This is a genomic window from Methanoculleus sp. UBA291 (assembly GCF_002499755.1).
Taxonomy (GTDB): domain Archaea; phylum Halobacteriota; class Methanomicrobia; order Methanomicrobiales; family Methanoculleaceae; genus Methanoculleus; species Methanoculleus palmolei.
On record NZ_DANC01000015.1, the window covers coordinates 12080 to 58336 of the forward strand.

Here is a 46257-nt window from a genome sequence, read left to right on the forward strand (position 1 = left end):
GAACTCATCCCAAAAAGATCTATGAATGTTCTGTACACCCTTATCGGAGCACGCACCTCCGAAGTTTCTCTCCTCTGAACGATATCCAGGACAGGGAGAGTGAAACGGCTTCCTATTGGCTATCGCCATGTGGGGGAGGGTCCGGGAGGGGGTGCCCCCCTTCCGGCAAAGGCATTTTGGGATGCCCTCGATATATCACGTGGCGTTAACTTCTATAGTTTCACATGGATCAGTCCAATTTTATAGTGCAGTTGTCCGAAAGCCTCATGGCGCCATGTCAGCCCCCAGGTTCGACAGATGAGGGTCACTTTGAAGATGGAAATGGCACTGAGAGTATGGGCATTCAAGACTTATAATCCTGAAAATGCGAGGGGAGGGATTCGAACCCGCGAACTCCTTCGAGAGTCGATCTTGAGTCGACCGCCGTTGACCGCTTGGCTACCCTCGCGCCTGTACTTCTTGAACGCACTGGGTAATGAGCTTATGGCCCCTGCCCCGCCGCCTCGTCCGGCACCTGCCGCCGGACGAAGACCCCGACCCGCTCGATCGCCGCCGCACCCTCCGGGAGGACGGCGGCAAACGCCTGCCAGCAGTGGAACATTCCCTCCGCACAGTCGAACGTGACGGAGACACCCTGGAGTTGCGCCGTGCTCACGAACGCTGTAATCCCGTCGATCAGAACCTCCCCGCTCCCCGCCTGCACGAGAAGCGGCGGCAGGCCGTCGAGGTCCGCGTAGAGCGGTGAAGCCAGCGGATCGTCGGGGTCGTGACCGGCGAGGTAGTCGTTCCGCATCGCCGCAAGCCGCTCCGGCCCGAACCAATCGCTATCCCGGTTGAAGATGACCGACTCACCGAGGAAGAGCATATCGACCGCCGGAGAGAGCAGGACCGCCGCCGCCGGCATCGGAAGCCCGGCGTCGAGGGCGGAGAGAAGCATCGAGAGGACGAGCGTCCCCCCGGCCGAGATCCCGACCGGCACCACCCGCGCCGGGTCGCAGCCCTCCGTGAGCAGGTGGCGGTAGGCGGAAAGGCAGTCCTCCACCGCCGCCGGGAAGGGGTGCTCCGGCGCGAGCCGGTAGTCGACCGAGACGACCTCGCCTCTCGCGGCATCCGCGAGGCGGGCGCAGAGGTCGAGGTGATCGGCCGTCGACCCTCCGGTAAACCCCCCGCCGTGGAAGAAGAGCAGGGTCCGGTCTGGCCGGGACGCGGACGTCGTCACCCGGTATGCAGGGATGCCCGGCACCCGCTCGACGCCGGGCCGCCGGCGGTCGGCCGGGAGGGAGACGCCCCGCTTGAGGGTCGCAAGGACCTCCGCAGACGAGAGCGTAGCAGCCGCCATCCCCGCCTCACATGAAGTCCGCAAGCCCGAGTTGCCGTTTCGGGGGCTCGCCGAAAGTCGACTCGATCTGCATGGAGAGCACCGCCACCCGCTGCTTCGTGTACTCCGACACCGCATAGTTCTCGCAGATGTTGCGCGACATCTCCAGGTACTTCTTCACCGACCCCTCGTGGACCGTGGGGATGACGTTCCCGCCGCAGCGGGTGCACTTCCCGGCAAGCGGCATCCGCCGGAATTTCGCATTGCACTTCATGCACCGCACCTTCTGCTTCGAGAACGCATTGAGGTTGCCCTGGAGGTCCCGGATGAAGTGGGTGTTCAAGACCCGCTCCGCGACGTCGTCGGCATCCACCGCCCGGATCTTCTTTGCGAGGTCGAGTTCGGCCTCGAGTTTATCGAGCATCGACCCGAGCTTCGTGTAGGTGGACTCGAGCGGCCCTGCGGAGATGTTCGAAGTCGGTGTGGTAAAGAGGAAACCCTCGAACTGGGCCGGGGTCCCGAGCCGCCGCTCCACCCGGTCGACGAACGCATCGAGGTCTTTTGGGTGAGCGTAGGCGAGGCAGCCGTTGTAGACCTCGATGGGGTAGTGGTCGCAGACGTCGACGTTGAGGCTCTCCTTATCGACCTCCGCCGGGTCGATCCGGGTGGTCAGCACGAGCGGCGCGTCCATCGTCCCGCCCCGCGTCTCGGGGAGATAGGATCGGGAGAAGTTGATCAGCCCGTCGAGAAGAAGCATTACGCAGTCCTCGTCGCCGTCGCACTGCCCGCAGAAGATCCCGTCCGCAACCAGGGTGTGATTGTCCGCGACCGTGAGACAGTAGACCCGGTCGTCGAGCGTCCGGACGGTCTCGCAGACGACGACCTCGTCGCTGACGACGAGCCCTCCCTCCTCCGTCGGGACGCGGTCCCCGACCTTCACCTCGAGCGCCCGGATCTTCCGGAGGTAATCGGTCTCCCAGACCAGCATCGCGTGGTCGGGGGTGACCGAGAGGATCTTCCCCCGCCTCGTCTCAAACCGGATGAGGTGCGCCGGGGCCCGGTGAACCGAGACGGCGGTGACCCGCTTCATGCTCACCTTCCCCTGCGGATCGATGCTTCGGACGTAGAACGGCTGTCGGGGGTCGGAGTAGAACGTCCCCACATGGTCGAAATGGGGGTTTGCGAGATTGAAGTTCTCCACCACGAACTGCCGGATTGGCACCGTCGCCCACTGCCGGCCGTCGAAGACGGAGATCGCCGTATCGCCCGCAAAACAGTTCCGCCGTTTCGCCGCGTGGAAGAACGGGTGGCCGTAACCGACCGGCGCCTTCGAGAATCCGATCAGCCGGGCGAGAACTCCGGCGCTCGTGTGCGGGGCAAGCCCTATCAGGAGCTGTCCCACGAGGTCGAGCGGCTTTTCCGCCCGGTAGAACGGTTCAAGCCCGTAGACTTTCCTGAGAAGATCGTCGATGAACTTCGCCACCCGGACCAGCCACTCGCCGCAGTCTTCCGAGACCAGGATGTCCTGGTGGCGAAGTTCCAGCACCTGGTCGTCCGAGACGAGTTCCCGGCCGTAGGTGTCGTAGATGTAGCCGAGTTCCCGAAGCCGCTCGATCGGGACGCCGACCTCGTCGGGCCGGAAATGAGTCAGAGGAAGATCGATCATATCGTAACGGACAGTCCCGTCTTTGAAGACATAAAGGTTCTGCAACGCCCGGAGAATCCCTTTTTCGATTGGTTCCACCGGCCGTTCGCGGGATATCAGCCCTTTCACGCCCTTTAGGAGCGGGATCGCCGAGTCGCGCACCCCGAGACGCTCGAGCGCCGCCGCGTACTCGGACTTCACGTTGATCGAGACCTTCTGGAGGCAGACCGTCGGCACGTTGCACCGTGGGCACAGGTCCTTCCCGACGTCCAGCCCGCACTTCGGGCACCGGAAGACCGGGACCGTGTGCGCGCCGCACTCGCAGAGGTTCTTGTAGGTGAAGGTGCCGCAGGCGGGGCAGCGCCGCTCGCCGACCTCCACCTCGGCCACGCCGCCGTCCGTATTCGACCGGGGCTTCGAGGTGCAGACCGCCTGGAACGACCGGCGCGCACCCCCCCCGTCCCCGACGGGAAAGAGCGAGTGGGGCGGCGGTTTCATCTCCCGCGGCTTCGATTTCCCCGGCCGCCCCATCCGCCCGCCTATCCGGGTGCCCGCCCGTGAGCGGACCAGAAAACCCGAGAGGTGCATCACGAGGTCGAGAGAGTTCTCCAGCGGGGCATCCTGCCACACCGGCCTCTTCTCGAGTTGGAGCGTCAGCCCGAGGCAGGCGAGGAGCACCAGATGTTCGGGGAGCGCTATCCGGTCGCCGGAAAGGTGATGGGGCACCAGGAGTTCCTCGAGGATCGCCTTCACCTCCGGGGCGTTCGGCAGCGTCAGCACGCCGTCCTCGATCCTGCCGTCGGCACAGACCCGGTCCGCAAGGAGGGTGATATCGGCCGGGGCGACGTCGTCCCACATGTAGGTGTAGTCGGGGTGGAGGGGGGCTCCGTCGAGCGCGAACTCTATCGCCTCGAGTTCGTTCTCCGGGTGCCGCCTGCCCCCTTCGAGCATCCACCACTCCTCGCAGTAACTCGGGGGCATCAGCGGGTGGTTGTTCTCCATGAACTCGCCGAAACTGATCAGGATCTCGCCGTCGTCCAGGATCTCCTCCACCTGCCCCGCGATCTGCCGGGCCTCCGCCGCGTCGTCCACCCGCCGCACCTCCCCGCTCCGGAGTTTGACCGTCGGGCCCTGGATGGAGTCGACCGGCACGATCCCCGCCGCCTTTCCGGGCCGTTCGACCTTCATCTGGGTCCCTACCGCGAGGAAGTCCCCGAGGATGTGCATCGTCGCCGGGTTCAGGCCAGCGGCCGCAAACCCGGTATTCCGCGCCCGGCCTAGGCGCAGCCGGAACCCCCCTTTGCGCATAGGGTAGGAGAAGACCGGCCGGCCGCCGATAAGGTCCCGGATGTACTTGTCCTTGGGCTTGATCGCGGCGCCCGGGTCGTCGTCGTCGCTCTTCGGGCCGCCGCCGATCATCTCCTCGATCCAGTCCCAGCCCGCCATCTTCATCTTGCGGACGTTCTTTAAGACTTTCGGGGCTTTCAGGGCCAGCCCTTCCGCGACGACGAGCGCCATCCCGCCCCGGATGGTGTTCGTCTCCACCCGCTCCAGGTTCCGGTACCCGCTCACCTCCTGCTGCTCGGTCGGTTCGCCGTCGATGCAGACCGGGCAGTTCTCGATGATCGTCCGGAGTTCCTTCTCGCTCGGGAGGTACTGCAGGCTCATGATGTTGTTGTACTGCCGGATCTCCTCGATGTAGCGCTCCACCTCCTCGGGACGGGGGGTGTAGCGGTTGATCCCGAGCGCCTGCCGGACGTAGTCCCCCACCAGCACCGAGAGCGCCTGCGCCGTCCCGCCGGCGCTCCGGATGGGGCCCGCGTAGTAGATCTTTAGGTAATCGGTCCCGTCGTCGTTCTTCCCGAGGCTGACCTTTGCAATCCCCTCGGTCGGGGCGGCCACCACGCCCTCGGTCAAGAGCGCCATCGCTCCCCGGATGGCGTGGTCGAGGATCTCCTCGGTCGTGGTCTCGCCGAACTTCCGTGCCACAAAATCGTCGCCGATGCGGAGCGCCGCCTCTTCCCGGGACATCTGCTGTTCAAGCTCCCGGATCCTGGCTGCGATCCCCCGATAGCCGAGGAGCGCCTCCACGCGGTCGGCGAGGTCGCTGGCTATCGGGATCTCGATCTCCGTCGTCGGGTCGAGACCGCGTGTCCGTGCGGCTGCGGCGATCTGCATCGCGATCTCGAGCCCTGCCCCAAGTTCGTCGAAGTAGCGGGCGGTGGCGGGTGAGACCTCCATGTATGGAGTATGGGGCCTTCACGCATTTAGAGTCCTCGTTTTCCGACGAGGAACCCCCGATTCACTTCTTCCCGGATTGGTCGGTTTCAAGTGCCCTGGTGAGCGGTCCGGCGCCCGCCTCTCCCATCTTCCACAGGAGAAGCGCGGCGCGCTCCTGCGTCTCCAGGTCCGGGCTACGCAGCAGGCGGAGGAGGGGCTCCACCGCCGGTTCGCCGATCCCGCATATAGCCATCGCGGCGAACGGCTGGAGGTCAGGGTCGGCGCTCTCGATGACCGCGATGAGGGGTCCGACGGCCGGCTCCCCGATCCCGGTCAGGGCTGCCGCGGCGTAGCGCCGGAAGTCCCGGTCCTTTCCCGTACGCATCGCCGCGATGAGGGGCTCCACCGCCTGAACACCAATCTTCACCAGCGCGCGGGCGGCGTACCACCGGATATCGTTGTCGCCGTCGAGCATTGCGGCTATGAGCGGCCCGACCGCCGTCTCTCCCATCGTCCCGAGTTCGGCGGTCGCCGCCCGGCGCACCGCGAGGGGGCCGCGCCGGAGGTCGGCGACGAGTTCATCGATCCGGGTCTCGTCAGTCATAGCGTTCAGGTGCTCTCTTGCAGGTGTTATGTCTTCCTGATGCTGCCGAGCGCCTTCCGGGCGGCCCGGCGCACCTCCTCCCGCTCATCGCCGAACGCCCTGATCAGGGCATCGACCGAACCCGGGTCGTCGATCCCCGAAAGACCCACCGCCGCTCCTTCGCGGACGCGCCAGTCGTCGTCACCGAGCGCCGCAATAAGCGAGGCAACGGCAGGTCTTCCGATCCGGACGAGGGCATCCATCGCTCCCTGCCGGAGTTCAGCGTCGTCCGTCCGGAGCGCCGAAATAAGGGCGGGGACCGCAGGTTCGCCGATGTCGCCGAGCGCACTTGCAGCACGCTGCCGCACCCCTCCTTCGGGGTCCCGGAGAAGACCGATGAGGGCTGTAACGGCATTTTCTCCCCCGATCTTCCCGAGTGCGAGGGCCGCACCCCGGCGGATGCTCCCGCTTCCGGCGTGAAGGCTCGCGATGAGGTCGTCTCGCGCAGGTTCGCCGATAGCCCCGAGCGCGAGGGCCGCCCTGCTCCGGACGTAGGCGTCTTCATCGTCAAGCGCCCTCATCAGCGCCGGAATTACCACAGGTTCGCCGATATCGCCGAGAGCGACCGCAGCCATCCATCGGGCATCGACGTCTTCGCTCTTCAGGCTCTCCGTGAGCGGCCCGACGGCCGGGGAGCCCAATTTCCCGAGCGCTTCCACAGCCTTCCAGCGAACACCGCTCTCCGGGTCGGAAAGGAGGGCGGCGAGCGGTCCGACTGCGGCGGGATCGCCGATATCGCCGAGGCAGCCGGCCGCCCGGTAGCGGGTATCCGGGTCCCGACTCGAGAGCCGGGCGATCAACCTTCGTGTACTCCGGTCGCATGCGGGCGCTCCGGAACCGGGCTCGCCTATCCGGAGGTGCAGGCCGCCGGGACGCCCCCCCGCGAGTTCGAAGAGATATCCGAGGAGATAGGCGATGAGGACAAGGGTCCCCGCGCCCACGAGGATACCCGGCCCCGGGGAGCCGGAGAGAGCGTATTCTATAACGGTATAGAGCGCTGCGAGCAGAACCCCCGGATAGACTGCACGCCTTCGGTACCGGAATGCGGCGAAGATGAGTGCCAGGTAGAAGAGAGGGGTATACGCACCGCCGGCGCCAACGACGAAGCCCAGGAGAACGGCAAGCACCGTGGCAAAAGCAATGATCGCAAGCCTGCTCCGTACCCGCTTATCCGGCAGACCTGCAGAACTCATTTCTGAAGAGTGAGTGCGGGCCGCACCCATAAAGAGTTTGCGCGGCGGGGTTCTCCCCTCACCGCGAGCGTGCAGTCGCCGCTTTTGTCGCTTCGCCGCCGGCCTCCTCGAGTTTTGCAAGCGATGCCTTGATGAATGCGGGGATGTCGTCCGGCATCCTGCTTGATACCAGGTTCCCGTCGATCACCACATCCCGGTCGATGTACTCCGCGCCGGCGTTTTTGATGTCCTGGACAACGGATTTCCAGCCGGTCACCTTCCGCCCCTCGAGCACCTGTGCGGTGATCAGGAGCTGGGGCGCGTGGCATATGATGAAGACCGGCTTTCCGCTCTGAACGAACCGGCGCACAAACTCGACGGGTGCATCGTAAGCCCGGAGTCTGTCGGGCGAGTAGCCGCCCGGTATGAAGAGCGCATCGAAATCGTCCACTGATATATCCGCTGCCGCCCGGTCGATCGCGACCGGTGTCCGGTCCTTCTTCCCGTGGACGGTCTCGCCCTCGGTGAGGCCGACGTGGACGAGGTCGTGGCCGGCCTTCCGGAACGCTTCCGCGGGCTGCGTGTACTCGACATCCTCAAACATATCCGTGATCAGGACTGCTATTCTACTCATTTCCGTCTCTCCCGGGCCGGGTTTCCGGCCCGATCTCCGATCCTGGTCGGGAGATATAATGATGTCGGAAGAGCGGCAGGTCCGGTAATTCTCGGCCTATCGTTCAGGCTCCTGTGGCATTTTCGTGAATACCGTAGGCGAGTTCTCTAGCTTTTTATATCCCGATGCAGAACCGGAAATATATGACCACATCGGATCGGGACCCGAAAGAGGCTCCGCCTGTACAGGGAGGGACTCCGCCCGAATGGCACAGCCTCTCTACGGAGGCGATCCGGCAAAAACTCGGCACCGGGCCGTCGGGCTTAAGCGCGAACGAGGCCTGGATGAGGCTGGAGCGATACGGGGAGAACGTCCTCCGGGAAGAGGCGCGGGAGACGCCTCTCCAGGTCTTTCTGCGGCAGTTCAGGAGCGTCCTCATCATCATCCTGCTCATCGCCGCGGGGGTCTCGTTCTTTGTCGGCGCGATACTCGACGCCGCCGCCATCCTCATCATCGTCGTCTTAAACGCGGCCTTCGGCTTCACCCAGGAGTGGCAGGCCGGGGAGGCGATTGCGGCGTTGAAGAAGATGCTCGTCCAGCAGGCCGTGGTCATCCGCGACGGAAGGCAGCAGGAGGTCGATGCCGCCCGGATCGTTCCCGGCGATCTGGTCGTCCTCGAGATGGGAGAACAGGTGCCTGCCGACCTCTTCATCGTCGAGGCAACCTCGCTTGAGGTGGACGAGGCGCCGCTGACGGGCGAGTCGTCGCCCGTGGATAAGGCGCCGGGCCCGCTCCCTCCCGAGACCAGCCTTGCCGAGCGGAGCAACATGGCGTTTGCGGGCACGACGGTGGTCAACGGGCGGGGGCGCGGGGTGGTCGTCGCCACCGGGATGACGACGGAGTTCGGGCGGATCGCCGGTCTATCCCAGCGGGTCAGGGACGAAACAACCCCTCTCTCCCGACAGATGGACCGCCTGGGCCGCGACCTGGGGGTTATTGCCGTCGGTATAGCCGTGCTCGCGGTCATCGTCGGCCTCCTGCAGCAGCGGGGTCTCCTGGAGATGTTCCTTGTCGGCGTCTCGCTCGCGGTGGCGGTGATCCCGGAGGGGCTCCCGGCGGTCGTGACGCTGACGCTCGCGCTCGGCGTCAAGAGCATGATGCGGAGGAACTGCCTGATCCGCCGACTCCCTGCATCGGAGACCCTCGGCGCGGTCTCGGTGATCTGCACGGACAAGACCGGGACGCTCACCAAAAACGAGATGACGGTCGTCCGGGTGAGGACGCCGGACGCGGAGGTGACGGTGACCGGGACCGGCTATGCCCCGGAAGGCGGTTTCCTCCGCGGGGATGACCCCATCGACCCTCTTGCGGACCCGGGACTCGGGCAGTTCCTGCGCACCGTTCTCCTCTGCAACCACGCGGTTCTCGCCGGCGACGGGGAGAAGGGGTGGCGTGTCCTCGGAACGCCGACCGAGGGGGCGCTCGTGGTCGCGGCGTCAAAAGCCGGGCTCTCCCGCGAGGGTGGCCCGGAGGCGGAGGAGGAGTTTTCGTTCAACTCCGCCCGGAAGCGGATGACGATCATCTACCGGGAAGAAGAGGGGGATGTCGCCTACGTGAAGGGGGCGCCGGAGGTCCTTCTCGCCCGTTCGTCCCGGCTGCTCCTCGGCGGATCGGTGGTGCCGCTCACCGAAGACCGTCGCGAAGAGGTCCTCGCGGAGATCGGGGAGTACGCATCCGGCGGACTCCGGGTGCTCGGGGCGGCGTACCGGCCGCTCCCGGACGGGGCCGAACGGACCGCGGAGACCGTGGAGGAGGACCTGATCTTCCTCGGATTTGCCGGGATCGTCGACCCCCCGCGGCCCGAAGCAGCGGAGGCGATCCGGCTCTGCAGGAGTGCGGGGATCGATGTGATCATGATCACAGGGGACAACCCGCTGACCGCCTCCGCCGTCGCCCGCGGTCTCGGCCTCTCCGGCGAGGGGGCGCTGACCGGGGCCGATCTCGACAGGCTGACCGACGACGAACTCAAGGGCCGCCTCCGGACGACAAAGGTCCTCTCCCGGGTCACCGCGGAGCATAAACTCCGGGTGATCGATATCCTCTCCCGGGAGCGGTCGGTCATCGCCATGACCGGCGACGGCGTCAACGATGCCCCTGCGTTGAAGAAGGCGAGCATCGGAATAGCCATGGGGATCAAGGGGACGGATGCGGCCAAAGAGTCGAGCGACATGGTACTCGTGGACGACAACTTTGCAAGCATCGTCGCCGGCGTCGAGGAGGGGAGGCGGGAGTACGACAACATCGCCCGGTTCACGCGGTATCTCCTCTCCTCCAACGTCGGAGAACTCGTCGCGATCGTCGGCGGGCTGCTCCTCGGCCTGCCGCTGATCCTCATCCCGATCCAGATCCTCTGGATCAACCTGGTCACCGACGGCCTCACCGCCATCGCGCTCGGCTTCGAGCCCGCCGAGCCGGACGTCATGCGGCGGCGGCCGAGGGACCCGACGGAGCCCCTGCTCACGCGGAACGCTCTCCTCGTCATCCTCATATTAGGGATATGGCTCGGTCTCCTGACTATCTACGTCTTCTCCGGGCTCTATACGGTGGACCTCGAACGGGCACGGACGATGGCTTTTTCCGGCCTCATCATCTTCGAGCTCTACAACGTGCTGAACTTCCGGTCGTTCCGGTTCCCGCTCCACCGGATCGGTGTCTTCTCGAACCCGACCCTGTTCCTCGCGATCCTCGGGACCCTTGCCCTTCAGGTGCTGGTGGTCTACGTCCCGTTCCTGCAGCCCTTCCTCGGGACCGCGCCGCTGACCCCCGGTGACTGGGGTCTGCTCGCCCTGCTCGGCCTGCCGGTGCTGGTTGCCGGGGAGGTCTACAAGATTCTCCGTTCCCGGGTGGAGAAGGACGCTCCGGGTTCGGGAGAGTCCCCGGAGACGGGGTAATCAGACAGCAGAACCGCAACGGTTATCCCTTATGAAAGGTAATAGCCCTATTATCCTCCGGGCACAGTATGGGGGCCGGGATACGACGTCAATCGAACTTCCCGGCCCCCGCGGGATACCGGGGGTATCGCCGGTTGAGACTTCGACATCGCTCCCCATAACATTTCTGTGCATTTCTCTGGATCGTCGTTGCAGCCGCGGTCAGTTCAATTCATGACTGCCGGTTCTATTTTCGGCGCCAGGGAAATGCGGCTCAGTTCCCGACCTCCGTACCCCCGCCTCCCGGGAGAGACGCATTAACCAGAGCGTTCAGGTGCTCGAGCCCCCGTTCCGACTCATACGCCACCACCTGCGGACTGCCGTCCTCTCTGAGTGCGTCGGTGATCACAAACAACAGGTCGTCGTCAGCAGACGGTTCGGAATCGTGCAGCCCGAAGATCGCACTCTGCAGCGTGATCGTTTCAGATCTTGTCTTCTCGCTATTCTCGCCGACATGATACGAGTGCACAAGTTCCGTCGGTTCCAGAAGGGTGAGTACAACGTACGTATCCTCTTCTTCGTCCATACGGTTCGAGAGGTCCTCCCGGGAGACGTACATCTCAACAGGCGGCGTCAGGTTATGGAGGACCGCCAGACACTCCTCATAGAGGGGCCCAAACCGATCATCTCCTTCTGCGATCCGCACCTCTTCCTCTGCGGTATGGATGAGAACTACCGTTCCTTCCTCCGACGAAAGAGGGGCGTAGTGAAGGAGAACGACGGCAGAGAGAAGGACGATGAGCACGAGGGAGATGAGAAAGTATCGTTTGTTCATGATCCTCACGGGGCCAGGGCGATCAGGTTCTGGCTCTCTTTTTTGCGCCTCAACCTGTCCCCGGTTCCCTCGCTTCCTCTCTCGCCACCCGGATCGCATAATCGATGGCGTTCCAGTTGATCAGAACCGTCCTGTTGTGCATCACGGTGCCGTTCAGCGCCTCGTTTTCGGGTGTGAGGTTGCGCACCCAGATCTCGATTTCCGTGGGCGATGTCACGAAACCTGATATCTGCAATTCGGGATGGTCCTTCTGGAATTGCACCAGTTCAGCCCCAAGCTGCTCAAACTCTTTCTTATACTCTTTCTCATACTCGGGATCATGGATGACCGTAAAGGTCCAGCCGCCGACCTGTTTCCCTTGAATGGCCTTTACCTTCTTTTCATCCTGTATAGAGAACGCGCGGATGATGACCAGTTTGTCTTCTGAGTCAAATTCCCAGCGCATTATGATAAATTCTCTGTTTTTATAGGGTCGGAGATGTTCTATCTCCTCTCTCACCTCCTCCGGCAACTCTTCCGCCGTCATATTCGCCTCTTTCAGCGCTTGCCTTACGTCTTCAGGCACATAATATTCCTGAACGACGTTAAAGGTCCAACCGGCGACCTCTCTGCCCTGAACGGCCTTCACTTCTTTTTCATGCTTTTCATCCCGGGAAAAGTACGTATGGACGATGACCTGGTTGTTTTGCGGGTCAAGTTCCCACGTTCGTATATCCGCAAGTTGCACTCTATCCATTTCCTCTTTTACTTCCTCGGGCAACTCCTCCAGCGTCATATTCGCCTCTTTCAGTGCTCGTTTCATGAGTTCGGGAACATAGGGTTCCCAGACGACGTTAAAGGTCCAGCCGCCGACCTGTCTGCCCGAAACGGCACTCAACTCCTTTTCGTGCTGTTCATTCTGTGAGAGGGACGCATGGATGACGACCTGTTTGGTTTGAGAATCAAACTCCCACTTTTCGATAATGTCCTCGAATGACACGATGTTTTTCAGTTCTTCTGTTACGTCGTCGGGTAATTCATCCGGCGTCATATTTGCCTCTTTCAGCACTCGCTCCACGGTCCTAGACCTATACCAGGACGCATGGATCTCCTGGGCACGCTCCCAGATCCCTTTCGATGTCATATTCTTAACTTCCGGTACTTCTTCAGATACCTTGTTCAGCGTTGTATTCCGGTTTATACCCCCGGGCGGGTTCGACTCTGTCGGCGACCCCGCCGGCGTCACGTTTCCGGTCTCCAGACGGTTGTCCCCGTCAGGAAGGTGCACTGCCACGATCAGCGCTCCTGCGCAACAGACGATTGCAAGTACAATGATGATCCGTGGGGTCGCTTTTGTCATTTACTCCCCCCTCAACCCTTGGTTACATTTCCTTTTGCGTCGATCAAAAACGTCACCTCGGGCTTTGTCTTGTGGTTAAGGAGACCACAATGAAATACTCCGATTACTTCGTAGATCGTCACCTTCGTCGCCTCCGTTTCCGTCCCATAGGGCATGTGCTTCCAGTCCCCGGGTTTGATGTTCAGTTCGGTAAACTGGTAGAACTTCCAGCTGGAGAACTCATCCGCATTGCCTCCCAAGAACTCGGCGCAGACCGCATGGCTAAGTCCTTGTTCGCTATTCTTGACGCGCGCCATGTAGAAATCCCGGTCGAAGGTCCCCTCGATGTAACAGTGCTCGGGGCAACCTTCCCTCTCCATCCAGTAGCAGCCCGCCAGTATCTGGATATGTTCGAGGCATTTCCGGGTCCGGGCATACCGCATCGTCACGTTTTCCAGGCATTCAGCGCTGTACCAGGAGCCCGAGCCGCCCCCGCAGTCGGGAAGCCCGTGGCGGTAACGCCCGATCATGAAGGGCAGATACGCGCCTGCCGACGAGTGGCAGTCCCCATCCCGGGGGACGTGCCGGTGAACGGCAGAGATTTGAGTATCGCCCTGACATGGCGGATCTTTTTTCTGTGTCATTTTTTGTTCCTCCGGTTTTTCGGAAAAGTACCCGGGGGAACTCCAGACCACAACGGTTATTCCTGATGGGAACCAACGGCTTTAGTGCCCTCCGGGCACAGTATGGGAGCCGGGATACGACGCCAATCGAACTTCCCGGTCCCCGCGGGATACCGCATGCGGTATCGCCGATCGAGACGTCAACGTTCTCCCATATACCTTTTCTGTGTCAAACATTGAACTGTCACGGCGGTACCCGGGCCGTCGCATTCTCCCGATACGCCCTCGTTGTTCCATCTCCCGGCGGTGCGGCCGATCTCCAGTGGAAATATATCTCGATCCCTGGATCGCGGGTATGGATGAGTACTCCGCTAAGATCCCTGCATACCTTCCCTGGATATCGAAATCCAGGAGTATCGTCGGCACGCCCCCGGTGCGGCCCCTCCAGATGGTGAAAAGTGCGCGCAAGAGAGGGGCCGCCGCATGCCGCGAGTGTGTGTCGACACCGCGTCACCCCGTTTGTCTCATCTCGACCGCAACGATTCGGCTCGAAGACATCAGCCGGGACGGCCGCGGGAGGCACGGTCTTCCTTTTGAAGATGAACCGTCTTCTTTCGTGAACCGGCCGGGATACATGCCCGTCGGCGGAATCCGGGACCGCGCCTCATGATTTTTTACACTTGGTGTCTCCTCGGCGCCCCACGCCCTCCGACCCATTCTTCAGGCGCCGGGCCCGATTCCTGAAAATAGGGGAGAATCGCATCCATATCCACGTGCTCCTCAAAGTGCCGCGCGAGGTCGTCGTAGGCCGCGGCGGCCCCGAGGGCGCCGGCGTCGGCGTTCGGAATCGGCTCGAACGGCACGCCCCGTTTCTCCGAGAGATAGACGAGGAGAGCGTTTACCGCGCAGGAGTTCTGGAAGAGGCCGTGCATGTAGGTCCCGAAGACCAGGCCGTCGGGAGTCGCGGCCCCCTCCCCGGCGAATGCCTCAGGGAGACCTCCGCGCTCCGTCTCGCCCATGTGGATCTCGTAGCCGTCCACCTCTCCCATCCGGGAAAGGATGGGGCCGGGACCGGCCGCCCGACGCCGGACCTGCACCGTCGTCTTGCGGTAGCCGGTAAATGCGGTGGCGACGTCGAGGAGCCCGAACCCCGGGTACTCGGCGGCGGTCCCCGACTCGATACCGGCGTCGACGATCCGTCTCCCGAGCATCTGATAGCCGCCGCAGATGCCGATGATCGGGACCCCCCGCTCCCTGGCGAGCCGGAGTTCGTCTCCCGTTCCGGCCCGGTTGAGCACGGCGAGGTCCTCCACAGTGTTCTTCGTCCCGGGGAGGATGATGCAGTCGTAGCCCGCAAGCGATGCACCGGGCCGGACGTAGTCCGTCGAGGCGTACTCTTCGAGGACCTCAAAGTCGGTGAAGTTCGAGATCCTGGGGAGACGGACGATGGCGATCCTGATCGGCCGTTCGGTCGTCCGATGCCCCTTGTCGGCGATCGAGAGCGAGTCCTCGCTCGGGAGGGAGATCTCTATGTAAGGCACCACCCCGAACACCCGGACCCCCGTGAGTTCTTCGAGTTTTTCAACGCCCGATGCGAAGAGCCCGACATCCCCCCGGAATTTGTTGACGATGACCCCGACGACAAGAGGCCGGATATCCTCCGGGAGGAGGGCGAGCGTCCCGTAGACCTGGGCAAAGACCCCGCCCCGCTCGATATCGGCGACAAGGACGATGGGGAGACGGAGAGACCGGGCAAGCCTGATGTTTGCGATGTCGCGGTCGTAGAGGTTCACCTCCGCCGCCCCGCCGGCCCCCTCCACCACCACGTGGCCGTAGCGTTGCCGCACCCGTTCGAACGCGGCGACGGCCTCCGAAAGGAGCATATCCGTCTCGGCGTAGTAGTCCCGGATCTGCACATCCTTATAGGGCCGACCGAGCAGCACCACCTGTGAGGTCTGATCTCCTTTCGGTTTCAAGAGGATCGGGTTCATATCGGCCGAGGGTTCGACTCCTGCCGCGAAGGCCTGGACGGCCTGGGCGATCCCGATCTCGCTTCCGTCGGCCGTAACATATGAGTTGAGACTCATGTTCTGGGACTTGAACGGCGCAACCGGAATTCCGCGTCGGTAGAGCGCACGGCAGAGTGCCGCCACGGTTACGCTCTTGCCTACGTGAGATGCGGTTCCGAGCACAATAAGAGACATTGTCGGCAGGAGAGTTGGGCACGTCGGGTTATTAAGGGCGGGGTTTCATGACGTGTCGTGGAGTGGTCCTCTTCCCTAGGCCCGCAACCCGGGTGGCTTGGATATCACCGTCCCCCTGTATCGGAGCCGGCGGCACGGTATTCTCACTGGGATGCGATCTCTTGCGATGTTGACGGATGACCATGCCAAATAATATATAACGAGAGCTGAAAGATACTGGTAATGAACGGTGGGATATGTCCGACTTGCGGACTGCCAAAGGAACTGTGTATCTGTGAAGAAGTCGCGAAGGAACAGCAGAGAATCAGCGTAAAGATTAACAAGCGGCGCTACGGAAAAGAAGTTACGGTCATCGAGGGTCTCGACCCCTACGACATCGACCTTGAAGACCTCTCGAAGTTCCTGAAAGCGAAATTGGCCTGTGGCGGCACGGTCAAGGATTCCTCGATCGAGCTGCAGGGCAACCATCGCGAGCGAGTGAAGGATCTGCTTGCTCAGAAAGGATACAACATGGAAAATATCAGTTGACCCCGGTTATTCTTCCCGGAATGATCGGGTACTTCTTTTTTTGCCTGATTGGAGGCGGTTGCATGGAAAGCGCATGCGGCCCCGCCGAAAGGGGACGGCAGACACTATAATTTGCAGGGCGGATACAACTATCACGGGATGTTGATGATCAATGGTGATGAGATGTTCGTTTGCGCTCGATCCCGACCTGATGGAGCAGATCGATCAGTTTGCCAGGGATCATGCGTTCGACCGGAACGAGGCGATCCTCGAACTGATTGAGGCCGGTCTTGCCTCCCGGCAGGACGGAGAGACGGTGCCGGTTCGGCAGCAGCGTTCGTTTGAAGAGTTTGACCGGCTTCAGCGCGAACTCGAAGACGTTAAAGAGGTTCTCACCGAACTCCGGAACGAGGTTCGGCTGGTCCATCATACGATTGAGACCGACTGGAACAAAGAGGCGAAGGGTGTTCCGTTCCAGACCAAGCACCCCTGGGAGTTCTGGCGGAAATAATCACTAACTGATGATATTCGCGATGTTCCGGAACCCCTCTCCGGAGACGTCGTCGCAGACGATCTCCTCGACCTTTGCCATATCGACATCGGGCGTGTCCCGGCACCGGCTGCAGTAGGCCCGTGCCGGTGACGTCACCTCTCTTCCGCCGACCATGACGCGAACGGAGTGGACGCAGAGCCTGCACCGGTCGATGGAGACCGCCTCCTGTTGTGTACACTGCACCCGGCCCCGGACAACCGGGAGGTGCCGGGGTTCACTCATAGACCTCGACCCGGTAGCCGGCACGGCCGAGAACCGTCGCGACCTCGGCCCGCCAGGCGACGTCGTCGTCGGTCGCGAGCGGCGCCACCCCCTCCTCCCAGCACCGGCGGAGCATGTCGTCCCCCGTGACGAGGCTCCTCCTCCCCTTCACTTTCCCGACCTCCCGTCCGTCCCCGGCAAAGATCCGCATGGTGCAACAGATGTAAGAGCGGCAGACCGACGGGCGGCTGTTATGGATGGTGCAGATGTATTTCTCCTTCTCCCCCGGGAGGCCCCGGAGGAACGGGCACCAGGACGGATGCTTGCGGCTCTCGGAGGTATCCCTGAAGGCATCGAGGAACCGCTCCTCGACCCGGGCGCGGAACGTGCCCCCGACGATCCGCTGCCGACAAAGGAAGTCCCGTCCGGAAAGCCTCTTCTCGACCTCGATGAGCTCGCCGCCGGCGTGCATGCAGCACTTTCCGCAGAGCGTACATTCGAATGTCGTCATCGTCTCTGTAACTCTTTGCCCAACGATGGATAAAGGTTGGGAAACGAAGGCTTTCGGTCGCCCAATAGGGTTAAATCGATACGCATACAATGGAGTGGCATGAAGGTGTGCATAATGTGCGGAGGGGAGGGCACGCGGCTCCGTCCCCTCACATTCGGGCGTCCCAAACCCTGTATTCCGATCGTCAATAAACCCTCGATCCAGCACCTGGTCTCACACCTCGCGAACCTCGGTTTCACCGACGTGGTCATCACGCTCGGCTACATGAGTGAAGCCATCGAGGAGGCCCTCGGGGACGGGTCGCTCTTCGGGGTCAACGTCACCTACGTCCACGAGAAAACGAAACTCGGGACGGCGGGGAGCGTTAAGAACGCCCAGAAATACCTTGAAGAACAGCCGTTTCTCGTCGTCGGCGGCGACCATGTGGTGGACCTGAACCTGCTCGAATTTTACCGCGAGCACCTCACCAACGACTCGATCACCACCATCGGGCTCATCAGCATCGATGACCCCACCGAGTACGGCATCGCCGAGATCGACGCGAACTACCAGATCAAGCGGTTCAAGGAAAAACCAAGCCCCGGCGAGATCTTCTCGAACCTCGCGAGCACCGGGATGTATGTCTGCAACCCCGATATTTTCGACCATATCCCGACCGGCGAGAAGTTCGATTTCGCCCGCAACCTCTTCCCGGAGTTGATGGAGGAGGGCTACGTCCTGAAGGCCTGGCTTGCCCGCGGCAACTGGTCCGACGTGGGGAGCCCGCGGTCGCTCCGCGAAGCGGAGCGGTGGAAGCTGCAGGACATCGGGTTCACGAACATCTCCGGCGATCTCTACATCAAGGGCGCCCGTGTCCTCGGCCCGGCGCAGATCGGGAGCTGCGTCTCGGTTGCGGCGAACTCCCGGGTGATCGGCCCGGTCTCGATCGGTGCCGGGACGATCATCGAGGAGAACGTCGTCATCGGGCCTTACACGAGCATCGGGGAGGGCTGCATCATCAAGAACAGCGCGAAGGTCTTCTCGTCGTCCATCTACAACCGGGTGGTGATCGGGAGAGACACCACCATCAGCGGGAGCATCATCGACAACGATACGTTCATCGGCAGCGGGTGCAACATCGAGCACGACACGGTCATCGGGCCGCACGTGGTGCTGAAGAGCGACGTGGTTGTCCATTCCGGGACCCGGCTCTGGCCGGAGGTGATCATCCCGGAGGGGACGGTTGTGAAAGAGCACGTCTTGAACGAGGACTACGATACGAGGACCGAGGGGTCGTAGGGTCCCGGATATCCCCGACCGGATCTCCTCCGGGTTCGCCCGGGTGCTTGTGGGAGTGTTCCCGGTGCACGATCCGGTTCCTGTTTTTTTACCCGCGGAGGCTGTTCCTTGAGGTTATTGTCACCCTTCCCACGATGTGCCGGGGAGTATGGGGTCGATTCCCCGCTTATAACTTGAGGTTCATGACGATGAGGTCCGAACCGTCGACTCCGTGGAGCATGACCGTGACATCCACCGGCGTGCCGTTGTTCGAGACCCCGGTCCCCGTCCCGACGGCCTGCGATCCTTCGACGGCGGAAAGCCCCCGGGCGGGTCGACCGTTGCGGCAAAGCCGCTCGCAGCGCATGCGGAAGCGTTGGAGACGTCGACTCCGTTCATGAAGACCGAGAACACCAGCAGTCCGCCGCCGACGGGACCGGCGATGAGCGAGGGGTAGAGCCATTCGCGATCGTTCAGTCTCTCCGCCCCGCCACTGCCATGACCGCGTAGACCGCCGCCGCCACTGCGGCAACAAAGCAGAATCCCAGGACCATCCGGGCGAGAAGGGAGAACCAGGGGGCGAGGGGCGGGTAAGGTTCCTGCCAGAGAAAGTGCATCGTCTGGAGCGGGAAGATGAGGATGCCGAAGATGAGAGTGCCCGAGACGAGGACGGCGCGAACAGGCCGCTTCAGGGGAAGACGGCGCCCGAGAAGAAGGTACGGCGCGATCACCCCGAGGCCGATGAGCGTGAGGGCCGGCAGAAATACCATGAGGCTTGGCAGGGCGTCGGGGAGAGGCGATACGCCGAAGTAATCCCATCCGGGAACGTAAAACGGCGGGAATACTACCTGTGTCGAACCGGTCAGGCAGACGGGGATGAGGGAGAGGAGCAGGAGGGCGGCGGCAGAAAGGAGCACTGCAACCGTGGATCGCCTTCTCCGGGCCTCCAGTTCGGTCCGCGCACCCGCAAAAAGGAGAGCGGCAGAGCAGCCGAAAAGGAGCGGCGTCAGGAGGAGGGTGCCGGCATACACGATTGTACGGGAGATATACAGGAGCGGCTCCGCATCCGGCATCCGGCTCACTTTTATGTCCTCGTCAAGCCCCTCTCCGGGAGCCCGGATCGCCGACGGGGAGAGCCGCTGTGCGATCAGCGCTTTCAGGGACCGGTCAGGGTCGGGACCCATGGCCTCTCCGTATGTCCCGTAGTAGACGATGAAGAAGTCGTTGCTCCTCCCGTCGTCAAACGGCCTCTCGTAGGTGAGGATGTAGCCCCTCGCGGTCTCGTTGACAAAGAGCCAGGCGGGGTACCCCCGCTCCGCATCGGAGCGTTCGAACCCGGCGGCAAGGAGGTGGTCGCCGAGATCGAGCGTCGCCTCCAGAGTCTCGCCGTGATCGGCCAGCGCTTCGAATAATGTCCTCTTCTCGTTTCTGAAGGTCCATTCGTCCCTGTACCATCGCTGATCGACGATGTACCGCTCCCCCGTTTCTTCCCGGGTGTACGTTCTGCAGGTCTCGGTTCCGGAAAGGGCAGGGAGGGATAAGGGACCGGTCGGGGAGGCATTCTCGTCGATGAGATAGGTGCCCTCAACCGTGTGGACGTCGGACCCTGCACGTTCACTGCCCCACATCCCGTGGGGAACAAACCAGTTCATCTTCTGTCCGGGGTCGGGGTAATCGTGACCCGCAACGAACAGCCCGGGTTCGAGGTACCCCGGGACGAACCAGACGAGGAGTATACAGAGGAGAAACAGTCCGAGAACATGGGCCTGCCGGGGCGGACGTCCGCTCCCCTTCAGGAGATGGTGGACGACCGGAGGGATGGAGAGCGCCACCGCCCCGGCAACTCCGAGGCAGAAGACGGAGATGGTCGAGAGGGGGAGGGAGAGCAGGGGGATGAGGGACGGAACGGAATCGATCGCAAAGATCGCCGCCGTCAGGTAGGGGAAGAGGAGGGTGCCGAGCGCGCCGCAGGCGACATATGGCCTCTTTATCGTGACGTACCGATCGATGAGGAGGATGGGTGCGATCGTCGCGAGAGACAGGAGGCTGATGCCCGAAAGAGAGATGACGGCGCTCATCAGGACGTCGACGGCGGGGGATACGCCGAAGTGCTCCCACCCGGGAACGTAAAACGGCAGTCCCATCTGCATCGATCCCCCGAGATAGGCGGGGATCATGTACAGCAGGAAGAGTGCGACGGCCAGGGCGGGCAGAGTGAATACCCGGACGCCCGCCCCGCCCCTCGTCTCCCTCACCAGCATGAAGAGGAGCGCCGTGGAGCACCCGAAGAGGACGGCCGCAAACAGATATACGCCGCCGTATCCGAAGACGAAGACCGGATGGGTGTTGCCACCGCCGAAGAGTTCCGGCGCGAGGGAGCCCGGGAGGAACCAGATGAGCGATATGCAGAGCAGGTACAGTCCGGCGATCACTGCACGGTGCGGCGGCCGCTTCCCGTGCAGATGCTCCGTCAGGTGATTGACGGCTTCTCTTGTTCCTTCCATGTTTTAAACTCCTGATCTGGCTTCTCTCGTCCATTCAGGCTCGTTGCCTGGTGCGTGGGCCCCCGCGCCTCCTGAGATTCCGATTTTCGATATCCCCAAGGGAGAGCTCAACGTTCGTCTATATACCTTTTATGTGCAGAAAAGCTACATGTCGGGCCTGCCGGATCGTCTCCTCACCCCAAATCGGCCCCATGGGCGTGAAAATGACGTCGCGCCGACAGTGGTTCCCGAATAGTGTGCGCGGCTTGTCCGGCAAAATCAGCCCCCATGGGCGCTAAAATGATGTCGCGCCGAACGACGAAAAACACAGTCCGATGAGCAGGGGCGCCTGCCCATTTCTTTTCACGGTTCCAGGCGGTCGCCCAATCTCTGCGATGGGTCGCCAGGCTGGCGATGTCGTGCTCGATCACGGATGCAGGCGGCGTTGCCGCCGGCGAACGAGTAACCCCGGAGCATACGGGCTTCTCGTTCTCCGGATACTCAGAGGTACGGTGCACTCATAAAGCAACACGGGAAACGGACACCTGACTTCTCGATAAGTTCAGTACGTGCATTATTTTTTACCTTCAACCTCGCGAAGATAAAGTTCTTTTCGGATCTGCTCTGGATACCATGATTCCCGAGGAGAATCCCCCGGGGGGAGGCCGGGCAAACAGCCCCGGCCGAGGACGGTTGTGACCCGGTGGGTGATCCGTGTCGGGACACCCGGCGGAACGAAGAGGATCTGCGTGATACGACTACGACTACGGCAGCCTCGGAATGAGCATCCGGTATAATAAGAGCGGCTCAGACGTTGGTGAGACGGTCAGCAAGGTGCACGTCACTCCGAACATCCTTGAGATCACCCATACCGGCGGCGAGATCGGGATGTGGAACCATGATTCGGGCATCATCAGCAACAACGCCGGCGACGTGACCTACACCCTGCGGTTCTACCGGGATATCGACACCGACAGCGACGGCATCCCCGACTGGCTCGAAGAGGCCGGCTGGTGGGACGGGTATGGGAACCAGCACTTCACCGACCCGAACAACGCTGATTCCGACGGCGACGGCCTGACCGACGGCGAGGAGCTCGGCCAGATGATCATGGTCGACGGGAAGATCTACTTCATCCTCGTGAGCGACCCGAACAGCGTCGACGGGGATGGGGACGGGATTGACGACATTGTCGAAATAAGGGAGACCGGCACCGATCCGCTGTCAAGGGATTCCGATCACGACGGTTTGACTGATTCATATGAACTTGCGAACGGAACCGATCCGTTCAACTCCGATACCGACGGTGACGGCTGGATTGATAGTCAGGACGGCGAACCGCTCGATGCCAGCACGCACGCATTTGACACGGCGCATATCGCGAAGGAGTTTGTGCTGGGCTTCACCCTGGGTAGTTACGGGGCCGAAAATCATGACAACCCCTACTATGAGTTGGGTTCATTGCTCAGTGGTATAGCTATCTTTGGCGATATCCGGGATGCCGGTATTGCCATCTCACAAGGTGACAAGCAGATGGCGCTTGTCTGTATCGTCGGCATCTGTCCGGTCGGCGGCGATGCAGGCAAGGTCATTGGCAAAATAACTCATATCGCCCTTCATGAGCCCCAAAAACTTCGGCACTGCGGCGTGTACGTCGCAAAGATCGTACGCGATCAAGCCGATGAAACCAGGAGAATTGCTGTTCTCGACGAGGTCTACAGTAACTCGGCCACGCTCCTGCGTACGAGTCACGGGGCACAGACGGACGAGCTAATCGAGATCATCGACCGGCAGGTCGACTTGAATGACGTCCGGCGTCTGGTTGATGACGAAGGGGCATCCTACACAGGAGTTCGGAATGCCGTCACCGCGAACGCGGATTTCTATCAGGTCAAAGGGCTCTATGAGGTGAAGCAGTACCATTCCTGGTCGAAGGGACCGTGGGCATCGCCGGAGGAAAACCTAAAAAAACATTTTAAGGACCATGGTAGACAATTTGGATTTAGCGGAGATCCGGAAAATGAGGCTGAAATGCAGGAGTACTTTAACCTGGCAGCGGATTTCGTGAAGAAACGGGACGGCAACGTGGAGGTCTATTACCAGACCGATAGGTGTAACCTGGCGATCTATGATCGGGCAAACAACTGGTTTGGGGTCGCGAATGAGATGGGAGAGATCCAGACGTTCTTTAAACCAGATGTTCCTACAGCGTACATCGACAGGCGCATAAATAACCATGAATTGATCAAATTAAACTGACGATGGAGTTAGCAAAGTGTCTGAGTCACCTGTTCAGAGATTGAAACGGTATTTCTCTTATTTCAGGAAGAGTATTGCCAGAACCAATACTTTTCTTGACGAGGTCGACGATCCGTGGGACTACCGTCCTTCCAGACTGTTTAAAGTACGTGTTGAGATAAAAGATCTCCTTTCTTCCCTGGAAGAAGAAGGCATCGAGATCTCGGACTATCGGGAACAGTTTACAACCTTGGATTCACAATGGGAAATGCTTGATAACATCTGGAGAACCCGGCCAGAGTTCAGAAGAGGCAAAGAGACTCCCCTGGAGTTGTTCGCTTCACAAGTAAAGTGGCGCTTAAAGTATTTCGAGGAGAGTGTCGATGAAATCAGGACATTCTTCGACAGGATCGAGGTCAATGGGAGGTTTCGTGCATCTTCTCCCTATTGGGAAAGAAGTGAGGTTAAGTACCTCCTCGCCTATCTTGAGGAGGCAGGCGCCGATGTGTCGGAGCATCGGGCACGATATACGATCCTGAACAGGACATGGGAGGAGACTGAGAGGCATCTCGGCAAGCCGCTCCGGGATGCGTTGATGGCGGAACTGCAATACGATCTTACGCGGCGGGATCTGGACTATTTTTTCGATCCATGTTTCGTAGATGAGACCGACAATGCCATCTTTTCCCGGACTTACATGGAGGTGCTCTTGACCGAGCTCCGCCGCGATCATGATCTCCGCGAGATCGATATCAAGGTTGTCACCCTCGATCGGATCATGCGTTTCAAGTATGAACGGGGACTCGATACCTTCGCCCCAGGGGATATCCGTTATATCGGGAGGCCGACATATCTCCCCCCCGATCCGTTCTGGTGGGTGCACCCCTCGCTCGTCCTCGCGCAACGCGGCCCCGGGCCCATCGACACCTCATCCCTCCACTTCGCCCGTCACGGCCCCGACTTCGGCCTTTCCGGGGAGTTGAACGACCGTGAGGGTGTGCAGAAGTACTTCGCGCAGGCCGCTCGCCTTGCGGCCCTGCGTGAGGGGGTCGAGGTCTACTACCAGACCGACCTCGAGAACCTGGTAATCTACGACCGTCTAAGCAACACTTTTGCGGCCGGAAACGAAAAAGGCGAGATCCAGTCCTACTTCCGGCCCGAGGCGACCGGGGTCTCGGGAATTTACCGCCCGTACGTCGATGAACGGGATGCCCGGGGTCTGCTGATCCCGCTGAAGGGAAAGGCCGAACGGGCCGGCACCGCCGATACGCCCGCCGACCTCGTCCAGCAGGCACTGGAGCGCTATGCCGCGGTGATCCATGAGACCGAGGCCCATTTGGACGCCCTTACGGTGAAGGGGCACTACACCGCCCGGGCGCCGTACTGCTGCAAATACCTCCTCGGCTACCTCCTGGCGTTCCACGAAGCACAGGGGGTCGATCTGGCCTCTGCCCGGACTGAGTACGAGCAACTGAACCGGCAGCTGGCCGCTCTCGAAGACCGGGGCGGCTCCGCGTTCCGGGAGCAGGTCTTTGCCGAACTGCAGTTTTTCGTAGAGAACTACTGGCGGGTGGTTGCGTCGGCGACCACCCTCGAACCCCCGCTGACGGAGGCCGAGAATGACTTCAACGAGCGGGACGCTCTCGAGATCCTGATGACCGAACTGGGGAGGGACCACGATCTCGCGGAGATGAAGATCCGGGTGGATGTCCTCGACGAACAGCACCGGAGCATGTATCGTGACTACGCGTTCCGGGACACCGGCATCTACGCCGTCATCGCTGCAGACTACTACCCCGAAGAGTTCTGGTGGCGCCACCCGAAGAAGTGACCCGGACGGCTCTTCTGCCGCGGTTCCGGATCCCTATACTTTTTTTAACCCGTTCAACTCTGACGGCGAACCGCTCGATGCCGGCACGCACGAGTACAGCGCCGGGCGCGCAGCGACCGAACTGGTCCTCGGGTTCACCCTGGGGACGTATGGCGAGGAAAACCACGGTAACGTCTACTACACGGGACCGCAACCGGAAAACCCGGGGCTGCTCCCGGTGGGGAAAATGGTTTGTTCACCCGTGCCGCACGAGCCGGTGCGTCAGCGCAACCAGGGGATGGCGGGCGTAGTCGAGCACCTTGATGTCGTCGAGCGTCTGCAAGTTCAGAGTCCGGGCCGTCCGCTCCATACCGAGTTCGATATCCTCCCGGACCTCGATGATGTAGGCGTCGAGATTCTTGATCCCGAGCCTTTTTGCCGCGATCGCCCGGTGGTGCCCGTCGACCAGGATCCAGCGGCCCGGCCGCCGGACCACGATCAGCGGCTCGGCGAGTCCCTTCTTGATCTCGTAAATCCTTCCTTCCAGTTCGTCTTCATAGATCTTCGACTGCGTGGGCAGGAGGTCGTCGATCGGGACCGAACCCCGCTTCAGCGTTGGTTCGACTCCGTAGAGTTTTTTCAGGGTCTCGATGAACTTGAAGACTTTCTCCGGCGAGACATGCTCAATCTGGGACCTGATGACGTCGGCGTTCGACATTATCCCGATGAGTTCGTTATTCTCGTTGACGACCGGGAGTTTCTGAATGCCGGAGCGGAAGATGACGCGGGCAGCATCGTTCACGCTCATCTCGGGGTCGGCGACGATGAGGTGGCGGGACATAACCTGTTCTATCGGTGTCGAAGGATGGGCAAACAGGAGGTCCCGCGCCGATATGTAGCCTACCACTTCCTTCGAGTCGTCCACAACCGGAAAGCCGTCGTGGTGCGTCTTTTTTATGGCTTCGATGACATCCCTGACCGTCCCGTGGGCGTTGACGGTGACGACGTCGTAGGTCATGTAGTCCTTGACCCGCTTCTTCTCCATCATGATAGTGTTACGCTGCCGCGACATGAATTGTTCGGTTGAAAGACGGGAGGGCTGAAAAAAGATTATTCGATGGGGATTGTGGTCCCCGTCTCGGTCGGCGCTTTCTTCAACCGGACCTCAAGCACACCGTTCTTGAACGATGCAGAGGCGTTCTCTTCGACCACCTCGGCGGGGAGCAGGACCGTGCGGCCCATCTGGCCGTAAATGCGTTCCCGCATGAAGAAGTCCACGGCCTCTTCCTCGGTCTCGTTCGTCCGCCTGCTTGTGATCTCCAGGTGCAGCGGATCAATGAGCCGAACGGCGACGTTCTCCCTCTCAACACCCGGAAGGTCGGCAACGACGATCACCTCATCTTCGTGGTCCCGGACATCCACGCGGAAGTCACGAACTGCCGGAACGACCCGGCCCCTGAACTCTTCCCCTCGTGTGCCGATTCCCCCGAGCATGGACTGGAACCTGCTCTCCATCTCGGCCATAAGGTCGTCAAAGTCCTGCCATATTGTGCGGTATGGTCCTCGTTCTATTCTTGCCATCGTAATCGCTCCTATCCTCTGAGATCGCCCCGGGACGATCGGGTCGCCGAGGCTAACTGTAAGTTAGTCTATTATATTATTTATAATTGCATATTGGGGCAATATCCTTCCTGCAGAACAACAATACTATTTTATTTTAACGAAAGACGATTGTACCGTAATGAAACAGACACAGCAGAAAAGCCCGAAGAACGACGGCACGCCATGGATGAAATGGGCCTATGTGGGTGTCGCCCTGCTCGTGGCGGTGGCTATGGTGGGGACCTACCTCTCCCCGATGTTTGATAGCAGCCAGAAGGCTCAGATAGGGAATACGGCACAGATCGGCTACACCATCCGTGACGAGAACGGGACCCCCATCATCACGACCGACCAGAACCTCCTCTCAAGCGAATATCAGAAGGGGAACCTTGTCCTGCTTGCAAACGGCATGGAGATCCCTGTCGGCGGTGTGGTTTCCGGTGAGAACGTCGCCGTTATTCCGGTCGTGTACCCGGAGCTTTCCGGGTTTTCCGGCTTCGGCCTGCTGGGCTTTGAGACCAACGCCATCTCCGAGGGGCTCGTAGGGATGCGGCCCGGAGAGACGAAAGTCATCAGTTTCTCCTATGGAGAAAATGACTTCGAGATGAACCTGAGCGAAGAGGATGCAAACGGCATCGGCCTCAACTTCACAGAGGTCTCGGAAGGCGATCTGGTTCCGCTCGGATTGACGGCATCGCCGGAGATCCCCCTCGGCAACGAGAGCAATACGACTCCGGCACTGCGTTTCGGGAAGATCATCGTCAAGAACCCCGATTCCCTGGTCATCGCGCACCGCTACGGCAGCGCCGAGGTTACGCTCAACGCTGTAGCAGGGTGACGCCACCCACTATTTTTTTATAATCTCCCCGCCTTCTGCCATGTATGGCGGTAAGAGTACTAAGTTTCTACCAGGAGGGGTGCATGGGGTGCGAGGAGCAGACCCCGATCCTTCGTGAGGCGGCGACCGAACTCGGGATCGAGATCGAGGAGATCGATGCCGTGGGAAACCCGCAGTATATCGAGGAGTATACCCTCCGGGTGACCCCTACGACCCTTGTGATCGAGGATGACGAGGTCCGGGAGCGAATGGAGGGGCTCGTTCACCGTGAGGACCTTGAGGCGGCAATCCGGCGGCACCTGTAATTACTCCCTCCGATAGCCCCTATCGAGGTAGCCGTAGATCCGCCTCACCCTTCGGGCTACCGTCTTCCAACCGTCCTTTCGGATGACCGGGCCGTCGCGAAGTTTAATATGCGATATCTTGATCCGCCGCCCGCCGAAGGTGTAAGACTCTCCGACGACGAACTCCTCCTCCCCTTCCGCCGTCTGATAGAGCGGAAGGGTTGTGCGCCCGGAGTGGACGGACGCCCGCACCACGACCTGCTCGATCCCCCGTGTCCAGAGGGTTGTCACCTCCCCGGCCTCCGCCCGGCGGACTCTCTTCTCTCCGGTCTCGATGCCGGTGACCTCGACTCCGAAGACCTCGTCTCCGCATTCTGCGGCGATGCGGTCTCCGAGGCTCACAACCTCGCCTTCGAGCATCTCCACGCTGCAGACCTGCGACTCCGTCTCACGGCTCACGATTGCTTTGACGGTGAGCATACGGGGTTCGGGGGGCTTCGGTATCCGGTGAATCCGGCCGCACTCACTGCACTGCACCACCAGTTCGGCGGCTTCCCGGAGAACCTGGTGTTCGCACTCCTCGTTACAGACGGGGCAGAAAACACTCATCATTCATTAGCAATTGAAGCCCTCACCTAATTAAGCATGAAGGCGAGGGATATCGTGCGGGCGCGGGGCCACCCGCTTGTCCGGGGGACCCACCCGACAACGTTTGAAGTGACAAAAGACGAAACACTGACACTCTCCGGCGACTGCATCATCGGCGTCGCCGCCGACAAGGGCGCCGCCGACCTCGACCCCGATCTCAAGGCGCTGCTCCGCGACGACCGTGCGGTCCTCACGACCCGCCTTACCGCGGGAGACAAGACCGTCGAGGTCAGTTCAAGGGGCAGCGCAGCGCTCACCCTGGACCACCCCGCGGACCTTGTCTGGCGGCGGAGCGACTTTATCTCCGACCGGACCATAGGCATCCGCGCCGACCATGTCGCGGCGAGCCTTCCCCGGGAGTTCATCGAGGCGCTCCGGCGGGGGGAAGAACTGGTGGTCGAACTTGAGGCGGAGGTTTCGGAGAACGACCGCCCGTAGGATGCGACGGTTCTGACGAACCGGAGCTTGAGAAACTCGAAGAGTTTCGAGCGGGAGTTTGAGCACCGAAGGATGTGAGCGGCTCACCGGGTGCTGTGCATCCCGTCCCGGATCTCTCCGAGCACCAGCACGCCTATTGCAAGGAGGAGATTGGCCGTCAGGGGCCCGACGACAAAAGCGGTCCCGTTCAGGACCGTAACGACGCATGGTGCGCCGTTCGATGGTATATACACTCTGAAAGGAGAGGAATGATGCCGGTTCATCCTCACGCATGCGGAGAGCGTCTTTTTTTGCCCGTCCATGACGACCGGGGATAGGTTTATCCGCTACGACGCGGGGAACAGGGGAAACATGCAACCGTTCACCCCGGCGCTCGACGCCCTCCTTGACCAACTGGAGACGCTCGTCCGCCGTCTCCGTTCATCAGGGGCCGGAGAGGGTACGGCACCTGTGGATGCCCTGCTCCTGCAAAAAAGATCGTGCGAACTGAGCGAATTGATCGATGCTCTGATCGCCGGCATCCGGAGCGTCGGCGTCGAATGCCGGCGGTACCGGGGCCGCTTTCTTCACCTCCCGGCGGGGTGCTTCTGCACCGATCCGGACGGCGTCATCCTGGAAGCGAATCGGGCGGCGTGCGCTCTGCTCGGTCTTTCTCCCGACAGCCTGCAGGGGACCCCCCTCAGCACTTACCTCCATCCCGGGTGCATTCCGGCCTTCCAATCGGCGGTTGCAGCCCTCTCCCGGGGTGGCGAGGTGCCGGCGCAGGAGTTCCTGCTTGGCAGAACCGGTGGCGCCGTTCCGGTTACCCTGGCGGCCTCGATCTCGCGCGATCCCGGCGACGGGGCGACCGAGTACCTCTGGGTCATCGTCACGGCGCCGGGACAGGAGAGGGTCGAAACGACCCTCCGGGAGAGCGAAGAACGCTACCGTGAACTGACCGAAAACATCAGCGACGCCTTCCTTGCCCTTGACCGCGACGCCCGTATCGTCTCCTGGAACCGGTCGGCGGCCCGTCTCTCGGGCCGCTCCGAGGAAGAAGCCCTCGGGAAGAGTCTCTACGATCTCTTCCCGGAGCTCCGGAACGAGGCGGTTACCGGGTTCTTTCGTACGGTCATGGAGACCGGCAGGGCCGGTGTGAGCGAATACCCGCTCCCTCTGCGCGGTTGCGATTACATCTTCGAGGTGCGCGCCATCCCGACCCGCGGGGGCGTCTCCGTCTATCTCCGGGACATCTCGGACCGCCGGAGGGTGGAAGAGGCTCTCCGGAGAAGCGAGGAGGAGTATCGTGCGGTCGTAGAGAGTCAGACCGAGTTGATCTACCGCCGGCTCCCCGATGGCACCATCACCTTCGCGAACGATGCCTACTGCCGCTCCGTCGGCATCCCGTGCGAACATCTCCTCGGGCGACGATACGCCCCCACCGTCCCGGCCGACGATCTGGTCCGAGTCCAGCGGAACCATGCCTCCCTCACCTCCGAACACCCTGCCGTCACGGTCGAGCACCGGGTGGTCATGCCGGACGGCAGGGTCCGGTGGCAGCAGTGGATCGATACGGCGTTCTTCGATGAGCAGGGTTCCGTCGTCGAGTATCAATCGGTGGGCCGGGACATCACCGATGCGCGGATGGCCGGGGAGGCGCTCCTCCTCGCGAACCGGAAACTCAACCTGCTCTCGGACGTGACCCGACACGACATCTTAAACCTGCTCAACGTGCTCTCGGGTTACCTCGACCTCTCCCGGGAACAGACGGACGACCCGGAGCTGCAGAAATATTTCCGAAAGGAAGAAGAGGCCATCCTGGGTATCCGGCGCTACATGGCCTTCACCGGGGATTATCAGGACATCGGCGCGGCCTCCCCCGTCTGGCAGGATATATCGCGGATAGTCAGTGAAGCGATGGCAGGGCTCGAGATGGGGGAGGTTACCGTCGAGGTGCGGGCGGACGCCATTGAAGTGTATGTCGACCCCCTCATCGCCCGGGTGTTTGCAAACCTCATCGATAACTCGCTCCGGCACGGCGGAGGCGTTACCCGGATACGCATCTATCTCGCAGAGTCTGAAGGCGGGGTCCGCATCGTCTATGAAGACGACGGTATCGGCATCCCAGAAGCCGAAAAGGAACGGATATTCAAACGAGGATTCGGGCGGCAGACCGGATTCGGGCTCTTCCTCGCCCGGGAGATCCTCGCGATCACGGATCTCTCCATCCGCGAGACCGGTGAGCCCGGGGAAGGTGCGCGGTTTGAGATCGATGTCCCCCCCGGGTTCTACCGGTTCACCGGTCGCGGCCGAGCTCCGTAAGTTTCATCTCGGCCGAGCCGAGGAGGTCTTCACACTGCTTCACGAGGAGCGCACCCCGCTCGTAGATGGCGATGCTCTCCTCAAGGCTCGCATCGCCGTCTTCCAGTCTCCGGACAATCTTCCGGAGTTCTTCCAGCATCTCTTCAAAGGTCTCCGTCATACCGTATCTCCTCCACGACGGCTCTCGCCCATCCGTCCTTCATCCGGAGCACCACCGGGCCTCCGGGCCGGAGGTCGCGGGCGCTCCTCGCAATCTTCCCGTCCGCCTCGACGATACAATAGCCCCGTTCGAGGACGGCGAGAGGGTTTTTCCCGGATAGGTCCGCGCGGACCTCCGCGAAGGCGGACCGCTCCCGCTGCACCCGGGCGAGCGCTGCCCGCCGGAGCGCCTCCTCCTGCTCGGCGAGGCGCTGCATCCGCTCGTGAATCCGGCGGACGAGTCTCTGGGGATGCATCCGCCCCCGGAGGTCCCCGACCTCGCTCTGCAGGGCGGCGAGGCGGTGGAAGAGGAGCGACCGCATCCGTTCATCGCACCCCCGGAGTTCCCGGAGCACCTCCTCACGGTCGGGTACGGCCCGTTCCGCCGCCGCCGACGGCGTCGGCGCCCGGAGGTCCGCGGCGAAGTCGCAGAGGGCGGTGTCCACCTCATGCCCGACGGCGCTGATCACCGGCGTCTTGCATGCCGCGACGGCCCGCACGACGTCGGGGTGGTTGAAAGGGAAGAGATCCTCGAAACTCCCGCCGCCGCGTCCGACGATGATCACGTCCACGCGTCCATCGATCCGCCGGATCGCTTCCGCGATCTCCGCGTGCGCCCCCTCGCCCTGGACGGCCGTCGGGGAGAGGACCACCTCGGCCGGGTACCGGCGCGCGATGACCGAGAGGATATCCTTCACCGCCGCACCGGTCCGGGAGGTGACCACGCCGATCCGGCGGGGGAAGAGGGGCAGGGGCCGCTTCCGCTCCGGGGCAAAGAGCCCCTCGGCGTCGAGCTCCCGCTTCCAGCGCTCGACCATGAGGTGGCGCTCGCCGGCGCCCGCCGGGAGCATCTCCCGGACGATGAACTGATACCTGCCGTGCGGCTCGTAGACCTCCACGGACCCCCATGCGAGGACGTCCATGCCGTCTTTCGGCTCAAAGCCGAGTCCCGATGCATACGTACGCCACATGACGCAGTTGATCAGCGCAGAGTTCGTCCCGTTCCGTTCCGAGAGCGAGAAGTAGCGGTGTCCGGAGGAATGGTCCTTGTAGTTGGTCACCTCCCCCCGCACCCAGATCTGATGCAGGCGTGCGTCGTCAAGGAGGTCGCAGATGAGTCCCGAAACCTCCGAAACCCGGTGGATCGGGGTGCCGAACCGGTCCGGGTCGGCAGAAGGGCCGCTCAACATCATCACAATCTATTAGACCGATGGTTTATATCAAGTAGTGTTATGGGCCGTTTTTCCGTCTCGACCATGTTCTTCCACGAATACCCGTGCGACTACATCTTCGACTACATTGCCGAGTCCGGTCTCGACTGTCTCGAATTCTGGGTAGAGACGCCGTACTTCTGGCTTCGCGACCGTCCCGAAGCCGAACTCGCCGGGTGGATTGCCGATCACCCGGAACTCTCGCCGATCACCGTTCACGCGCCGACGCTCGACTTGAATCCCTGTTCCATCAACCCGAAGGTGGCCGAGATCACGGTCGAATACACCCTCGAAGCCATCCAGATGGCGGACCGGGTGGGCGCCGCCGTGGTCACCGTCCACCCGGGGAGAAGGACGGCGAAACGGCGCCCGAGTGCCTATGACTACCGGCGGTTCGAGGTTTACATCGCCCGGCTCCGGGAGGTCGCGGAGGGGGCGCAGGTAAAGGTGGCGATCGAGAACCTGGAGCCCCGGGCCAACGCCCTGCTCTATACGGCGGAGGATGCGGTCGAAATACTGGAGCGGGAACCGTGGCTCTGGTTCACGCTGGATATGGGGCACGCCATGATGGCGTCCCCAAAAGAGGTGGACCGGTTCATCGACCTCTGCATCGATCGGACGGTAAACGTCCACGTCAGCGCCATCGGGGCGAACGGGCGGCCCCACTACCCCATTCATAACGACCCGGGAGCGTTGCGGGTGCTCACGGAACTTGCCGATCTGGGCTACAGCGGGCACCTCACCCTGGAACTCGAAGACCTGATCTTCTCGAAGCCTCTCTGTGCTGAAGAGAAGATAGTGCTCCTGATGCAGGAAACGGAGGCTCTAAAAGAAGCCTTCTTCTGAAGCGCTGGATTTATAATCCCTGCCCGCGACATAATTCATATGTTCGACGATTCAACGGACTATCATATGCAGCCGCTGGATGCGGCGTGGAGTAAATGGCAATCGTAGACCTTGTAACCATAGAGATCATATTATTTCTTATCTGTCTGCTTCTCTCGGGCTTCTTCTCAAGTTCTGAGGTTGCCCTTATATCGATAACCCGGGCAAAAGTCCACGCACTCCTCAGTCAGGATCGGAAGGGGGCGAAAGCACTCGATGCGCTGAAGCGGTCGAATGATACCATCCAGCTCACCACCCTGATCGGGAGCATCGTCGTAAACGTGGCTGCAGCCGCGCTCGCGACCGGGATCGCCGTCGGTATCTACGGTGATGCCGGTGTCGGAATAGCGGCCGGCGTCACAATACTCCTGATACTGGTATTCGGTGAGATCGGCCCGAAGATGTATGCCTCCCGGGACCCCGAGGGCCTCGCGCTCCGTGTCGCCCGGCCCATCCTTTACCTCTCAAAGGTACTCTATCCGGTGCTCTGGGTTTCGGACCGCATCCAGCGGCAGTTCGCCTTCAGGTCCGGCGTGTCCGAGCCGGTCGTCACCGAAGAGGAGATCAAGGAATGGATCGATGTCGGTGAGGAGGAGGGAACTATCGAGGAGGAAGAGCGGGACATGCTCTACTCGGTGCTGCGCTTCGGCGATACGACGGTCCGCGAGGTGATGACGCCGCGTGTCGACGTCGTTATGATCGAGGATACGGCCACGATCGAGAATGCTCTCTCTGTCTTCAACGAGACGGGCTTCTCCCGGATTCCGGTCTACCACGAGCGGATCGACAACGTCGTCGGGCTTTTAAACGTGAAAGACCTTTTTGCAGCGCTCTTCCGCAGGCAGACGATCGCGACGCTCCGGGACCTGATGTACGAGCCCTACTTTGTCCCCGAGAGCAAGAAGATCGATGAACTCCTAAAGGAACTCCAGGTAAAGAAGCAGCATATGGCGGTCGTCCTCGACGAGTACGGGTCGTTTGCCGGGATCGTGACGGTCGAAGACATGCTCGAGGAACTGGTCGGCGAGATCATGGACGAATTCGACGAGGAGGAGCCCGAGGTGCAGAAGATCGAAGAGGGCGTCTATCAGGTCGATGCTCGGGCGTGGGTGGAACACCTCAACGAGGACCTGCACCTCAACCTCCCGGTGACGGATTCGTATGAGAGTGTCGGCGGTCTTGTTATCGACCGGCTGGGGCACATTCCCCGCCGCGGCGAGGTGGTCAAGATCGAGGAGAGCAACATCACGCTGGTTGTGATGCAGATGCGGGGTCGGCGGATCGTGAAGGTGAAAGTGATCATTGCGCCCCCGACCCCGTCGGAGGAGGCCCGGTAAAACCCGGGGAGTGAAACCTATGGATCCAGGGAGACCTGTTTACACAAAACGGATAGCATTCCTCGCCTCGGGGCGAGGATCGAACTTTCAGGCCGTGCTCGACGCCATCGCGGCCGGGGAGATCCCCGCGGTCTGCGTCGGTCTCGTCACCGACAACCCCCGGGCTCACGCGATTGAGCGGGCAAAAGACGCCGGCATCCCGGCGACGGTCGTCGAGTATGCGCGGTTTCCGTCGAAGGCTGCCTATGAAGAGGGGCTTCTTGCCGCGATGCGGAACTGTCGGGCGGACCTCTTCGTCCTTGCCGGCTACATGCGGATCCTCGGCGCCGCAATCGTTCACGAGTTCTCAGGCCGGATGATAAACATCCACCCCGCCCTGCTCCCGGCGTTTGCCGGGCTGCACGCCCAGCGGCAGGCGGTGGAATACGGAGTGAAGGTCTCGGGCTGCACGGTCCACCTCGTGGATGAAGGGACGGATACCGGCCCCATCGTTGTCCAGCGGTGCGTGCCGGTCCTCCCGGACGACGACGAAACGGCACTCGCCGACCGAATCCTCGTCGAGGAGCACAAAGCCCTTCCGCTTGCCGTGAAACTCTTCTGCGAGGACCGCCTGGAGGTCACCGGTCGGCGGGTGCGGGTCCGCTGACTCCGGGGACCAACCTCTTATATCCTTCCGCCTCCAATCTCAGAAACCTACCACTCGATGGAACGGATCGCCATGGCAGATACTACACGAAAGTCGGGCTCCCGAAGGCTCGCCCGCGAGAGGGTCTCTCTCCTCTTTACGCGTGCCGCGGAGTTCTACCCGGAAAACCCCGAGTGGAGCAACCGCTGCGTGGAACTGGCCCGGAAGATCGGGATGCGTCATCGGATACGAATCGACCGGCCGCTGAAACGTCGGTTCTGCCACCGGTGCAACGCATATCTGGTCCCCGGGTCAAATGCACGGGTCAGGATCCACCGGGGCCGTGTGATTGTCACCTGTCTTACCTGCGGGCATCGGTCACGGTATCCGGTCGGGAGGTCTCGATCATGAACAGAGAGTCGTTTCAGGACCTTAAGCCCACTGTCTGGATCGGTAAGCGGGGCGCTACGAACGTCATGATCGATGAGATCCGGCGCCAGCTCAAAGATCGGAAGGTCGTCAAGGTCCGGTGGCTCAGGAATACCGAGATTGATCCCGAGGGGATTGCTGCATCGGCCGGCGCGGCTCTCCTTGAAGTCCGGGGGCGAACACTTGTCCTTGCGGAACGGCAGAGTCACTCCGCCGGACGGCGTTCTCGAAATATATAAAACATCACTGGACGAATATGTAAAGACTGTTAGCGATAGTGAGGTTCATCTATGACGACTGTATACGACATCCCTGCCGATATGTTCATCCGGCAGGCGGCAGAAGAACTCAAACAAAACCCGCAGATTCAGCCCCCGGACTGGGCCGGTTTTGCGAAGACGGGGGTACACAAGGAGATGCCCCCCGAGAATGAAGACTGGTGGTATGTGCGCACGGCGTCGGTCTTCCGGCGTGTCTACATCGACGGACCGGTCGGGACGCAGAGAATACGCTCTATCTACGGCGGTAAGCGTAACCGGGGCCCGGCCCCCTCGCAGTTCCGGCGGGGAAGCGGATCGGTCATCCGGAAGATCCTTCAGCAGCTTGAAGCGGCGGGGTACGTCGCCCATGCCGCGGAGGGACGCATGGTTACCGCTGCCGGCAGGTCTTTCCTCGACAACATCGCAAACGGGCTGAAGGCCCGGACCGCCGAAGTTGCGCCGGGACTTGCGAAATACTGATCAAGATGGAGGTATGACTGATGGTAGATGACGAACTCGCGGAACTCCGCCGCCGGAAGTTGGAACAGATGCAACGGCAGGCGATGGATCAGCGGGCGATAGAAGAAGAGGCTCTGCGCCAGCAGCAATTGGATTCGCAGATCCGCGTCGCGCTCATGGAGATCCTTGAACCTGAAGCGAGGGAACGGCTCAATACCATCAAGTTGACCCGACCGGAGTTTGCGAAAGCGGTCGAGCAGCAACTGGTAATGTTGGCCCAGAACGGCAGGATCCGGCAGCGGATCACTGACGATCAGTTAAAGGCCCTGCTTGCCCAGTTGACGCCGTCAAAGAAAGAGTTCAGGATTACACGAAAGTGATGAAAGCAGGTGTGCTCTTCTCGGGAGGGAAAGACAGCGCGCTCGCGGCGCTCATGCTCGCGCGGGATTACAGCGTGGTATTGAATACCTGCGTATTCGATCCCGACCGCGACATCCCGGCGGTACGGGCGGCAGCGGCCGCTCTCTCCCTCCCCTTCGAGAGGAGAGTGCTCGGGAGAGACCTCCTTGAGAAGGCTGTCGACCTGCTCCTTTCGTGCGGCTACCCGAACGACGCAATCGATATGGTCCACAGGGCGGCGGTCGAGACCCTCGCCCGCGAGTATGCGGTGGTCGGCGACGGCACCCGCCGGGAAGACCGGGTCCCCCGGCTCGAGCGATCCGAGGTGCAGCATCTGGAGATGACCACCGGCTGCTCCTACGTCCGGCCGCTCCTCGGCTACGGGAAATCGGAGATCGAACGCCTCGCCGACCGGCTGCTTGTGGTGCGGTACGGGGAGACGGGCAGCATCGAGAACGGCGACTACGAAGAAGAGATCCGTCGCGCGACCCGCGTGCGCGGCATCGATCCGGCGCCGTTCTTTCCTCCCCGCCACCTGCAGTCGCTGGTGGTCGGCAGGAAGGATACCTGAAAACAGTGCGGGAGTGAGAGTTATGAGCAAGTTAATGAAGGGCCGGAAGATCCGGCTGGCAAAGGCATGCGAGCAGAACCGCCGCGTGCCGGCATGGGTGATGATCAGGACCAACCGCGCGGTTTCGTCGCATCCGAAGCGGCGCAACTGGAGACGGAGTACCTTAAAGGTGTAAGACTATGGCAGAGGCATTAAAGGAGCATATCTACATCATCCCTCTCCGCGATGTGAAGCGTTCGCCCCGGTGGAAGAGGGGCAATACCGCCATCAAGGACATCAGGGCGTTCCTCGAACGGCACATGAAGAGCGAGGATGTCAAACTGGACCGGAGCATCAATGAGAAGGTCTGGGAGAACGGAAGTTCCAAGCCCCCGCGAAAGATTCGCGTCCGTGCGATGAAGTTCGAGGACGGGCAGGTCCAGGCCGAGCTCGCCGAGGAGTGAAATGACGGGAACGATCGATCTCGCCGGCGATCCGAACATCGGTGTTTACGCCCGTGTCTTCGATGACATAGCGGTCGTGCACCCCGGGGCTCCCGATGCGTTCATTGAGGCGCTCGCGCGAGAACTCGATGTCGAGATCGTGACCACCTTCATCCAGGGAAGCAGCATCATCGGTTCGCTTGTTGCGGGGAACAGCCAGGGTCTGGTCGTTAGCGGCCTTGCCTCGGACGAAGAGGTGGCGGCTCTCCGGGAGTACCGGGACGTGCTTCTGCTCGAAGGCTCCATGAACGCGGCAGGGAACGTGATCCTCGCAAACGACTATGTTGCCGCCGTCCATCCCGGGATGGAGATCGATGTCGCCGAAGAGATCGGGTCGTTCCTCGGGGTGCCGGTGATCCGGCTCTCGCTTGGAGGTATCAAAACCGTCGGCATGGCCGGATGTGCGACGAATAAGGGCATTCTCATCCATCCGAGAGCCAACGATACGGAGATTGCCGCCCTTGAGCGGATCGTCGATCTCCCGATTGGCCTCGGGTCGGTTAATATGGGGAGTGGCCTTGTGGGCACCGGACTCCTTGCAAACAGCAAGGGATATCTCGCCGGGTCCGTTACGAGCGGGTTTGAACTGGGACGGATAGAAGAAGTTTTTGGGTTTTTGGAGTGAATGAGTCATGGAGAACCAGATGTTTGAAGTTGTGGGCGCGTGTAAGATCAACAACGAGTGGAAACCTTACCGTAAGGTCGTCAAAGCCCCGAACGAGAACCAGGCAAGGGAGCGGGTTCTTACCGAGATCGGGAGCAAGCACCGCCTGAAGAGAAGGTATATCACCATCGAGACGGTTAACGTAGTAGCTGGTGAATGATGTGGACCAGGCAGATCCTCGCGAGATACAGACCCTTCAGATGTACTTGAACGAGTACGGGCAGCAGATAGAGATCCTGACACAGCAACTCTCGATGATCGAGCAGCAGCGCCTTGAGGCCGCCGCCGGAATCGAGACTCTCAAGGCTGTTCAGGAGAACCCGGACGGTGTCGTCCTCCTCCCTGTCGGGGGCGGGGCTTTTCTCCGGGTGAAGGTGCTTGACACCGGTCATGCCCTGGTGAATATTGGGGCCGACGTCTCTGTCGAGCGGGCCGCCGCATCGGCGGTGGCGTATCTTGAGGATCGGGTGACCGAGCTTGAGGCACTGGGGAAGAAAGTCGCAGGTTCGGTCGAGCAGTTGCAGGGGCAGGCAACGGAGATCTCCCGGCGCCTTGAGGCGGCTTACCGGGGAGCCCGGCAGGCGGCCCAGGCTGGTCAGGGCGGAAGTTAGTAATGTTTGATTCCCTAAAGAAAAAACTTCAGAATATCAGGACCAAACTCACCTCGAATATCGAGGAGGCCGCCGGAACCGAACCGGAATCTCTGACGGTCGATGAGGTGGGAGAGGTCCGGGCTGTGGAGCCTGCGCCCTCCTCTGCCTCTCCCGAACAGGAAGAGGTTCCTTCTCCGGCGCAAGAAGAACCCACGTTCTTCAACCGATTAAAGGTCCTTGTCCGCGAGCGGGAGGTCCTCCTCCAGGAGAAGGATATTGAAGGTCCTCTTTTTGAACTGGAGATGGTCCTCCTTGAGAACGACGTCGCCCTCCCGGTTACGGACGAGATCATCGGTCATATGCGCCGGGACCTTGTGGGCCGGCGCAGGAAGATCGGCACCTCGGTCGACGACCTGGTTATGTCCACCCTGCGTTCCGCGCTCTGCGGGGTGCTGGGTGAGGGTCTCGACTTTTGCGAATACATCCGGAGCAACGAGCGGCCCGTGAAGGTTCTCTTCACCGGAGTGAACGGAACCGGCAAGACGACGACCGTTGCAAAAGTCGGTCACTACCTTCAGAAGAACGGCTTTACGGTCGTGATCGGCGCGGGCGATACCTTCCGGGCGGGGGCGATCGAACAGATCCGGGCCCACGCCGACCGTCTCGGGATCAAGGTGATCCAGCACCAGGCGGGCGCCGACCCCTCCGCGGTCCTCTTTGATGCGATCCAGTATGCAAAGGCGCATGATATCGATGTTGTCCTTGCCGATACGGCCGGCCGGTTCCACAACCGGGCAAATCTCATGAACCAGCTCGAGAAGATCCGGCGGGTCATGAAACCCGACCTTGTCGTTTACGTCGACGAAGCGGTGGCGGGGAACGATGCGGTCATCCGGGCCGACGAGTTCAACAAGGCCGTCGGCACCGATGCGGTCGTCCTGACGAAGGCGGATATGGACCCGAAGGGCGGTGCGGCCATATCGGTTGCGCATACCGTTGGAAAACCGATCCTCTTCCTCGGGACCGGCCAGGGCTACGACGATATCGTGCCCTTCTCGCCCCGCGTCGTGGTGGACGAACTTCTGGGAGATGAGGCCTGATGCTCGACAACCTTGGTGTATCGTTAAAGGATGCCGTCAAGAAACTTGCCGGAAAAACGGTGATCGACCGGGCTGCGGTCGACGAACTGGTGCGGGATCTGCAGCGTGCGCTCATCTCCGCCGACGTCAACGTCAAACTCGTGATGCACCTCTCGCAGGCGATCAAGCAGCGTGCCCTTGAAGAGGAGCCCCCGAAGGGAATGGGCGTCCGGGAGCACGTCCTCCGGATCGTCTATCAGGAACTCGTCCGGCTGATGGGAAAGCCCGGCGAGGTGACGCTTGGGCCCCAGACGATCCTGATGGCGGGACTGCAGGGGAGCGGAAAGACCACGACGACGGCGAAGCTTGCCCGTTACTTCCAGCGCAAGGGGCTGCGGGTCGGGGTGATCTGCGCCGATACCTTCCGGCCGGGCGCCTACGATCAATTAAAGACCCTCTGCGACCGGGTCAGCGTTCCCTGCTTCGGCGACCCGAATGAACCCGACGCTCTCCGGATTGTCCGGGAGGGGCTGCCCCGGTTCCGGAAGCTCTACGAAGTGATCATCATCGACACCCAGGGGCGGCACGCCCTCGAGGAGAACCTGATCGAGGAGATCGTCAACATCAACGCGATCTCCCGCGCCGACCACCGGTGGCTGGTGATTGATGCGGCGCTCGGCCAGCAGGCAAACGAACAGGCCCGCCGGTTCCACGAGGCGATCGGGATCGACGGCGTCCTCGTCACGAAGATGGACGGCACCGCACGAGGCGGCGGAGCGCTTTCTGCCGTCGCCGAGACCCAGAGCGGCATCGTCTTCATCGGGAGCGGCGAGACGGTCGAGGACCTTGAACGGTTCGACCCGGACGGGTTCATCTCCCGGCTGCTCGGGATGGGCGATTTAAAGGCGCTCGTCGAGCGGGCGGAGGAAGCGGTCTCGGCCGACGATATCGACGTCAACGCCATGCTCAAGGGGAAGTTCACCCTCCGGGACATGTACAAGCAGCTTGAGGCCGTGAACAAGATGGGGCCCCTGAAGCAGATCATGAGCATGCTCCCCCTCGGCGGCATGCAGATCCCCGACGATGCCTACGACATCACCAGCACCAAGATGCAACGCTACAAGGTGATCATGGACTCGATGACGTCTGCGGAACTTGACGACCCGTCGGTGATCGGGAGTTCCCGGGTCCAGCGCATCGCCCGCGGCGCCGGGGTGACGCCCGACGACGTTCGGGACCTCATCAAATACTATAAGATCATGCAGCGCGCCTTAAAGGGCATGCGGGGCATGGGCGGCGGCAAGTTCAACATGCAGCGCATCATGAAGAAGTTCGGCAGGACCCCGTAGATGAAGCGGTTTGCCGTCGTGGGCCACCTTGCCGCAACGAGCGGCGCCTTCAGCCTCAACGATCTCGCCGGGAGCGCCGGGAGGATGGACGTCCTCTGCCGGTGCATCAACTCCTCGTTCTTCCTCTCGCACGACCTCCGGCGTGACGTCGAGTGTTACCTCGTCCTCTGCGGAGAGCCCGATCCGGAGAAGACCATCCTCTTCCGGGGAAGTGAGGTCCGTTACCTTTCGCCGGACGAGCGGAGCAGCGCCGCCCTGATCAAGAAAGCGCTCTCGATCCCCTGCGGCGATGAGTTCCGGGAGTCGACCCCGGGGGTCTTTGTCCGCCGCGGCGGTCTCTCAAGGCTCCTTGCCGAGATCCCGTTCGCGGTCCTCGATGAGGCCGGAGAAGATGTCCGGACCGCTCAGGCGCTCCCGGAGGCCTGCCTCCTCTCCGATCACCATAACTTCACCGCCGGGGAGCAGGCTATGATCGAGGGCTACCCGCGCTACTCGGTTGGGCCGCGGTCGCTGCATGCCGATCACGCTATCACGGTTCTTTTAAACGAGATGGACCGGAGGGAATCCGGATGGATATCGTAAATGAGGTAGAAGCAATTCTTGGATACGGCGATACCTGCAACCACTGCCTCGGACGTTTCTTCGGCAAGCGGTCGTTCGGGTTGACGAACGAGGAACGGGGCAGGGCGCTCCGGATCACGCACGAGATCGCGGCGAACGAGCCGCACCGGGAGCCGGACCCTCAGTCCTGCTGGATCTGCGGCGGTGAACTCTCCCGCGTCGACGAGTGGGCTGCAAAGGTCGTTGAAGCGTTCCGCGGCATTGAGTTTTCTACGTTCCTGATCGGGACGAAAGTGCCCCCGCTTGTCGCGGAGAGCGAGGAGACGGTCTGGAGCGACCTCTCCCTCCACGACCCGGAGCCGCTGAAGGCGGAGATGAACCGGGAGGTCGGCAAAGCCGTATCGGCTCTCTCCGGAAAGACGGCCGACCTCAAGCATCCCGACGTCGTGGCGGTCCTCGACCTTGCGGAAGGGACCGTCGAAGTGCAGATCAATCCCGTCTTCTTCTTCGGCCGATACCTGAAGTATGAGCGGGGCATCCCCCAGACCCACTGGGACTGCCGGGCGTGCCGGGGAGCCGGGTGTGAGCGGTGCAACTTCACCGGCAAGCAGTACGCGGACTCCGTGGAGGAGCTGATCGGCCGGCCGGTGATTGAGGCTTTCGACGCGGAGAACGCCGTCCTGCACGGCGCCGGTCGGGAAGATATCGATGCCCGGATGCTCGGCTCGGGCCGCCCCTTTGTGATGGAGGTCGAGGCGCCGAGGAAGCGGTCGCTGGACCTTGCGGCGCTTGAAGAGGAGATCAACCGGAGCGCCGGGGGCCGGGTGGCGGTCCATCTCGTCGGATGGTCGGATCGGAAGACGGTGCAAAGCCTTAAATCCGACAAAGCGCATAAAAAATACAGGATCCTGGTCGAGACCGACGGTCCTGTAGCGCCAGATGAGTTCGGGGCCGCCCTCGATCAGTTAAAAGGTGTAACGATACGACAGCGCACCCCTATCCGGGTGTCACACCGACGGGCAGATAAAGTTCGGGAACGGCGGGTCCTCGATATCGAATGTACGGGGAGCGTTGACGGCAGGTACTGGGTGGAAGTCGTCGGCGAAGCGGGCCTCTACATCAAAGAACTGGTATCGGGCGACAGCGGCAGAACCCAGCCCAGCCTTGCCCAGATCCTGGGGCGCACCGCAAGTGTTGTCAGCCTCGATGTGATGCTGGTCAAAACAGCGAATGAGTATGGTGAGTAATTATGGCACATCACAATGGACCACGCAAGAAGACACGGTATAAGTTCAAGAAGGATCTCCGAAAGCGCGGTATCCCGCCGGTTACCTCGGTGATTCAGAATTTCGAGATCGGGCAGAGGGTGCACGTTGTGGTCGAGCCGAGTGTCCAGAAGGGCATGCCCCACCGGAGATTCCACGGGAAGACCGGCACGGTTGTCGGACAACGCGGCCGCGCATGGGTGCTCGAAATCAGGGATGGAGAGACGATAAAACAGGTGATTGCGAGACCGCAACATCTAAGAGCGCAGAAGGCATAACCTTCAGCAGGAGTGATTGGCATGAAGGTAAAACGAATCGTCAGCGAAGAGCGGATGCTGCTTCCCGAACTGCGTGATACCCTCCTTTCCGTGGAGGCTGCGCGGCTTGAGTCTGGAGACGAGATGTCCTACGAACTTCGTAAGAGTATCGAGCATGCCAATCATCTCTCAAAGACATCTGCCGAGAAGGCCCGCGACCTCGTCGACGAGCTCATGAAGCTCGAGAAGATGAAGGAAGATATCGCCTATCGCATCGCGAACCTGATGCCGCGGACCCGGGACGAACTCCGTGCAATTTACGCCAAAGAACGGTTCAATCTCACAACGGACGAACTGGACGAGATCCTCGACCTGGTAATGACTCACTTCTAAGCGAAGGGGTGGCGTCAATGAAGACCGAAAGGAAAGAGGAGAACGCTATAGTTATCGATGTTCTCCCGATGGGATATGTGAGCGACCAGCGTCCCGTCTACAAACGTGAGCCGATGATCCAGGCGGTCGGCGTGGACCAGTTCAAACTGCTCGAGCTCGTCCCGAAGGCGGGTGCGGATATCCAGATCTACGACCGCGTCTATATCGGCGATGCGGAGCGGGAGAAGATCGAGCGTGTCAAGCGACGGATCAGCTACGAAGACCTGACGGCGACCGCAAAAGTGGAACTGCCGTTTGTCGTCGAGCAGATCGTTCACGAGAACGAACCGCGGTTCGTCGACTTCTTCAATAAGTCCGTCTCCATCACGCCGAAGTTCCACATGCTGCACCTGCTCCCCGGCATCGGGAAGAAACTGCTCTGGGAGATCATCGAACAACGCGGGAAGAAGCCGTTCGAAAGTTTCGCCGACATCTCCGGGCGAATTAAATCGATCCCGCACCCGGATCGGATGGTTGTCAGCCGGATCCTGCGCGAGATCGAAGACCCGGACGAGAAGTACCATATCTTTACATTGAGATGAGTGCTCCGCGGGATCAGCACTTCCTCGTCGACCGGAGGGCCGTCGAGAAGATTGCCAGTTTTGTTGACGTCTCCGGTCGGAGGGTGCTCGAGATCGGGCCCGGTGAAGGTGTCCTCACCCGCGCCCTCCTCGACCGGGGTGCAACGGTCGTTGCGGTGGAGATCGATCCGGCCCTTGTGGAAGAACTTGAGGTCGCGTTTGCCGATGAGATCGCCGAAGGGCATCTTGTGATCGTCCCGGGCGATGCAAGGAAGGCGGACCTCCCGCCGTTCGATATCGTCGTCGCGAACCTCCCTTACTCCGCCTCTTCGAAGATTACGTTTCGGCTGCTCGAGATCGGGTTTGAGGTCGCGGTCCTGATGTACCAGAAGGAGTTCGCCCAGCGGATGATCGCGCCGCCGGGGACGCCGAACGTCGGCCGGCTCTCGGTGATGGTGCAGACCTATGCTTCCGTAAAACCCCTGCTCGACCTCTCGCCCTCCTCCTTTCGCCCGAAACCCCAGGTCCGTTCCTGGGTGGTCCGGGTAACGCCGCACGAACCGCCGTATCCGATCATGGACCGGAAGACCTACGCCGACGTTGTCCGGGTGCTCTTCTCCCACCGGCGAAAGACCGTCAGGAAGGGGCTCCGGAGCGGCAAGGACTCTTTTCCGCCCGAAACTATCGAGCGGACGGTCGCAGGTCTTCCCGACGACCTTCTGCAGCGGCGGCCCGAGGACCTTACGCTCGAGGAGTTCGCGCTGATAGCAAACCGGATGAGCGGGTGCCCGGGCAATGAGTGACCGGGGAGGCTCCGACCAGGTCTACCCTCCCGCTGAGGACTCCGCACTCCTTCTTCGGGCGGCGCTCCGGGAGGTCCGGCCGACCGACCGGGTGCTGGAGGTCGGGACCGGGAGCGGCTATGTTGCGGCCGGGTTCTCCGGCCGGGCGTCGGCGGTGGTCGCGACCGATATCAACCCTCACGCGGTGGCTTCGGCCCGCACCCGCGGCCTCACGACGGTCCGGACCGATCTTTTTGCAGGGCTCTCGGGCCCGTTCGACCTTGTCCTCTTCAATCCGCCGTACCTCCCGACCGCTCCCCGGGAGCGGATTGACGACTGGCTGGAGTACGCACTCGACGGAGGGCCCACAGGAAGGGTAACGATTGAACGGTTCGTCGCCGATGTCGGGAGGGTGCTCTCGCCGTTCGGGAGGGTCCTGCTGCTCGTCTCCTCGCTGACCGGGCTCGATGAAGTCCGGGAACTCTTCGTCCGGGCAGGGTTCGTCCCGTTCATTGTCGACGAGGAGGCGCTTGAGGGTGAGGTTCTTTATGTACTACGGGCGATGCGGGACCTCTGCCGGATGGGGGCATAAGGTGCATGTGGAACTCATGCCCTGTCCCTGCCGGAGCACCCACCAAAAGCTATCTTTCATTTCTTCCCTTCCTCAAGATTGTTCTAATATCGAACTCATCCCAAAAAGATCTAT

Annotated in this window: 52 protein-coding genes and 1 tRNA gene; 32 read left to right on the forward strand and 21 right to left on the reverse strand. The window is 61.5% G+C overall.

The window, feature by feature from the left end:
• Window positions 1–365: 365 nt before the first annotated feature.
• The 6 genes from BP737_RS03045 to BP737_RS03070 form a co-directional block, all read right to left on the reverse strand.
• Window positions 366–448, reverse strand: a tRNA-Leu gene (locus BP737_RS03045).
• Window positions 449–481: 33 nt separating this feature from the next.
• On the reverse strand, window positions 482–1339 hold the full coding sequence (locus tag BP737_RS03050) for an alpha/beta hydrolase (RefSeq protein WP_292406342.1): 858 nt from the start codon (window positions 1337–1339) through the stop codon (window positions 482–484).
• A gap of 7 nt (window positions 1340–1346) precedes the next feature.
• Window positions 1347–5204: a DNA-directed DNA polymerase II large subunit gene (locus tag BP737_RS03055; protein ID WP_292406345.1), complete on the reverse strand. Its 3858-nt coding sequence runs from the start codon at window positions 5202–5204 to the stop codon at window positions 1347–1349.
• A 61-nt stretch (window positions 5205–5265) separates the two neighbouring features.
• A complete protein-coding gene (locus BP737_RS03060) occupies window positions 5266–5787 on the reverse strand; it encodes a HEAT repeat domain-containing protein (protein ID WP_292406348.1) in 522 nt (173 codons plus the stop codon).
• Window positions 5788–5813: 26 nt separating this feature from the next.
• Complete coding sequence (locus BP737_RS03065) at window positions 5814–7019, reverse strand: HEAT repeat domain-containing protein (RefSeq protein WP_292406350.1); 1206 nt, start codon at window positions 7017–7019, stop codon at window positions 5814–5816.
• Between the two features lie 58 nt (window positions 7020–7077).
• Window positions 7078–7632, reverse strand: a complete 555-nt coding sequence (locus tag BP737_RS03070; RefSeq protein WP_292406353.1) for a type 1 glutamine amidotransferase domain-containing protein — start codon at window positions 7630–7632, stop codon at window positions 7078–7080.
• A 182-nt stretch (window positions 7633–7814) separates the two neighbouring features.
• Between BP737_RS03070 and BP737_RS03075 the strand changes: the two genes are divergently transcribed.
• Window positions 7815–10562: a cation-translocating P-type ATPase gene (locus tag BP737_RS03075; RefSeq protein ID WP_292406355.1), complete on the forward strand. Its 2748-nt coding sequence runs from the start codon at window positions 7815–7817 to the stop codon at window positions 10560–10562.
• Window positions 10563–10815: 253 nt separating this feature from the next.
• On the opposite strand, the gene BP737_RS03080 is transcribed toward BP737_RS03075, so the two are convergent.
• From BP737_RS03080 to BP737_RS03095, 4 genes are all read right to left on the reverse strand, one after another.
• Window positions 10816–11376, reverse strand: coding sequence for a hypothetical protein (locus BP737_RS03080; protein WP_292406357.1), 561 nt, complete (start codon window positions 11374–11376; stop codon window positions 10816–10818).
• 49 nt (window positions 11377–11425) lie between these two features.
• The gene (locus BP737_RS03085; RefSeq protein ID WP_342685927.1) at window positions 11426–12715 is read right to left on the reverse strand and encodes a hypothetical protein; all 1290 of its coding nucleotides are present in this window, start codon (window positions 12713–12715) and stop codon (window positions 11426–11428) included.
• 11 nt (window positions 12716–12726) lie between these two features.
• A complete protein-coding gene (locus BP737_RS03090; RefSeq protein ID WP_292406363.1) occupies window positions 12727–13338 on the reverse strand; it encodes a hypothetical protein in 612 nt (203 codons plus the stop codon).
• 653 nt (window positions 13339–13991) lie between these two features.
• Window positions 13992–15521: a cobyric acid synthase gene (locus BP737_RS03095; RefSeq protein ID WP_292406366.1), complete on the reverse strand. Its 1530-nt coding sequence runs from the start codon at window positions 15519–15521 to the stop codon at window positions 13992–13994.
• A 222-nt stretch (window positions 15522–15743) separates the two neighbouring features.
• Between BP737_RS03095 and yciH the strand changes: the two genes are divergently transcribed.
• Both yciH and BP737_RS03105 read left to right on the forward strand, forming a co-directional pair.
• Window positions 15744–16049: a stress response translation initiation inhibitor YciH gene (yciH, locus tag BP737_RS03100; protein ID WP_209730510.1), complete on the forward strand. Its 306-nt coding sequence runs from the start codon at window positions 15744–15746 to the stop codon at window positions 16047–16049.
• 157 nt (window positions 16050–16206) lie between these two features.
• Window positions 16207–16539 (forward strand): type II secretion system protein E, encoded by a 333-nt coding sequence (locus BP737_RS03105; RefSeq protein ID WP_292406374.1) that lies wholly within the window; start codon window positions 16207–16209, stop codon window positions 16537–16539.
• A gap of 3 nt (window positions 16540–16542) precedes the next feature.
• Here BP737_RS03105 and BP737_RS03110 read toward each other — a convergent pair whose 3' ends face one another.
• Together BP737_RS03110 and BP737_RS03115 are read right to left on the reverse strand one after the other, a co-directional pair.
• Window positions 16543–16803 carry a hypothetical protein gene (locus tag BP737_RS03110; protein WP_292406376.1) on the reverse strand — a complete coding sequence of 87 codons (261 nt, stop codon included), beginning with the start codon at window positions 16801–16803 and terminating at the stop codon, window positions 16543–16545.
• Window positions 16796–17293 carry a YkgJ family cysteine cluster protein gene (locus BP737_RS03115; protein ID WP_292406381.1) on the reverse strand — a complete coding sequence of 166 codons (498 nt, stop codon included), beginning with the start codon at window positions 17291–17293 and terminating at the stop codon, window positions 16796–16798. Before BP737_RS03115 ends, BP737_RS03110 begins: the two co-directional genes overlap by 8 nt.
• A gap of 99 nt (window positions 17294–17392) precedes the next feature.
• Between BP737_RS03115 and BP737_RS03120 the strand changes: the two genes are divergently transcribed.
• Complete coding sequence (locus BP737_RS03120; protein ID WP_292406384.1) at window positions 17393–18571, forward strand: nucleotidyltransferase family protein; 1179 nt, start codon at window positions 17393–17395, stop codon at window positions 18569–18571.
• A 166-nt stretch (window positions 18572–18737) separates the two neighbouring features.
• Here the strand turns inward: BP737_RS03120 and BP737_RS03125 are convergent, their stop codons facing one another.
• Together BP737_RS03125 and BP737_RS03130 are read right to left on the reverse strand one after the other, a co-directional pair.
• Window positions 18738–18917, reverse strand: a complete 180-nt coding sequence (locus BP737_RS03125) for a hypothetical protein (protein WP_292406388.1) — start codon at window positions 18915–18917, stop codon at window positions 18738–18740.
• A gap of 106 nt (window positions 18918–19023) precedes the next feature.
• Window positions 19024–21054, reverse strand: coding sequence for a hypothetical protein (locus tag BP737_RS03130; RefSeq protein ID WP_292406391.1), 2031 nt, complete (start codon window positions 21052–21054; stop codon window positions 19024–19026).
• Between the two features lie 759 nt (window positions 21055–21813).
• Between BP737_RS03130 and BP737_RS03135 the strand changes: the two genes are divergently transcribed.
• Window positions 21814–23292 (forward strand): hypothetical protein, encoded by a 1479-nt coding sequence (locus BP737_RS03135; RefSeq protein WP_292406394.1) that lies wholly within the window; start codon window positions 21814–21816, stop codon window positions 23290–23292.
• A gap of 337 nt (window positions 23293–23629) precedes the next feature.
• On the opposite strand, the gene BP737_RS03140 is transcribed toward BP737_RS03135, so the two are convergent.
• Entirely contained in the window at window positions 23630–24004 is a 375-nt protein-coding gene (locus BP737_RS03140; RefSeq protein WP_292406397.1) for a hypothetical protein, read from the reverse strand.
• On the opposite strand from BP737_RS03140, the gene BP737_RS03145 reads away from it, so the two are divergent.
• The gene (locus tag BP737_RS03145) at window positions 23981–25102 is read left to right on the forward strand and encodes a hypothetical protein (protein ID WP_292406400.1); all 1122 of its coding nucleotides are present in this window, start codon (window positions 23981–23983) and stop codon (window positions 25100–25102) included. The two genes, BP737_RS03140 and BP737_RS03145, sit on opposite strands and share 24 nt — an antisense overlap.
• 235 nt (window positions 25103–25337) lie before the next feature.
• On the opposite strand, the gene BP737_RS03150 is transcribed toward BP737_RS03145, so the two are convergent.
• Both BP737_RS03150 and BP737_RS03155 read right to left on the reverse strand, forming a co-directional pair.
• On the reverse strand, window positions 25338–26126 hold the full coding sequence (locus BP737_RS03150) for a CBS domain-containing ParB/RepB/Spo0J family partition protein (RefSeq protein ID WP_292406505.1): 789 nt from the start codon (window positions 26124–26126) through the stop codon (window positions 25338–25340).
• 65 nt (window positions 26127–26191) lie between these two features.
• Window positions 26192–26662 carry an Hsp20/alpha crystallin family protein gene (locus BP737_RS03155; RefSeq protein ID WP_292406403.1) on the reverse strand — a complete coding sequence of 157 codons (471 nt, stop codon included), beginning with the start codon at window positions 26660–26662 and terminating at the stop codon, window positions 26192–26194.
• Window positions 26663–26822: 160 nt separating this feature from the next.
• Between BP737_RS03155 and BP737_RS03160 the strand changes: the two genes are divergently transcribed.
• Window positions 26823–27521: a hypothetical protein gene (locus tag BP737_RS03160; RefSeq protein ID WP_292406406.1), complete on the forward strand. Its 699-nt coding sequence runs from the start codon at window positions 26823–26825 to the stop codon at window positions 27519–27521.
• A 44-nt stretch (window positions 27522–27565) separates the two neighbouring features.
• On the forward strand, window positions 27566–27826 hold the full coding sequence (locus BP737_RS03165; RefSeq protein ID WP_292406409.1) for a thioredoxin family protein: 261 nt from the start codon (window positions 27566–27568) through the stop codon (window positions 27824–27826).
• On the opposite strand, the gene BP737_RS03170 is transcribed toward BP737_RS03165, so the two are convergent.
• Window positions 27827–28417 (reverse strand): HVO_0476 family zinc finger protein, encoded by a 591-nt coding sequence (locus BP737_RS03170; protein ID WP_292406413.1) that lies wholly within the window; start codon window positions 28415–28417, stop codon window positions 27827–27829.
• 33 nt (window positions 28418–28450) lie between these two features.
• On the opposite strand from BP737_RS03170, the gene BP737_RS03175 reads away from it, so the two are divergent.
• Window positions 28451–28891 (forward strand): DUF371 domain-containing protein, encoded by a 441-nt coding sequence (locus BP737_RS03175; RefSeq protein ID WP_292406416.1) that lies wholly within the window; start codon window positions 28451–28453, stop codon window positions 28889–28891.
• An 83-nt stretch (window positions 28892–28974) separates the two neighbouring features.
• On the opposite strand, the gene BP737_RS03180 is transcribed toward BP737_RS03175, so the two are convergent.
• On the reverse strand, window positions 28975–29124 hold the full coding sequence (locus BP737_RS03180) for a hypothetical protein (RefSeq protein ID WP_292406419.1): 150 nt from the start codon (window positions 29122–29124) through the stop codon (window positions 28975–28977).
• Between the two features lie 118 nt (window positions 29125–29242).
• Between BP737_RS03180 and BP737_RS03185 the strand changes: the two genes are divergently transcribed.
• Window positions 29243–31192, forward strand: a complete 1950-nt coding sequence (locus BP737_RS03185) for a PAS domain S-box protein (RefSeq protein WP_292406421.1) — start codon at window positions 29243–29245, stop codon at window positions 31190–31192.
• Here the strand turns inward: BP737_RS03185 and xseB are convergent.
• Together xseB and xseA are read right to left on the reverse strand one after the other, a co-directional pair.
• Window positions 31167–31352 carry an exodeoxyribonuclease VII small subunit gene (gene xseB / locus BP737_RS03190; protein ID WP_292406424.1) on the reverse strand — a complete coding sequence of 62 codons (186 nt, stop codon included), beginning with the start codon at window positions 31350–31352 and terminating at the stop codon, window positions 31167–31169. The two genes, BP737_RS03185 and xseB, sit on opposite strands and share 26 nt — an antisense overlap.
• The gene (gene xseA / locus BP737_RS03195) at window positions 31336–32583 is read right to left on the reverse strand and encodes an exodeoxyribonuclease VII large subunit (RefSeq protein WP_342685928.1); all 1248 of its coding nucleotides are present in this window, start codon (window positions 32581–32583) and stop codon (window positions 31336–31338) included. Before xseA ends, xseB begins: the two co-directional genes overlap by 17 nt.
• Before the next feature lie 39 nt (window positions 32584–32622).
• Between xseA and BP737_RS03200 the strand changes: the two genes are divergently transcribed.
• The 22 genes from BP737_RS03200 (at window position 32623) to BP737_RS03305 (ending at window position 46143) form a co-directional block, all read left to right on the forward strand.
• Entirely contained in the window at window positions 32623–33447 is an 825-nt protein-coding gene (locus tag BP737_RS03200) for a sugar phosphate isomerase/epimerase family protein (RefSeq protein ID WP_292406427.1), read from the forward strand.
• Between the two features lie 95 nt (window positions 33448–33542).
• On the forward strand, window positions 33543–34823 hold the full coding sequence (locus BP737_RS03205; RefSeq protein WP_292406430.1) for a hemolysin family protein: 1281 nt from the start codon (window positions 33543–33545) through the stop codon (window positions 34821–34823).
• A gap of 19 nt (window positions 34824–34842) precedes the next feature.
• On the forward strand, window positions 34843–35469 hold the full coding sequence (purN, locus tag BP737_RS03210; RefSeq protein ID WP_292406434.1) for a phosphoribosylglycinamide formyltransferase: 627 nt from the start codon (window positions 34843–34845) through the stop codon (window positions 35467–35469).
• Between the two features lie 72 nt (window positions 35470–35541).
• A complete protein-coding gene (locus BP737_RS03215) occupies window positions 35542–35859 on the forward strand; it encodes a ribonuclease P protein component 4 (RefSeq protein WP_292406437.1) in 318 nt (105 codons plus the stop codon).
• The gene (locus BP737_RS03220) at window positions 35856–36116 is read left to right on the forward strand and encodes a YhbY family RNA-binding protein (protein ID WP_292406440.1); all 261 of its coding nucleotides are present in this window, start codon (window positions 35856–35858) and stop codon (window positions 36114–36116) included. Before BP737_RS03215 ends, BP737_RS03220 begins: the two co-directional genes overlap by 4 nt.
• A 51-nt stretch (window positions 36117–36167) precedes the next feature.
• Complete coding sequence (locus BP737_RS03225) at window positions 36168–36617, forward strand: 30S ribosomal protein S19e (RefSeq protein ID WP_292406444.1); 450 nt, start codon at window positions 36168–36170, stop codon at window positions 36615–36617.
• Between the two features lie 20 nt (window positions 36618–36637).
• A complete protein-coding gene (locus BP737_RS03230) occupies window positions 36638–36976 on the forward strand; it encodes a DNA-binding protein (RefSeq protein ID WP_292406446.1) in 339 nt (112 codons plus the stop codon).
• On the forward strand, window positions 36976–37566 hold the full coding sequence (locus BP737_RS03235) for a DUF7411 family protein (protein WP_292406449.1): 591 nt from the start codon (window positions 36976–36978) through the stop codon (window positions 37564–37566). Before BP737_RS03230 ends, BP737_RS03235 begins: the two co-directional genes overlap by 1 nt.
• Window positions 37567–37588: 22 nt before the next feature.
• Complete coding sequence (locus tag BP737_RS03240; protein WP_292392704.1) at window positions 37589–37741, forward strand: 50S ribosomal protein L39e; 153 nt, start codon at window positions 37589–37591, stop codon at window positions 37739–37741.
• Between the two features lie 4 nt (window positions 37742–37745).
• On the forward strand, window positions 37746–38009 hold the full coding sequence (locus BP737_RS03245) for a 50S ribosomal protein L31e (RefSeq protein ID WP_292406452.1): 264 nt from the start codon (window positions 37746–37748) through the stop codon (window positions 38007–38009).
• 1 nt (window position 38010) lies between these two features.
• Window positions 38011–38673, forward strand: a complete 663-nt coding sequence (locus BP737_RS03250) for a translation initiation factor IF-6 (RefSeq protein WP_292406455.1) — start codon at window positions 38011–38013, stop codon at window positions 38671–38673.
• A 19-nt stretch (window positions 38674–38692) separates the two neighbouring features.
• On the forward strand, window positions 38693–38872 hold the full coding sequence (gene rpl18a / locus BP737_RS03255; protein ID WP_394339260.1) for a 50S ribosomal protein L18Ae: 180 nt from the start codon (window positions 38693–38695) through the stop codon (window positions 38870–38872).
• On the forward strand, window positions 38865–39323 hold the full coding sequence (pfdA, locus tag BP737_RS03260) for a prefoldin subunit alpha (protein ID WP_342685930.1): 459 nt from the start codon (window positions 38865–38867) through the stop codon (window positions 39321–39323). The genes rpl18a and pfdA overlap by 8 nt, the downstream gene beginning before the upstream one ends.
• A gap of 2 nt (window positions 39324–39325) precedes the next feature.
• Complete coding sequence (ftsY, locus tag BP737_RS03265) at window positions 39326–40405, forward strand: signal recognition particle-docking protein FtsY (RefSeq protein ID WP_292406463.1); 1080 nt, start codon at window positions 39326–39328, stop codon at window positions 40403–40405.
• Window positions 40405–41733, forward strand: a complete 1329-nt coding sequence (locus tag BP737_RS03270) for a signal recognition particle protein Srp54 (protein WP_292406466.1) — start codon at window positions 40405–40407, stop codon at window positions 41731–41733. The genes ftsY and BP737_RS03270 overlap by 1 nt, the downstream gene beginning before the upstream one ends.
• Window positions 41734–42315 (forward strand): tRNA (pseudouridine(54)-N(1))-methyltransferase TrmY, encoded by a 582-nt coding sequence (trmY, locus tag BP737_RS03275; protein ID WP_292406468.1) that lies wholly within the window; start codon window positions 41734–41736, stop codon window positions 42313–42315. It begins immediately after the preceding gene.
• Window positions 42303–43541, forward strand: a complete 1239-nt coding sequence (locus tag BP737_RS03280) for a tRNA pseudouridine(54/55) synthase Pus10 (RefSeq protein ID WP_292406471.1) — start codon at window positions 42303–42305, stop codon at window positions 43539–43541. The genes trmY and BP737_RS03280 overlap by 13 nt, the downstream gene beginning before the upstream one ends.
• 2 nt (window positions 43542–43543) lie before the next feature.
• Window positions 43544–43837, forward strand: a complete 294-nt coding sequence (locus BP737_RS03285; RefSeq protein ID WP_292406473.1) for a 50S ribosomal protein L21e — start codon at window positions 43544–43546, stop codon at window positions 43835–43837.
• 21 nt (window positions 43838–43858) lie between these two features.
• Window positions 43859–44209: an RNA polymerase Rpb4 family protein gene (locus BP737_RS03290; protein ID WP_292406476.1), complete on the forward strand. Its 351-nt coding sequence runs from the start codon at window positions 43859–43861 to the stop codon at window positions 44207–44209.
• Between the two features lie 17 nt (window positions 44210–44226).
• On the forward strand, window positions 44227–44790 hold the full coding sequence (locus BP737_RS03295; protein WP_292406478.1) for a DUF655 domain-containing protein: 564 nt from the start codon (window positions 44227–44229) through the stop codon (window positions 44788–44790).
• A complete protein-coding gene (rsmA, locus tag BP737_RS03300) occupies window positions 44787–45572 on the forward strand; it encodes a 16S rRNA (adenine(1518)-N(6)/adenine(1519)-N(6))-dimethyltransferase RsmA (RefSeq protein WP_292406481.1) in 786 nt (261 codons plus the stop codon). Before BP737_RS03295 ends, rsmA begins: the two co-directional genes overlap by 4 nt.
• Window positions 45565–46143: a HemK2/MTQ2 family protein methyltransferase gene (locus tag BP737_RS03305; protein WP_292406484.1), complete on the forward strand. Its 579-nt coding sequence runs from the start codon at window positions 45565–45567 to the stop codon at window positions 46141–46143. The genes rsmA and BP737_RS03305 overlap by 8 nt, the downstream gene beginning before the upstream one ends.
• Window positions 46144–46257: the final 114 nt, after the last annotated feature.

What these genes read in the sequence shown, in the direction of transcription:
- BP737_RS03050 (WP_292406342.1), bottom strand. Translation starts at nt 1,339, where the DNA reads ATGGCGGCTGCTACGCTCTCGTCTGCGGAGGTCCTTGCGACCCTCAAG.
- BP737_RS03055 (WP_292406345.1), bottom strand. Translation starts at nt 5,204, where the DNA reads ATGGAGGTCTCACCCGCCACCGCCCGCTACTTCGACGAACTTGGGGCA.
- BP737_RS03060 (WP_292406348.1), bottom strand. Translation starts at nt 5,787, where the DNA reads ATGACTGACGAGACCCGGATCGATGAACTCGTCGCCGACCTCCGGCGC.
- BP737_RS03065 (WP_292406350.1), bottom strand. Translation starts at nt 7,019, where the DNA reads ATGAGTTCTGCAGGTCTGCCGGATAAGCGGGTACGGAGCAGGCTTGCG.
- BP737_RS03070 (WP_292406353.1), bottom strand. Translation starts at nt 7,632, where the DNA reads ATGAGTAGAATAGCAGTCCTGATCACGGATATGTTTGAGGATGTCGAG.
- BP737_RS03075 (WP_292406355.1), top strand. Translation starts at nt 7,815, where the DNA reads ATGACCACATCGGATCGGGACCCGAAAGAGGCTCCGCCTGTACAGGGA.
- BP737_RS03080 (WP_292406357.1), bottom strand. Translation starts at nt 11,376, where the DNA reads ATGAACAAACGATACTTTCTCATCTCCCTCGTGCTCATCGTCCTTCTC.
- BP737_RS03085 (WP_342685927.1), bottom strand. Translation starts at nt 12,715, where the DNA reads ATGACAAAAGCGACCCCACGGATCATCATTGTACTTGCAATCGTCTGT.
- BP737_RS03090 (WP_292406363.1), bottom strand. Translation starts at nt 13,338, where the DNA reads ATGACACAGAAAAAAGATCCGCCATGTCAGGGCGATACTCAAATCTCT.
- BP737_RS03095 (WP_292406366.1), bottom strand. Translation starts at nt 15,521, where the DNA reads ATGTCTCTTATTGTGCTCGGAACCGCATCTCACGTAGGCAAGAGCGTA.
- yciH (WP_209730510.1), top strand. Translation starts at nt 15,744, where the DNA reads ATGAACGGTGGGATATGTCCGACTTGCGGACTGCCAAAGGAACTGTGT.
- BP737_RS03105 (WP_292406374.1), top strand. Translation starts at nt 16,207, where the DNA reads ATGAGATGTTCGTTTGCGCTCGATCCCGACCTGATGGAGCAGATCGAT.
- BP737_RS03110 (WP_292406376.1), bottom strand. Translation starts at nt 16,803, where the DNA reads ATGAGTGAACCCCGGCACCTCCCGGTTGTCCGGGGCCGGGTGCAGTGT.
- BP737_RS03115 (WP_292406381.1), bottom strand. Translation starts at nt 17,293, where the DNA reads ATGACGACATTCGAATGTACGCTCTGCGGAAAGTGCTGCATGCACGCC.
- BP737_RS03120 (WP_292406384.1), top strand. Translation starts at nt 17,393, where the DNA reads ATGAAGGTGTGCATAATGTGCGGAGGGGAGGGCACGCGGCTCCGTCCC.
- BP737_RS03125 (WP_292406388.1), bottom strand. Translation starts at nt 18,917, where the DNA reads ATGCGCTGCGAGCGGCTTTGCCGCAACGGTCGACCCGCCCGGGGGCTT.
- BP737_RS03130 (WP_292406391.1), bottom strand. Translation starts at nt 21,054, where the DNA reads ATGGAAGGAACAAGAGAAGCCGTCAATCACCTGACGGAGCATCTGCAC.
- BP737_RS03135 (WP_292406394.1), top strand. Translation starts at nt 21,814, where the DNA reads ATGAGCATCCGGTATAATAAGAGCGGCTCAGACGTTGGTGAGACGGTC.
- BP737_RS03140 (WP_292406397.1), bottom strand. Translation starts at nt 24,004, where the DNA reads ATGATCGCGGCGGAGCTCGGTCAAGAGCACCTCCATGTAAGTCCGGGA.
- BP737_RS03150 (WP_292406505.1), bottom strand. Translation starts at nt 26,126, where the DNA reads ATGGAGAAGAAGCGGGTCAAGGACTACATGACCTACGACGTCGTCACC.
- BP737_RS03155 (WP_292406403.1), bottom strand. Translation starts at nt 26,662, where the DNA reads ATGGCAAGAATAGAACGAGGACCATACCGCACAATATGGCAGGACTTT.
- BP737_RS03160 (WP_292406406.1), top strand. Translation starts at nt 26,823, where the DNA reads ATGAAACAGACACAGCAGAAAAGCCCGAAGAACGACGGCACGCCATGG.
- BP737_RS03165 (WP_292406409.1), top strand. Translation starts at nt 27,566, where the DNA reads ATGGCGGTAAGAGTACTAAGTTTCTACCAGGAGGGGTGCATGGGGTGC.
- BP737_RS03170 (WP_292406413.1), bottom strand. Translation starts at nt 28,417, where the DNA reads ATGATGAGTGTTTTCTGCCCCGTCTGTAACGAGGAGTGCGAACACCAG.
- BP737_RS03175 (WP_292406416.1), top strand. Translation starts at nt 28,451, where the DNA reads ATGAAGGCGAGGGATATCGTGCGGGCGCGGGGCCACCCGCTTGTCCGG.
- BP737_RS03185 (WP_292406421.1), top strand. Translation starts at nt 29,243, where the DNA reads ATGCAACCGTTCACCCCGGCGCTCGACGCCCTCCTTGACCAACTGGAG.
- xseB (WP_292406424.1), bottom strand. Translation starts at nt 31,352, where the DNA reads ATGACGGAGACCTTTGAAGAGATGCTGGAAGAACTCCGGAAGATTGTC.
- xseA (WP_342685928.1), bottom strand. Translation starts at nt 32,583, where the DNA reads ATGATGTTGAGCGGCCCTTCTGCCGACCCGGACCGGTTCGGCACCCCG.
- BP737_RS03200 (WP_292406427.1), top strand. Translation starts at nt 32,623, where the DNA reads ATGGGCCGTTTTTCCGTCTCGACCATGTTCTTCCACGAATACCCGTGC.
- BP737_RS03205 (WP_292406430.1), top strand. Translation starts at nt 33,543, where the DNA reads ATGGCAATCGTAGACCTTGTAACCATAGAGATCATATTATTTCTTATC.
- purN (WP_292406434.1), top strand. Translation starts at nt 34,843, where the DNA reads ATGGATCCAGGGAGACCTGTTTACACAAAACGGATAGCATTCCTCGCC.
- BP737_RS03215 (WP_292406437.1), top strand. Translation starts at nt 35,542, where the DNA reads ATGGCAGATACTACACGAAAGTCGGGCTCCCGAAGGCTCGCCCGCGAG.
- BP737_RS03220 (WP_292406440.1), top strand. Translation starts at nt 35,856, where the DNA reads ATGAACAGAGAGTCGTTTCAGGACCTTAAGCCCACTGTCTGGATCGGT.
- BP737_RS03225 (WP_292406444.1), top strand. Translation starts at nt 36,168, where the DNA reads ATGACGACTGTATACGACATCCCTGCCGATATGTTCATCCGGCAGGCG.
- BP737_RS03230 (WP_292406446.1), top strand. Translation starts at nt 36,638, where the DNA reads ATGGTAGATGACGAACTCGCGGAACTCCGCCGCCGGAAGTTGGAACAG.
- BP737_RS03235 (WP_292406449.1), top strand. Translation starts at nt 36,976, where the DNA reads ATGAAAGCAGGTGTGCTCTTCTCGGGAGGGAAAGACAGCGCGCTCGCG.
- BP737_RS03240 (WP_292392704.1), top strand. Translation starts at nt 37,589, where the DNA reads ATGAGCAAGTTAATGAAGGGCCGGAAGATCCGGCTGGCAAAGGCATGC.
- BP737_RS03245 (WP_292406452.1), top strand. Translation starts at nt 37,746, where the DNA reads ATGGCAGAGGCATTAAAGGAGCATATCTACATCATCCCTCTCCGCGAT.
- BP737_RS03250 (WP_292406455.1), top strand. Translation starts at nt 38,011, where the DNA reads ATGACGGGAACGATCGATCTCGCCGGCGATCCGAACATCGGTGTTTAC.
- rpl18a (WP_394339260.1), top strand. Translation starts at nt 38,693, where the DNA reads ATGTTTGAAGTTGTGGGCGCGTGTAAGATCAACAACGAGTGGAAACCT.
- ftsY (WP_292406463.1), top strand. Translation starts at nt 39,326, where the DNA reads ATGTTTGATTCCCTAAAGAAAAAACTTCAGAATATCAGGACCAAACTC.
- BP737_RS03270 (WP_292406466.1), top strand. Translation starts at nt 40,405, where the DNA reads ATGCTCGACAACCTTGGTGTATCGTTAAAGGATGCCGTCAAGAAACTT.
- trmY (WP_292406468.1), top strand. Translation starts at nt 41,734, where the DNA reads ATGAAGCGGTTTGCCGTCGTGGGCCACCTTGCCGCAACGAGCGGCGCC.
- BP737_RS03280 (WP_292406471.1), top strand. Translation starts at nt 42,303, where the DNA reads ATGGATATCGTAAATGAGGTAGAAGCAATTCTTGGATACGGCGATACC.
- BP737_RS03285 (WP_292406473.1), top strand. Translation starts at nt 43,544, where the DNA reads ATGGCACATCACAATGGACCACGCAAGAAGACACGGTATAAGTTCAAG.
- BP737_RS03290 (WP_292406476.1), top strand. Translation starts at nt 43,859, where the DNA reads ATGAAGGTAAAACGAATCGTCAGCGAAGAGCGGATGCTGCTTCCCGAA.
- BP737_RS03295 (WP_292406478.1), top strand. Translation starts at nt 44,227, where the DNA reads ATGAAGACCGAAAGGAAAGAGGAGAACGCTATAGTTATCGATGTTCTC.
- rsmA (WP_292406481.1), top strand. Translation starts at nt 44,787, where the DNA reads ATGAGTGCTCCGCGGGATCAGCACTTCCTCGTCGACCGGAGGGCCGTC.
- BP737_RS03305 (WP_292406484.1), top strand. Translation starts at nt 45,565, where the DNA reads ATGAGTGACCGGGGAGGCTCCGACCAGGTCTACCCTCCCGCTGAGGAC.